Here is a 51,711-nt window from a genome sequence, read left to right as displayed (position 1 = left end):
CTCGGCGGCGGCCTCCTTCTTATTAACCTTGTACTTATTACCTGCGGAGGTGCGGGCTGAGGGCAAGTGTCCAGGTGATAAGAAGCGAAACCTGAAGACTCCCAAAGAACCCCGCACCCGGTAACGGATGCGGGGTTTTTTATTGCCCGGCCCGCCTCATTCACGAGCGGAGCCAGACATGAATCCAGCAAACCAGGGCAGCACCGACGCCGTCGACAGCGACGTAGGCGGCCGCGTGCGCATCTTCGACACCACCTTGCGCGACGGCGAGCAGGCCCCCGGCTTCTCGATGGACCGGCGTGCCAAGCTGCGCATGGCGCACGCCCTGGAGGAACTCGGCGTCGACATCATCGAGGCCGGCTTCCCGCAAGCCTCTCCGGACGATTTCGCCGCCGTGGCGGAGATCGCGAGGACACTGAAAGCCCCCACGATCGCCGCACTGGCCCGATGTCAGGATGCCGACATCGACAGTGCGGGCAAGGCGCTGCAAGGCGCCAGGCATTCACGGATACACCTGTTCCTCTCTACCTCCCCCCTGCACCGCGAGCACAAGCTCGGTAAGAGCCGGCAGGAAGTCATCGACATGGCCGCCGCGGCCATCCGGCGCGCCAGGGCCCTCGTCCACGAAGTCGAGTTCTCCGCCGAAGACGCCCTCCGCACCGAACCCGACTTCCTCGCCGAAGTCTTCTCCGTCGCCGTCGAAGCCGGCGCCAGCGTGCTCAACGCTCCCGACACCGTCGGCTACGTCACCCCCTCCGAAATCCACGCCATGTTCACCTACCTGCGCGAGCACGTACGCGGGGCGGACAAGGTCGTGTTCTCGGCCCACTGCCACGACGACCTCGGCATGGCCGTCGCCAACAGCCTGGCGGCCATTTCCGCCGGCGCGCGGCAGGTGGAATGCACCATCAACGGCATCGGGGAGCGCGCGGGCAACGCGGCGCTGGAGGAAGTGGTCATGGCGCTGCATACGCGCCGGCCGCTGTTCGGCGTGGATACCGGCATCGTCACCGAGCGCCTGTTCCCCACATCGCGTCTCCTCGCCGAGGTCACCGGACAGCCGGTGCCGCGCAACAAGGCCATCGTGGGCGACAACGCCTTCGCGCACGAATCCGGCATCCACCAGCACGGCATGCTGAAGCACCGCGGCACCTACGAAATCATGCGGCCGCAGGACGTCGGCGCGAAAACCTCGCTGGTGCTGGGCAAGCACTCCGGCCGCCATGCGCTGCGCCAGCGCCTCGAGGAACTCGAATTCGAGATCGACGAGACCACGCTCGACGCCGTCTTCGAGAGCTTCAAGAACCTTACAGACAGGCAGCGCTCGATCACCAACGATGATCTCGTCGCGCTGATGGACAAGCACCAGAACCCCCACCAGACCGCCGCCGTCGCGGTCGAGTCCTGAAGGAGCACCCATGGAAGCCCCGACCCATCTCTGGCACAACGGCCGTATCAAGGCCTGGGCCGACGCCACCGTCCACGTGGGCGCGCATGCGCTGCACTATGGCTCCTCCGTGTTCGAAGGCGTGCGGGTGTATGCCACGCCCGACGGCCCGCGCTATTTCCGCCTGGAGGAACACACCGAGCGCCTGTTCCACTCGGCGCGGGTCTACGACCTGTCGATGCCTTACGACGCCGCGACGATCAACCGCGCATGCCGTGAAGTCATCGTCGCCAACGGCCTGAAGTCCGCGTACGTCCGCCCGATCGTGTTCCGCAGCGGCTTCACCTTCAGCCTCGCACCGTCGCTCGACACGGCGGTGGACGTCGCCGTCATCGCCCTGCCCTGGGGTGCCTACCATGGCGCCGATGCCATCGAGAAAGGCGTCGACGTCTGCGTGTCGTCGTGGAACCGCGCGGCACCGAACACCTATCCCAGCGGTGCAAAAGCGGGCGGCAACTACCTCAATAGCCAGCTGATCGCACGCGAAGCCGTGAACGGCGGCTACGCCGAGGGCATCGCCCTGGGCACCGACGGCCTGCTGAGCGAGGGCGCGGGGGAAAACCTGTTCATCGTGCGCAAGGGCGTGATCTACACACCCCCCGCTGCTTCGGCCATCCTCTGCGGCATCACCCGCGACACCGTGCTCACGCTGGCGCGCGAACGCGGCTACGACGTCGTGGAGCAGTCCCTGCCGCGCGAGATGCTGTACTTCGCGGACGAAGTCTTCATGACGGGTACGGCGGCGGAGGTCACCGCCGTGCGCTCCGTGGATCGCAAGCCGGTCGGCAGCGGGCACCCCGGCCCCGTCACGAAACAGTTGCAGCAGGACTTCTTCGGCCTGTTCGACGGCCGCACGGAAGATCGCTGGGGCTGGCTCACGCCCGTCGAGGAAGCCACCGCCGGGAGGGCCGCCGCATGACGCCGCGCACCCTGTTCGACAAGTTGTGGGATGCGCACCAGGTCACGGCGGAAACGGACAGCACGCCGGGCGTGTTGTACATCGACCTGCACATGGTGCACGAGGTCACGTCGCCGCAGGCGTTCGACGAACTGCGCGCCCGCGGCCTGAAGGTACGCCGCCCCGACCGCACGCTGGCCACGCTCGATCATTCCACGCCCACGCTGCCGCCGGATGCGCAGGGCAAGCGCCCGTACTACACGAAGGAAGCCGAAGCGCAGGTGGCCCGGCTTGAAGCGAACGTGCGCGAGTTCGGCATCGACCTCATGGGCTGGGACAGCCCGCAGCGCGGCATCGTGCACGTGGCGGGCCCGGAAGTCGGCGCCACGCAGCCGGGCATGACCATCGTCTGCGGCGACAGCCATACGGCCACGCACGGCGCATTCGGTGCGCTGGCCTTCGGCATCGGCACCACGGAGGTCGGCCATGTGCTGGCCACGCAATGCCTGCTCCAGCGCAAGCCGAAGTCGTTCGCCATCCACGTCGACGGCGCGTTGCAGCCCGGCGTTACCGCGAAGGACCTGATCCTGCACATCATCGGCACGATCGGCATCGGTGGCGGCACCGGCCACGTGCTCGAGTACACCGGCGAGGCCATCCGCGCCATGTCGATGGAAGAGCGCATGACGGTGTGCAACATGTCGATCGAGGCAGGCGCACGCGCCGGACTCATCGCGCCCGACGACACCACCTTCGCGTGGCTGGCCGGGCGCGAGCGCGTACCCAAGGGCGAGGCATGGGACCGTGCCGTGGCCCACTGGCGCACGCTCCCCACCGACGAAGGCGCCACGTACGACAAGGAAGTGCGCATCGACGCCTCCGCGATCCAGCCGTCGGTCACCTACGGCACCCATCCGGGCATGGTCGTGTCCATCCATGCCCCGGTGCCCGCCGCGGCCGATGCCGTGGAACAGCGTGCGCTCGACTACATGAAGGTCACCGCCGGCAAGCCGATCGCCGGCGAAGCGGTGGACGTCGTCTTCATCGGCAGCTGCACCAATGGCCGCCTCTCCGACCTGCGCGCCGCGGCCGGCATCCTGCGCGGCCGGCGTGTCGCCGTGGGCGTGCGCATGCTCGTGGTGCCGGGCTCGGAGCAGGTGCGCCGCGATGCCGAGCGCGAAGGCCTGCACGAGATCTTCCGCGCGGCCGGTGCCGAGTGGCGCGAGCCAGGTTGCTCGATGTGCATCGCCATGAACGGCGACCTTGCCCAGCCGGGCCAGCTCGTGGTCGCCACCAGTAACCGCAACTTCGAAGGCCGCCAGGGCAAGGGCGCACGCACCGTGCTCGCCAGCCCCCTCGTCGCCGCCGCCTCGGCCGTCGCCGGCCGCGTGGCCGATCCCCGCGAATACATGACCCAGGAAGCCGCCGCATGAGCACCACCAGCCGTCCGCTCGCCTACGTGCACTCACGCACGGCGGTGCTGCGCAACGAGAACATCGACACCGACCGGATCATTCCGGCCCGGTTCCTCACCACCACCGAGCGCACCGGCCTCGGCAAGCACTGCTTCGAGGACTGGCGCTACGCCGCCGACGGCAGCGACGACCCGGCGTTCCCGCTCAACCAGCCGCAGGCGCGTGGTTGCAGCATCCTCGTGGCGGGCCACAACTTCGGCTGCGGTTCGTCGCGCGAGCATGCCCCCTGGGCCCTGCTCGATTACGGCATCCGCGCGGTCATCTCCAGCGAGATCGCGGACATCTTCCGCGGCAATGCCCTGAAGAACGGCCTGGTCGCCATCGTGGTGAGCGAGGCCGAGCATCGCTGGCTGCTGGACAACCCGGGCGTGGAACTGCGCATCGACATCGCCGAAGGCACCATCCGCCTTCCCGATGGCGGCGTGGTCCGCTTCGACCTCGACGCCTTCTCGCGCCATTGCCTGCTCAACGGGGTCGACCAGTTGGGCTTCCTCCTGCAACAGGAGGCCGACATCGCGGCCTACGAGCAGCGGACGGAGGAAGCGGCATGAAAGCTTCGATCGTCGTACTCCCCGGTGACGGCATCGGCCCGGAGGTCGCCTCCGCCGGCGTCGCGGTACTGCGCGAGGTCGCGCAGCGTTTCGGCCATGATTTCACCTTCACCGAGCACGCCATCGGTGGCGACGCCATCGACCGCTTCGGCGATCCGTTGCCGCCGGCCACTCGCGAAGCCCTTCTCGCTGCGGACGCCGTGCTGCTCGGCGCGGTGGGCGGCCCGAAGTGGTCCGACCCGAATGCGACGGTGCGCCCGGAACAAGGCCTGCTGGCGATGCGGAAGCTGCTCGGCGTGTTCGCCAACGTGCGCCCGTTGAAGCTGCATCCGCGCACCGCCGCCCTGTCGCCGTTGAAGGCGGAGCGCACGAAGGGGGTGGATCTCGTCTTCATCCGCGAACTCACGGGCGGCATCTATTTCGGCGCGAAGACGCGCAGCGACACGGATGCCACCGACGAGTGCCGCTACAGCGTGGAAGAAGTGGAGCGCGTGCTCCGCCATGCCTTCGACCTGGCCCGCACGCGGCGCCGCAAGGTCACCTCGGTGGACAAGGCCAACGTACTCGAAACCTCGCGCCTGTGGCGCTCGGTCGCCACGCGCGTCGCGGCGGATTATCCGGACGTCGAACTGGAACACCAGCTCGTCGACTCCATGGCGATGCACCTGCTCACGCGCCCCGCCGACTACGACGTGATCGTCACCGAGAACATGTTCGGCGACATCCTCACCGACGAGGCCTCGGTGCTGGCCGGTTCACTCGGACTGTCGCCTTCCGCGTCCATCGGCGGTCCGGGCGCGGGCGTGTACGAACCCATCCATGGCTCGGCCCCCGACATCGCCGGGCAGGCGCTCGCGAACCCGCTGGGCACCATCCTTTCGGCGGCCATGCTCCTGCGCCATTCGCTCGGCCTGAGCGAGGAAGCCGCGGTGGTGGAAGCCGCCGTCGACCACGTGCTGGAGCACGCCAACCTCACGCGCGACCTGGGCGGCAGCGCTACCACGCATGCCGTCACCCGCGCCGTCCTCGATGCCTGTGCCGCCAAAGCGGAGGCCGCATGAACACCAAGAAGATCCCCATCCGCACGCTGCGCAGCGATGCGATCAAGACCGGACCCGATCGCGCACCGGCACGCGCGATGTTGCGCGCCACAGGCCTCGACGACGAGGCCATCGCCCGGCCGATGGTCGCCATCGTGCATAGCTGGTCGAACGTGTCGCCGTGCAACCTCAACCTGCGCGAGCTCGCGGAAGCCGCTGCCGACGGCGTACGCGCCGCAGGCGGTACGCCGGTGGAGTTCAACACCATCGCCGTGACCGACGGCATCGCCATGGGTACGCCGGGCATGCGGTCCTCGCTGGTCAGCCGCGAACTGATCGCGGATTCCATCGAACTTGCGGTCGACGGCCACTGCCTCGACGCGATGGTGGTGCTGTGCGGCTGCGACAAGACCATCCCGGCCGCCGCGATGGCGCTGGCCCGGCTGAACATCCCGGGCGTCGCGCTGTATGGCGGCAGCATCGCGCACGGCAGCCGCAACGGCTGCCCGATCACCGTGCAGGAGGTGTTCGAGGCCGTGGGTGCGCACGGTGCCGGCAAGATCGACGATGCCGAACTCGACGACGTCGAACGCCACGCCTGCCCGGGCGCGGGTGCCTGCGGCGGCCAGTTCACGGCCAACACCATGGCGATGGTGCTGACCACACTGGGCCTCACGCCGGTCGGTCTCAACGATATCCCCGCCACCGATCCCGCGAAACGCGATGCGGCGTTCCGCTGCGGCGAACTCGCCATGGCATGCCTGGAAGCCAACCGGCGTCCCCGCGACGTCATGACTCGTGCCGCGTTCGACAACGCCGCGCGCATGGTCGCTGCCACGGCTGGCTCCACCAACGCCGTGCTGCACCTGCTGGCCATTGCCAACGAAGCACGCGTTCCATTGTCCATCGAGGATTTCGAACCCGCTTCCGCCCGCACGCCGGTCATCGCCGACCTGAAGCCGGGCGGCCGTTTCAGCGCGGTGGAACTCACCGCCGCCGGCGGTACGGCCGTCGTGGCCCGTGAGTTGCGCGAGGCCGGTTTGATCGCCGACACGCAGACGGTGACGGGCCGCAGCCTCTTCGCCGAACTCGATGCCGCGCCTGCCGCGACCGAAGGCCAGCAGGTCGTTCGTCCCGTCGCCCATCCGTTCAAGCCACGCGGCGGCTACAGCATCCTCTACGGCAACCTCTCGCCCGAGGGTTGCATCCTCAAGCTCGCAGGCCATGGCCGCATCAGCCATGCCGGGCCGGCGCGTGTGTTCGAAAGCGAGGAAGACGCGTTCGCCGCCGTGCAGGCCGGCCGCATCCGTGCGGGCGACGTCATGGTCATTCGCAACGAAGGCCCGGCCGGCGGGCCGGGCATGCGCGAGATGCTGGCCGTCACGGCCGCGCTCGTCGGCCGCGGCCTCGGCGACAGCGTGGCACTCATCACCGACGGGCGTTTCAGCGGAGCCACGCATGGCTTCATGGTGGGCCATGTCGCACCCGAAGCCGCGCGCGGCGGCCCCATCGGCCTCCTGCGCGAGGGCGATGCCGTGTTCATCGACGCCGCCACGCGCGAATTGCGCACCGACGCCGACCTTGCGTCACGCCGCGCGGCCTGGCGGCCGGCAGCGCCGAAGGTCACGCGCGGCGTGCTCGCCAAGTACGCCCGCCTCGTGGGTTCCGCGGCGGAGGGCGCGGTCACGCAGGCCTTCGACGACGCACCCGCCGTCTCGACGCGAACACGCCGCGAATTCGAAGACGCCGACCTCACCCAGGAGTTGATCGGCAACTGATTCCCGCACACCACCCGTTCCTTGCCCGACCCATCCGAGGAGTACCACCGTGACCGATACCCAAGCCACCACCGCCCCGTTGCAGAACGCCCGTATCGCCGTGCTCGGCTACGGCAGCCAGGGCCGCGCCCATGCGCTCAACCTGAAGGATTCCGGCCTCGACGTCGTGGTCGGGCTGCGCCCGGGCGGCCCCTCGTGGCGCCGCGCCTACCTCGACGGCTTCGCCGTCGCCGAACCGGCCGATGCCGTGCGCGGCGCCGATCTCGTCGCGGTGCTCACGCCGGACATGACCCAGCCCGGCATCTACAAGGACGCCATCGAAGCCAACATGAAGCCGGGCGCCACCCTGCTGTTCGCCCACGGTTTCAACGTGCACTTCGGCCAGATCCAGCCGCGCGCCGACATCGACGTCGTGCTCGTGGCACCGAAGGGACCGGGTGCGCTCGTGCGCCGCGAGTACGAGATCGGTCGCGGCGTGCCCTGCCTGTACGCCGTGCACCAGGACACCACGGGCAAGGCGACCGAACGTGCCACCGCCTATGCGGCCGGCATCGGCGGCGCGCGCGCCATGCTGATCGAAACCGACTTCAAGGAAGAGACCGAGACCGATCTCTTCGGTGAACAGGCCGTGCTGTGCGGCGGTGCGTCGGAACTGGTCATCAAGGGCTTCGAGACGCTCGTGGAAGCGGGCTACCGTCCGGAGATCGCGTACTACGAAGTGATGCACGAGCTGAAGCTCATCGTCGACCTCTTCTACGAGGGCGGCATCGCGCGCATGCTCGAGTTCATTTCCGAAACGGCGCAGTACGGCGACTACACCCGCGGCCCGCGCATCGTCGACGAGGGCACCAAGGAGCGCATGAAGGCGGTGCTCAAGGAAATCCAGGACGGCACCTTCGCGCGCGAGTGGACGGCCGAATACAACGCCGGCCTGCCGAACTACAAGGCGTACAAGCAGCGCGACCTCGAACATCCGATCGAGAAGGTGGGCGCGAAGCTGCGTGCGCGCATGCCCTGGCTCGCCGCGAACCAGCCGAAACCGGCGGTGGAGCCCGTCAAGGCGGATTGAACCGTACGAGCAACGAAGTGGGTGGCAGCCGACAGGGTCGGCTCCCACCAACGACCTGCCACGAAGGAAAACGACATACCGTGAACGCCCAACTGGACACCGTCGGCGACATTCGCCCGCATTCGCACCATCCCCTGGCCGGCCAGTCCCTGACTGGTGCCGACATCGTCGTGCAGGTACTCGCCGACGAAGGCCTCGACGTCCTCTTCGGTTACTCCGGCGGCGCCATCCTTCCCGTGTATGACGCCGTTTTCCGCTACAACGGCGCGCATGCGCGCGACGACGGCAGCGAACCCATGCCGATGATCGTTCCCGCCAACGAGCAAGGCGCATGCTTCATGGCCGCCGGTTACGCGCGTGCGTCGGGGCGGGTGGGCGTGGCGCTGGTCACGTCCGGTCCGGGCGCCACCAACGCCGTGACACCCGTGCGCGATTGCATGGCCGACTCCATTCCGCTGGTCGTGGTCTGCGGGCAGGTGCCCACGGCCGCGATCGGCACCGACGCGTTCCAGGAGGCCCCGATCAGCACGATCATGGGGTCCTGCGCGAAGCACGTGTTCCTCGTCACCGATCCGTCCACGCTCGAAGCCACCCTTCGCACCGCGTTCCACATCGCCCGCAGCGGACGCCCGGGGCCCGTGGTCATCGACATTCCCAAGGACGTGCAGAACGCCCTGTCCGTCTTCCACGGCAGCCACGAGCTGCCCGTGCGCGGCTATCGTTCGCGGCTGCACGCCGTGGAGTCGGCGACCATTCCCGACGCCGAGTGCGCACGCTTCTTCGAACTGCTCGGCCGCGCCAGGCGTCCTTTGATCTACGCCGGTGGCGGCGTGATTTCCGCGGGTGCGGGTGAGGCCCTACGCGACTTCGCGCACGAACATGGCGTTCCCATCGTCACCACCTTGATGGGCATCGGCGGGTTCGACACCACCGATCCCCTGGCGCTGGACATGCTCGGCATGCACGGCGCGGCCTATGCCAACTACGCCATGGACGACTGCGATTTCGTGCTTGCCCTGGGTGCGCGTTTCGACGACCGGGTGGTCGGCGTCCCGGCGAAGTTCGCGCCGCATGCACGCGCTATCGCCCAGATCGATATCGACCCGGCGGAAATCGGCAAGGTGAAGGCTGTGGACTGGCACCACGTGGGCACGCTGGACCAGTCGCTGGAGCGCCTGACCGCTTATGGAAGGGCCATGGGCATTCGCGGCGATTACGCGCCGTGGCACGCGCACGTGGCCGCTCTCAAGGATCATCACGCGATGGATTTCTGCCGCGACGGTACGAGCATTCACCCCTGCGCGGTCATCGAGGCCATCAACCGCATCACCGATGGACGAGCCGTGATCACCACGGGTGTCGGGCAGCACCAGATGTGGGCGGCGCAGTACTTCGATTTCCGCGAGCCCCGCCTCTGGCTCACGTCCGGCGCCATGGGCACGATGGGCTTCGGCCTGCCGGCGGCGATCGGTGCGCAGTTCGCCCGCCCCGACCGCATCGTCATCGACGTGGACGGCGACGCCAGCATCCGCATGAACATCGGCGAGCTGGAAACGGTCACCACGTACAACCTGCCGGTAAAGGTGGTGGTGCTGAACAACAGCGGCGACGGCATGGTGCGCCAGTGGCAGAAGCTGTTCTTCAAGGGACGCTTCTCGGCGTCGGACAAGAGCCTGCACAAGAAGGATTTCGTGCGCGCCGCGCAGGCGGATGGATTCGCATGGGCCCGCCGCCTGGACGATCCCGCCGAGATCGACGCCGTCGTTGCCGACTTCCTGGCGTTCGAGGGCCCTGCGTTCCTCGAAGTGGTGATCGACCCCGACGCGGGCGTCTACCCGATGGTGGGACCCGGCGCGACCTACGCGGAAATGATCACCGGCGACTGGATACCCAGCCGCGAGCGGCCCGTCGTGCGGACCGCCGAACCGACGGGAATGTTCTGACGATGCGCCATCTGATCTCCATGCTGTTGCAGAACGAAGCCGGCGCGCTGGCCCGCGTGGCCGGCCTGTTCGCCTCGCGCGGCTACAACATCGAATCGCTGCTTGTCGCTCCGACGCGGGATGCCGACGTATCGCGGCTCACGCTGGTGGTCGATGTCGACGATGCCGCCGTGGAGCAGATCGTGAAGCAGTCGGCGAAGCTCGTCGACGTGATCGATATCGCCGACCTCGGCGGCAGCGATGCGACGGCGCAAGCCCTGCTCGCCGCTTTCCAGGCGGCGCTGCAGATTGCCGACGAGATCGTGGACCGCGTGCGGAGTCGGGCCGTCTACCAGACCTTGTAGACCTGCCCTGTCTGCCGGCCTTCGATCGAACGGGAGAAGGCCAGCGCCGCACGCGCCACCGGCACCGGTTCGAAACCGCGAAAGAACGGGCCGTAGCTCGCCATCGATTCCACGAACACGTTGGGGCTTACGGCGTTGATGCGAATACCGCGCGGCAGCTCGATGGCCGCCGCGCGCACGAAGGCCTCCACGGCACCGTTCACGAGGCTGGCGCAGGCACCGGCGACGATAGGCTGTTCGGTGAGGATGCCGGTGATCAGGGTGAAGGAACCGCCGTCGCGCAGTCGTGGCGTGCCCGCCCGCACCAGGCGAACCTGGCCCATGAGCTTGTCCTGCACGCCTTCGAGGTATTTCGCTTCGTCGAGGTCGGCCAGCGGCGCGAACGGCACCTTGCCCGCCGTGCAGACGACCGCGTCGAGGTCGCCCACGTCGCGGAACATCGCCTCGACGCTGGCGGTATCGCGCAGGTCGACGCGCACGTCGCCATGCGAACGCCCAGCGCGGACGATCTCATGGCGTGTGCCGAGTTCCTCGGCCACGGCCCGGCCCAGCGTGCCGCCGGCACCGATGATCAGGATCTTCATGATCGCTTTCCTTGTGGTTGCAGCCGATGAGGGTACGACGCCCGGCATGAACAGGGCGCGGCGCAGGCACTCCGCCCTTCCCGGCTCACCGGAGCTTTACGGCGCGTACCCGGCTGCTTCACCCCGCCGTGCCTAGGTTGAACTCCTCCCCGGAAAAACAGCGGAGCCCCCATGCCGTACACACCCACCAATCCGCAACCGCCCTTCGCCGAGCCCGGCAAGAACCGTCCCGAAGACGAGATCCGCCAACCCGGCCACTACAAGCCCGAGCGCGACGCCGATCCCGAACCGCCGGTGGACGACGACCCCATCGAACCGCTGGAACCCTAGCATCCGGGCGGGGCAGCAGCGCCGCCCCGCACCGTCGTCGATGCCGCGACCGCTGGGCTAGACTTCGCGGATGAGTCCCACCTCCCGCAAATCTCCCTCGCGCCGCAAGCATCCGTCGGCCAGCCGCAAGCCCGCCGCAACCCCGGCTGTCGCACGCCCAGCCGACGCCTCGACCACAGCCGAGCGCGTACTCGCCTTCCTGCTCAAAGGCCTGCCACCAGCAAGGCGCGAAAAAATCCATGCCTACCTGGTGCTCACGCGCATGGATCGTCCCATCGGCGCCTTGCTGCTCATGTGGCCGACCTGGTGGGCGCTTTGGCTCGCCGCCAAGGACTTTCCGCCCGTCGGACCGCTGGTGATCTTCACCCTCGGCGTGTTCGCCATGCGCTCCGCCGGTTGCGCCATCAACGACTACGCCGACCGGAACCTCGATCCGCAAGTGACCCGCACGGCAGGCCGGCCGATAGCGAGCGGCAGGGTCAGCCCGCGCGAGGCCCTTTACGTCTTCGCTGCCCTGCTCGCCTTCTCGTACGTGCTGGTGCTGTTCACCAACCGGCTCACCATCCTGCTGTCGTTCGCGGGCGCGGCGCTCGCGGCCTTGTATCCCTTCAGCAAGCGCTACACGAACCTGCCGCAAGTGGTGCTCGGTGCAGCGTTCGGCTGGTCGATACCGATGGCTTTCGCCGCGGTCACCAACACGGTGCCGCCGCTGGCGTGGCTGCTGTTCATCGGCAATATCCTCTGGTCGGTGATCTACGACACCGAATACGCGATGGTCGATCGCGAGGAAGACCTCAAGGCCGGCGCCAAGTCCACGGCCATCCTCTTCGCCGACGCCGACCTCGTCATCATCGGCGTGCTCATGGGCACCTTCCTGCTGACCATGCTGCTGGTGGGCACGCGCGCCGCGCTCGAATGGCCCTATTGGATCGCGCTGGCGGTGGCCACGGGCCTCTTTGCCTACCAGCAGTGGATCATGCGCGACCGGGAGCGCGCGGCGTGCCTCGCCGCCTTCCGCCACAACAACTGGGTGGGATTGGCCCTCTGGCTCGGTATCGTGATCGCGCTCGCCCTATGACCGTGATCACGCCGTGAGCCATCGATGACCATTTGTCTCGATTGAAATAGGGCCGTCATGAAAATTCAGCGATCCCGTCATCGCTGACGCATAAGTTCCTACGGGTCGCGGACCCACGGAGTGGCCGCGGGCCGCCGCAACATGCGCGGTCCGGGGGGAGGGTTCGCGCAGTCCCTTTCCCCGGAAGACAACCAACATGCGTAACACCCTCCTCTGCCGCGCCGTGCGCACGGCGCTCTTCGGCGCGTTCGTCATTTCCGCCGCGGCCCACGCCCAGGACAGCAATCCCGAGAAGAAGGCCACGGACCTCGACAACGTCGTCGTCACCGCGCGTTCGGGCGTCGAGAGCCGCACCAAGGCGGAAACGAGTTACTCCATCACCACGATCGACGAGGACCGCCTCCGCATGCAGGCGCCGACGAGCGTCACCGAGGCAGTGAAATCGGTACCCGGATTCTGGGTGGAGTCCTCGGGCGGCGAGGCATCGGGCAACATCCGTGCGCGCGGCATTCCCGTGGATGGCTACGGCTCGGTCACGCTGCTCGAAGACGGCATTCCCGTACAGCACGACCCCGCGCTCGGCTACCTCAATGCCGACCAGGCATTCCGCCTGGACGAGACGATCGAGCGTGTCGAAGTGGTCCGAGGCGGCCCGTCGTCGGTGTTCTATTCCAACGCGCCGGCCGGCGCGATCAACTTCATCCCCCGCAAGGTCGGCGACACGCCGGAAGGCCTGGTGAAGTACACCGTGGGCAATTACTCGCTGAACCGCCTGGACTTCTGGTACGGCACGCCCGTGGGCGGCGGCTGGAAGCTTGGGGTCGGCGGCTTCTGGCGTGTGGACGACGGCATTCGCCGGCCGCAGTTCCACGCCGACGACGGCGGCCAGCTGCGTGCCACGCTGTCCAAGGAACTCGAACACGGCGACATCAGCTTCGACGTGAAGCACATGGACGACAAGGTGGCGCTCTACCTCGGCATTCCGATGCGCACCAACGCCAGCGGCGACATCCGCCCGGTGCCGGGCTTCAACGGCAACTACGGCACGCTCGCCGGCCCGGACACCGAGCACGTACTGATGCGCGAGGGTGACGGCAGCCTGTACAACTTCGACAACGACGAAGGCACCCACGTGAAGCGCACGCAGGTGTCGTTCAAGTTCGACCACGATCTCGGCGCCGACTGGAAGCTGGCCGAATCGATGCGTTACAGCACCACGGATACACAGCGCAACGGCGTATTCCCGAACGCCTTGCAAAGCGCCAGCTCGTTCATCGCCCAGGACACCAAGCGTCTTTCCGCCATCGCCGGCGCCACCGGCCTGCAGTTCCGTTACGTGGACAACCCTTCGCAGGTGTTCAACGTGGCCAACCAGAACGGCAATGGCCTGGTGGTGACCGAAGGCCTGCGCGGCGTGACGATGCCGGTGAACGAGTTCATCAACGACACGCGCGTGCTGCGCAAGTTCGAGTTCGGCGACCAGAGCCACGACGTGACGTTCGGTTACTACCACGCAAACTTCAACCAGGACTTCAGCCGTTATTCGTCGACGATGCTGACCGATGCCACCAACAACGCCCGCGCGCTCGACCTGGTGGGCGTGGATGCGAACGGCAACGTGCTGGGCTCGCTTACCGATCACGGCATCTACCGTTACGGCTACGAGTGGGAACACGCCAGCGGCAAGTCCAACACCAACGCCTTCTACGCGTCCGACGAATGGCAGGTGACGCCGGAACTCCGCATCGACGGCGGTCTCCGCTACGAGAAGGTCAACGTGGAGGGCTTCACCGAGGGCAAGCAGACGGTGGACCTGGGCGGTTCGCCGGCGGCGGCCACCGTGCTCACGGGCAACGGCGTGCTGACCCACTACGATCAGTCGTTCGACAAGACGGGCTGGACGCTCGGCGCGAACTGGCAGTTCTCGCCCCCCCAGGGCCTGTTCGCACGCTGGACCTCGGCCTTCCGCCTGCCGAACCTCAGCACGTACATCACCAACCCGACGGCCACGCCGCTGCTGCAGACCATGGACCTGGCCGAAGCCGGTTGGAAGTACAGCGACCGTTTCGTGGACCTGTATGCGACCGCCTTCTACACCAAGTACGACAACGTCAGCTTCACCAACAACGTTTTCGACCGGAACGGCAACACGTCCACGCCGCAGACGGGCTTCGCCACCACGAAGACCTACGGCCTGGAACTCGAGGGCACGCTCTATCCCACGAAGTGGTTCGACGTGCAGTTCAACGCCACGCTGCAGGATCCGAAGTACAAGGGTCTGAGCTACACCGATGTGGTGGCGAATGCGCCCGTGTTGCGCGACTACGACGACAACCAGCTCATCCGCGTGCCCAAGGTCAGCTACCGCATCGTGCCAGGCGTGAACCTGCTGGACGGCCGCCTGCGCCTGCAGGTGTCGTACGAACACGAAGGCAAGCGCTACGTCGACACCGCGAACTCGGTGGTACTGCCGTCGTATCACGTGGTCGGCGCCAGCGCCCGCTACGATGCCACGCAGCAGCTGTCGCTGTTCCTCTATGCCGACAACATCACGAACTCGCTGGGCCTCACGGAGGGCAACCCGCGCGCCGGCGAACTGGCGAGTTCCGATGCGGGTGCCAACACGTTCATCGCCCGCCCGCTGCTCGGCCGTTCGTTCCGTCTCGCCGCGATGTACCGTTTCTGATGCGCGCGCTGCTCGGCTTCGTGCTCGCGTTCTTCGCCGCCACAGCCATGGCGGCGGAGCGGGCGCCGGACCTGGTCCTCCGGGGCCAGCTCACCGGCGCCGATCAGCACACGTATCGGGAAATCCCGTTCGACGTGCCGAAGGGCACGTCGCGGATTACCGTGGACGTCGATTACACGGGGCACGAGGATAAGACCGTGATCGACCTCGGCCTGCTGGGCCCGGGATCGTTCGAGGCACAGGACGGCTTTCGCGGCTGGAGCGGCGGCAGCAAGCACCGCTTCACGGTGTCCGCCACGGATGCCACCGCTTCGTTCCTCCCGGGGGCCATCCAGCCAGGCCGGTGGCGCCTGCTCTTCGGCATACCGAACATCCGCCCCGCCTCGCATGCCACGTACACGGCAAAGGTGTGGTTCTCGCGCGATGACGAGGGCTTCGGACCGGAGCATGGCCTGACGGCACCGCTCGCCACGGAAGCGCGCTGGTATCGCGGCGACCTGCACATGCACTCGGCGCACAGCGACGGCGGCTGCCTGAACCTGTCGAAGACGACCAGGGTGCCTTGCCCACTGTTCTTCACCGTGGCATCGGCGGCGAAGCGCGGCCTGGACTTCATCGCCCTGTCCGACCACAACACCATGTCGCAGGTGTCTGAGCTGCGCGAGCTGCAACCGTACTTCGACACGATGCTGCTGATTCCCGCGCGCGAGATCACCACGTTCGAAGGCCACGCCAACCTGTTCGGCGTGTCCCGCACCGTGGACTTCCGCTTAGGAAGCAAGGACGTGCCGGACTGGAACGCCTTGCTCGCCGATGTCGCCCGCGCGCACGGGGTCATTTCGATCAACCATCCGAATCGCCCGAACGACGAAACCTGCATGGGATGCGGGTTCACGCCACGTAAGCCGGTGGACATGCACGGGTTCCAGGCGATCGAGGCGGTCAACGGCACAGACACCACACGCCCCGACACCGGCATTCCGTTCTGGGAGAAGCAATTGAACGCGGGCCTGCGCATTACGGCCATCGGCGGCAGCGACAGTCACATTGGCACGGACGATCCGCGCGACGCCTTCGCCGGCACGATCGGTACCCCAACGACCGTGGTGCATGCCGACGAGCTATCCATGGAGGGCATCCTCGACGGCATTCGTGCGGGGCATGTGTTCGTGGATATCGAAGGGACGCGCGATCGTACGCTCGATGTCGCCGCCAGTGCGGATGGGGCACGTGCGGGCATGGGCGATGCAATCCGCGTACCGGACGGTGCGGCGCTGCACGTGGACGTGCGCACGGCCGCGGTGACGGGCCAGCTTGTTGCCGTATTAGTGGACGGAAGGTCGCTGGATTCCGCCGGCAAGCTCATCCCTTCGAACGGCGAGGTTTCGTTCGACTGGACCGGCGATGGCAAGCCGCACTGGCTACGCGTAGACGTGCGCTCGCCGCAGGGTAAGCTGCTGATCCTCGGCAATCCTGTCTACGTCAATCACTGAGGCTCCGATTTCCCGGCAATGGCGTACGCGCCAACGCCCACACATCCACACGCTCCACCCCCGCTGCAAGCAACACCCGCGCACACTCCGCCAGCGTCGCACCCGTCGTCATCACATCGTCGACGATCGCCACATGCTTCTGCATCGGCACGCGCTTCACGGCGAATGCCGCACGCACGTTCGTCGCGCGTGCGGCCGCATCCAGTTCGGTCTGCGCGCCGGTCGCTCGCGCACGGCCCAGCACATCGTGCGCCAGCGGCAACCCGAAGCGCCGCGCCAGCGGCCGCGCCAACTCCAGCGCCTGGTTGTACCCGCGCTTACGCAGCCGGCTGATATGCAACGGCACCGGCACCAGCAAGTCGGGCATCAGCGGCGGAAGCCCGGACGCCAGCCAGCACGCGGAGAGCACGCGCCCCGCAGCGAGGCCACCGGAGAACTTAAAGCGACTTTCGAGAATGTCGAGCGGCCACGTGTAAACGAAAGGAATCCAGACGTCATGCCAGGGCGGCGGCACGCGTTGGCATTGTCCGCAAAGTGGCGTTGCCGCCGGGATGGGAAGCGCGCAACGTCCGCAACACGCGACGTTCCGGACGAGGGCATGCCGGCAACCATCGCAAAGCTCGAGACTGCCGCTGCCGGGTCCGTTGCAGACGAGGCAGCGCGGCGGCAGCACGAAACGTCCCGCCGCAGCCAGCCATCCTTTGAAGAAGGACGCATCCATGCGTCGGCAGCGGCCTCAGTCGCGCCGGTACATCGCCGCGTCGACGATCGACCAGAGGTGGATGATCCACCCCAGCCAGATCACCCAAAGCACCGCGGCGAGCACGAACATGAGCAATGCCTTGAACACGCGGCCCTGCACCAGCTGGCCCAGGCCGGGGATGAAGAAACTACAGATCGCGGCAAGCACATTGCCGGTACTGCCTTGTCCGTCGCTCATGCACGCACCTCCTCGGGGATCACGCATCCATCCTACGGCAGGCGATGGCGAAGCAATGTAAACCTGCATGACCTCGTTAAGGTTGACAGCGGACCGACGGCTTTCCACACTTCCCGCCTTCGTCCCGGGAAACCCACCATGACCGCAGCCCTTCGCCACGACTGGTCCCGCGAGGAGGTCGAGCGCCTTTTCGCCTTGCCCTTCAACGACCTGCTTTTCCAGGCCCAGACCGTCCACCGGCAGTACCACGATCCGAACGCCGTGCAGGTCTCGACCCTGCTCTCGATCAAGACCGGCGGCTGTCCCGAGGATTGCGCCTACTGTCCGCAGGCGGCGCGCTACGCCACAGGAGTGAAGGCCGAGAAGCTGATGAGCGTGGAGGCGGTGCTCGCCAGGGCCCAGGCCGCCAAGGATGCGGGGGCCAGCCGCTTCTGCATGGGTGCCGCATGGCGTTCGCCGAAAGACCGCGACGTGGCGAAAGTGGCGGAGATCGTCAGCGCCGTGAAATCGCTGGGCCTGCAGACCTGCGCCACGCTGGGCATGCTCAGCCAACCGCAGGCCGACACGCTGAAGGCGGCCGGCCTGGACTTCTACAACCACAACCTGGACACGTCGCCGGACTTCTACGGCGAGATCATCCACACGCGCGAATACCAGGACCGGCTGGACACGCTGGAGCACGTGCGCGAGGCCGGCCTTAAGACCTGCTGCGGCGGCATCGTGGGCATGGGCGAGTCGCGCGCCCAGCGCGCGGGGCTGCTCGCCACGCTGGCCAACCTGCCGGAGCATCCGGAATCGGTGCCCATCAATCGGCTGGTACAGGTAGCGGGAACGCCGCTCGCCGGCACCGAGGCGCTCGACCCGTTCGAGTTCGTGCGCAGCATCGCCGTGGCGCGCATCCTCATGCCCGCCTCGGTGGTGCGCCTTTCGGCGGGCCGCGAAACGATGGACGACGCCTTGCAGGCGCTGTGCTTCGCCGCCGGCGCCAACTCGATCTTCTATGGTGAAAAGCTGCTCACCACGGGCAACCCCGATGTGGAGCACGACCGCCGCCTGTTCGAGCGGCTCGGCCTGAAGCCGATGGAAGTGGAGATCGAACCCGGTACCGTGCACGCCGACATCGTGGAGCCGGCCGAGGCGTGAACCGGCCGGATCTCCTCGCCCGCCTGGAAAGCGCGCGCGCCGCGCGGGAACAGGCGGGACTGCTGCGGCGCGCACGCACCTGCGACGTCCTTGGAGGACGCCGCTTCGTACATGGCCGCGCTCTCGTGGATTTCTGCGGCAACGATTACCTGGGCCTCGCGGGACATCGCGACCTCGTCGCGGCGCTTTCGCGCACCGCGGCGGCCGAAGGCGTGGGCACGGGTGCGGCGCACCTGGTGTCCGGGCACCGGGGCGAGCACGAGGCGCTCGAGGAAGAACTGGCAGAGTGGACCGGGCGCGAACGCGCATTGCTGTTTTCCACCGGCGTCATGGCGAACCTCGGCGCGATGCAGGCGCTGCTCGGTGCCGGAACGATGCCGGTGCCAGGCCGCGCCTCGTCACTTTGCGTACAGGACAAGTTGAACCACGCGAGCCTGATCGACGGCGCACAACTGGCCGGCGCGGAACTGCGTCGCTACCCGCATGCGGACGCGGAGGGCGCGGCCCGACAACTCGACGCACAGACCGGACTGCCCGCCATGGTCGCCACCGACGGCGTGTTCAGCATGGATGGCGACGTCGCACCGCTCCCGGCCCTGGCCGAGGCCTGCCGCACGCGCGGCGCCCTTCTTTATGTGGACGACGCGCACGGCCTGGGCGTGCACGGGGTACAGGGCGCGGGCTCAGTGAGCGCGGCAGGCCTCGGCTCGGACGATGTTCCCGTGCTGATGGGCACCTTGGGCAAGGCGCTGGGTTGCGCGGGCGCTTTTGTGGCGGGCGACGCCGCGGTGATCGAGGCCATCGCTCAGTTCGCGCGTACGTACGTCTACACCACGGCCATGCCGGCCGCGCTGGCGGCGGCCACGCGCGCCGCCGTGCGCCTGGTCCGCTTCGACCGCGAAGGGCGGCGGGACAAGCTGGCGGCGAACATTGCCCGCTTCCGCACCGGGGCCGCCCAGCTAGGGCTTCCGCTCATGCCGTCCAGCACCGCGATCCAGCCCCTGCCGATGGGCACGTCCGCCGCAGCCATCGACGCCGCCGCGGCCCTGGAGGCGGCCGGCTTCCTGGTCGTCGCGATCCGCCCGCCCACGGTTCCCCAGGGCGGCGCACGGCTCCGCATCACGCTCTCTGCCCTGCACACGCCGGACCGGATCGACGCCCTGCTGGACGCCCTCGCGCGCCTGCCCCGCCCCGTGGAAAGCGCGGTCGTATAATGGACGGTCGCATTTCCCCGGACCGGCCATGACGATCCTCAATATCTCCGCGTACAAGTTCGTCGGTCTCGACGATCTCGAGGGCCTGCGGGCGCGGATCGTCGAGCGTTGCGAGGGACTTTCCCTGAAGGGCACGGTGCTGCTCGCGCCGGAAGGCATCAACCTGTTCCTCGCCGCCCCACGCGAGCCTGTGGAGACCTTCCTCGCCTGGCTGCGCCAGGACACGCGCTTCGCCGACCTCGTACCCAAGGAAAGCCTTTCCGACGAGCTGCCGTTCGCCCGCATGCGCGTGCGCCTGAAGAAGGAAATCATCACCATGCGGGCGCCGACCATACGGCCCGCCCAGGGCCGTGCGCCGCACGTGTTGCCGACCGACCTGCGGCGCTGGCTCGACCAGGGCCACGACGATGCCGGACGACCCGTGGTGCTGCTCGATACCCGCAACGACTACGAAGTGGCCGCGGGCACGTTCGAGAACACGGTCGACTACCGGCTTTCCAGCTTCACCGGCTTTCCCGCCGCCGTCGCCGCGGATCGCCAGCGCTTCGAGGGCAAGACGGTGGTGTCGTTCTGCACGGGTGGCATCCGCTGCGAAAAAGCCGCGATCCACATGCGCGAGATCGGCATCGAGAACGTGTTCCAGCTGGAAGGCGGCATCCTCAAGTATTTCGAGGAAGTGGGTGGGGCGCACTGGCGCGGCGACTGCTTCGTCTTCGACGGCCGCGGCGCGCTCGATCCCACGCTCGCACCGAGCGACGCGGCATGAGCGGCCTGCACATCGAGTCGCGTGGCCACGGCCCGGTGCCGCTGGTGATGGTCCACGGCTGGGCCATGCACGGCGGCATCCTCGCGCCGCTGGTCGAGGCCCTGGCGGATCGCTGCACGATGTACGTGGTCGACCTGCCCGGACATGGTTACTCCTGCCATGCGGACATCCCGCTCGAACCGCTGGCTTGCGCACGCGCCATCGCCGAAGCGACACCGCCCGCGGTGTGGCTCGGGTGGTCGCTCGGCGGTCTCGTCGCCATGACGGCCGCGCTCGACCTGCCGGATGCCGTGCGCGCCGTCGTTCCGATGTGCGCCACGCCGCGTTTCGTGCGCGGTGACGACTGGCCGTACGGAAACGACGCCGCCATGGTGCGCCAGCTCGCCGCGGACCTGGAGGCGGACTACAAGGCCACGGTGGAGCGCTTCATCGCGCTCGAAGCCATGGGCAGCGCGGACCCGCGGGCCGAGGCGCGGCGCCTGAAGGAGGAAGCGTTCTCCCGCGGCGAACCCGATCCCCGCGTGCTGATGGAGGGCATCCGCCTTCTCGAAACCGCCGACCTTCGCTCGCGGCTTCCGGACATTCGCCAGCCCAGCCTCTGGATGGCCGGGCGCCGCGATCGCATCGTGCATCCGGAGGCGATGCGCTGGTCCGCCGGCGCGGCGCGCGGCCAGTTCGAAGAAATCGCGCATGCCGGGCATGCTCCCTTTATCGGACACGCCACCGTCGTGGCGGACGTCCTGAACAGGTTCATCGACACACTCCCATGAGCGACTTCCATTTCGACCGACGCCAGGTCCGCCGCAACTTCGGTCGCGCCGCGGGCACCTACGAAAAGCACGACGCGCTACAGCGCGAAGTGCAATCGACGCTCGTCGACAGGCTCGACATCTACGAGCAGGAACCGCAGGTGGTGCTCGACGTCGGCGCCGGTACGGGCCGCGGCAGCGCCGCGCTGAAGAAGCGCTATCCGAAGGCGCAGGTCATCGCCATGGACCTCGCGCTCCCGATGCTGAGGCAAGCGAAACATCATGCCGGGTGGTTGAAGCCCTTCGCGCGCGTGGCCGCCGACGCCTACACCCTTCCCGTACCCGACCATAGCGTGGATGTGCTTTTCTCGAACCTCTGCTTCCAGTGGTGCGAAGACCTTCCCCGCCTGTTCGCCGAATGCGCCCGCGTGCTCAAACCGGGCGGCCTGCTCACGTTCTCCACCTTCGGGCCGGACACGCTGAAGGAACTGCGCGCCGCCTGGGCGGAAGCGGACCAGCAGGCACACGTGGCCCGTTTCCTCGACATGCACGACGTGGGCGACGCGATGCTGGCCCAGGGCCTGAAGGATCCCGTACTGTTCGCCGAGCGCTATACGCTGACGTATCCGACGCCACGCGCACTGCTCGACGAACTGAAGGGCCTGGGAGCGAACAACGCGGACGCCGACCGCCCACGCGGACTCACCGGCAAGACACACTACCGCCGCATGCTCGACGCTTATGAGGCCATGCGCAGCGACGGCGTGATTCCGTCGACGTGGGAAGTGGTGACCGCGCACGCCTGGGGTCCGCCGGCCGGCCAGTCGCGCCGCGAAGGCAGCGGGGAAATCGCGAGCTTTCCGATCGAGAACCTGCGCGGGTCGCGGCGCAAGACGCCGTTCTGAGGTTCGTGTGCGAGCCGCTTCAGCGGCGAGGGCGCCCACGGAAAGCTGATCCGCTGACGCGGGATCGCCGGCGTAACCGGCTCCCACCGTTCGTCACAGCTTTTCTATCAGGGCGTGGGCGTCGCGCGGCGCCTTCACCTTCATGTCGTTGTCGAAATACACGTAGACGTCGCGAGAGGCGCGTTTTGGCGGTGCCGTCCTGCTGATACGAGGATCCTTGGCCGGCTGCGCCCCGCGCCGCCAGGCACGTATACGCCGCGCCCAGTCGCGCAGCGCCTCATCGCTGTAGCCGCTGGCATAGAGCTGCTTGTCGCCGTGCAAACGGACATACACGAAGGGCGCGGTTACGTCGAAGTAGCGGGGAAACTTGCCTGCCGTATCCGCGACCACGAACGCCACGCCGTACTTGCGCAAGAGTGCGACGAAGGCGGGGTCCACGAAGCTCTCGTGACGAATCTCCACAGCGTGGCGCAGGCGATGATTTCGGCCCACCTCGAGGTAAGCCTTCCGCTTCAGGTGCGCATCGTGGCCGCGTCCCATCGCGGCCGCCGCCGTGGTCGTACGCGGAAGCATCGCGAGGAACGCCTCGAATACCTCGGCGTCGAAGCGGAAGTTCGGCGGGAATTGCCACAGCATGGGACCGAGCTTCTCGCGCAGTGCCAGTACGCCCGAGGCGAAGAAGTTGGCCATCGGCTTCTCGATGTCACGTAGACGCTTGTTGTGCGTGATGAAGCGCGGCCCCTTCACGGCGAACACGAAGCCACGCGGCGTATCCTCGTACCACGAAAGATAGCTCTCGGGCCGCTGCAATGAATAGAACGACCCGTTGAGTTCGATCGTCGGGAACTCACGCGAGGCAAAGGACAACTCGTCCTTCTGAACGAGGTCCTTCGGATAGAAGACGCCGCGCCAGGGACTGTAGCGCCAGCCGGATATGCCGATCCGTGTCGTTGCCATGGGCCTATGGCAACGCGGCGACGGTGCAGCCGCGGTGAAAGCGGCGTCAGCGACGACGGAAGCACTCGATGGCGTGGTCGTCGACCATCCCCGCGGACTGCATCATGGCGTAGCAGATGGCGGTACCCGCGAAACGGAAGCCCCGTTTGCGCAAGGCGGCGCTCATATGAGCGGACGCTTCGTCGAAGACGGGCACGGGATCGCTGTCGCGACGCGTATTCACTTTCGGCACGCCGCCGACGAAGGACCACAGGAAGGCGGACAGCGAGCCTTCGTCCTCGACGATGCGGGCCACGAGGCGCGCATTGCTGCGTATGGCCTCGATCTTCAACCGGTTGCGAATGACGGCGCGATCGGAAAGCACCGCCGCCAATTCGGCGTCGCTCATCGCCGCGACGGCGGCGATGTCGAACTCGTGGAACGCGCGGCGGAACGCGTCCCGCTTGGTAAGCACGATGCGCCAGGCCAGCCCGGCCTGTACACCTCGCAACGCCAGCCTCTCGAAGAGGAGACGGTCATCGTGGACGGGGACACCCCACTCGGTGTCGTGATAGACGCGTTCTGCGTCGCTCTGCTCGGCCCATGCGCAGCGCATAGCCACCTCGCGTACTTCCCTGAAGGATGATCGAGGTTACAGCTGGGTCTTCGTCGGCGGTGTCCGCTGGCAACGTGGCCTCATGTGCGCATGCGTGCGGCCGGTACACCGTAACGCGCTGTCATCCCGGTTGGGCGCCACCCACAGGCGCGTGTCACCACGGCAGGGCGTCCAGGTCCACGTTGCCGCCCGTGAGGATGGCGCCGACGCGGCGGCCGGCAAATACCCGCGGGTAGCGCAATGCGGCGGCCAGCACCGTGGCGCTCGACACCTCGACCACGATCCGCAGATCGCTCCATAGCAGCTTCATCGCGCTTATCGCCTCCGCGTCGCTTACGCGCAGCACCTTGACGCCGTGGTCGCGCAACGCGTGGAAATTCGGTTCGCCGATCAGGGTGCGCAGGCCGTCGCAGATCGTGTCGGCGACGAAGGGGCCGGCGCGCTCCCCGGCCTCGAGCGAACGCGCGGCGTCGTCGGCTCCTTCCGGCTCCGCGCCGAAGAGGGCGATGCCCGGATCGATGCCGTGCGCGGCGATGGAACACCCGGAAGCGAGCCCGCCGCCGCCCACTGGGAAAAGCACCGTGTCGAGGCCGGATACCTGGCGAAACAATTCGGGAACCAGCGTGCCCTGCCCTGCCATGACGCGCGCATCGGCATAAGGGTGCACCAGCGTCGCACCGGTGCTGGCTTGGATCTCGGCAGCCGCCGCCTCGCGCGCCGCGGTGGTCGGCGCACAGCGGTGCACGGTGGCGCCAGCGGCGACGATCGCATCGACCTTCGCCTTCACGGCGCCGTCCGGCACCACGACGTGCGCGGGAATGCCGCGCGTGCGCGCCGCCATCGCCAGCGCGTTGCCATGGTTGCCCGACGAATGCGTGACGACGCCCGCGGCAGCTTCCTCGTCGCTCAGCGACCACACCGCATTGGTGGCACCGCGGAACTTGAAAGCCCCGCCGCGTTGCAGGTTCTCGCATTTGAAGACGATGGACGTGCCGACGAGATCGTCGATACGGTCGCTGCGCAGTACCGGCGTTACCGTGGCGTACGGTGCGATGCGTGCCGCGGCGTCGCGAATCTCGGCGAAGCTGGGCAGGGGATTCACCTGTCGAACTCCACGCCGCAGACGAAGCGCTTTTCCTCTCCCGCTTGCATCGTGATGAGCGGCGTGCAGTCGTCGCGGTTGAACGCGTCCGCCATGCATTCCATCGGTTCGAGCGCTACCGACTTGCGTGCGTCGCGCTCGGCCGTGTCCGAGGTGAACACGAGCATGACGCCCTTCTCTTGCCACACGGCAATGCCGGAGCCGCTCTTCGGATCGCGCAGGCGCGTGCGGGCCCGGCCGTCCGCATCGAGCTGGAGGTCGGTGTAGGTGTTATTCAGGGCGAGATCGCCGATCGGCCGCGGCTTGCGGAAATCGAGGCTGGCGTCGGCCTTGTCCAACGCCTTCCACGCGCTTGTGCCGGGCAACGGAATGAAATCTTCGCCGGTGGCGATGACGGTGTCTGCCGGTACGTGGAGCTCCCATCCCTCGATGGGATTGTCGGAAAGGCGGAAATACGGATGCCACCCGAAGAAGGCAGGTGCGGCGTGGTCGCCGACGTTGCGCGTCTTGGCTTCCAACGTCAGGCCCTTGTCGTCGAGCGTGAAGGTGACCGCTACATCGAGCGCGAAGGGATAGCCAGGGTTTACCTCCGGACGGATCGCGCCGGTGGAGAGCGTGACCGTGGCGCGATCGTCATTGGCATGTTCCCGCTGGACGTCGAACGTCACGGCGCGCAGGAAGCCATGCCGGATCGCACGATCGGCTCCGACGGCACCCGGCTGCAAATCGTAGGACTTTCCTTCAAACGTGTAGCGCGCACCGTTCACCCGGTTGGCGAAGGGCGCCATGATCGCGAAGCGCGATCCCTTGTGGCCTAGCAGTTCCTTTTCGTCGCGGAAACCATCGGCGATGTCGCGACGTGCCTCCGGCGGGCAGGTGACAATCGAGAGCACGGTGGCGCCACGGCGGGCGATACGGACTTCGCGGTCCGCGTCCGCGTCGACGAGCACCACCAGTTCCTGGTCGCCCAGGGTCGAGCGCGTGACGGTGAAACGAGACATGGATGCCTTCCTTTTGACGGATTCGGACGCATGTTAGCCTGCCTGCCATACCAAACAACGTTGTGCCGCCATGAGCGATCGTTCCGACGCCCCCACCTCCGTCATCCGCCTCGCCGACTACCGGCCCCCGGCCTGGACGGTCGAGCACGTGAACCTGGCGTTCGACCTCGGCATCGACCGCAGCGAGGTGGCGACCACGCTGGACATGGTCCGCCAGGCCGACGAGCCTGTGAGGCTCAACGGCGAAGGGCTTGAACTGCTCGAGCTGTCGGTGGACGGCCGCCGCCTGGGCGAAGGCGAATACATCCTGGCCAATGGCGTTCTCGAGGTAGCGGTGGAGGGCGATCGCTGCACGATCGCCACGCGCGTCGCCATCCGGCCGGCGGAAAATACCGCGCTGGAAGGTCTCTACCTTTCAGGCAGCCGCGACAACGGCTTCCTCCTGACCCAGTGCGAAGCCGAAGGCTTCCGCCACATTACTTATTTCCCTGATCGCCCCGACGTCCTGTCGCGCTACACGGTGACACTCCGCGCCGATCGGCAGCGTTTTCCCGTCTTGCTCGCGGGCGGGAATCCGGACGGCGCCGGCGACCTCGACGGCGGCCGCCACTGGGCCCGCTTCGTCGACCCGCATCCGAAGCCGAGCTACCTTTTCGCCGTGGTGGCCGGGCGGCTGGAGCGCATCAGCCACGATTACACCACCGCGGACGGCCGCGCCGTGGCGCTGCATATCTGGGCCGAGTCCGATGCCATCGGCCGCTGCGGCTACGCCATGGATTCATTGATCCGCTCGATGCAGTGGGACGAGCGCGCATACGGAAGAAATTACGATCTGGACGTGTTCCACGTCGTCGCCACGCACGACTTCAACATGGGCGCGATGGAGAACAAGGGCCTCAACATCTTCAACGCGAAATACCTGCTGGCGGATCCCGATTCGAGCACCGACGACGAATACCGGCACGTGGAAGCGGTGGTGGCGCACGAGTATTTCCACAACTGGAGCGGCAATCGCGTCACCTGCCGCGACTGGTTCCAGCTCAGCCTCAAGGAAGGGCTCACGGTCTTCCGCGAGCAGAGCTTCTCCGCGGACATGAATTCGGCGCCGCTGAAGCGCATCGAAGACGTCGCACTGCTGCGCCGCGCGCAGTTCCCCGAGGACGCCGGCCCGCTGTCGCATCCGGTGCGACCGTCGCAGTACAGCGAGATCAACAACTTCTATACCGCCACGGTCTACGAGAAGGGCTCCGAACTGGTTCGCATGCTGGCCGGTCACCTCGGCCACGACGGTTTCCGCAAGGGCATGGACCTTTACTTCGACCGGCACGACGGACAGGCCGCCACGATCGAGGATTTCCTCGCCGCGCTGGGCGACGCGAACGACACCGACCTGTCGCCTTATCTCGCCTGGTACGGGCAGGCCGGTACGCCGAGGCTCACCGCCGAAGGGCGCTTCGACCCTGCCCAGCGCCGCTACCGGCTTACCTTGCGCCAGCGCACGCCGGCCACCGCGGGTCAGCCCAGCAAACAGCCGCTGCCCATTCCGGTCCGGCTGTCGTTGTTCGACCGCAGCGGCAAGGCCCTTCCGCTTCGCCTGGAAGGTGAAGCGGAGGCCGGCGGCAGCGAACGTACGGTCGTTCTCGATGCCGCGGAACGCAGCTTCGTGTTCGAGGGTGTCGACGATGCGCCGGTGCCCTCACTGCTGCGCGGGTTCTCCGCGCCGGTCATCCTCGAATGCGACTACCTGCCGGGCGAGCTGGCGATCCTGCTCCGTCACGACGCGGACGGCTTCAACCGCTGGGAGGCCGGCCAGCAACTCGCCGGGCTGGCCTACGACGACTGTCGGGATGGCAACCTGGGCGGGTCCGCCTTGCAGGCATGGACCGGCGCCCTGGCGGATATCTTTGCCGATGGCCAGCTCGACGACGCGCTGCTTGCCGAACTGCTGACGCCGCCAGGTGAAATCGAGCTCGTCGAGCGCCAGCCCGAACGCGATCCGGATCGCATCCGCGACGCCCGCCAGGCCATGTTGCGCGACCTTTCCGGGCGAATCGGCGTGGAGGCGCTGCGCGAGCGCTACGAGTCGCTGCGCGCCGCGTCCAGCCAGACGCTCGACGCCGCCAGCCAGGCGCGCCGGCAACTGAAGCGCCGCGTGCTCGACCTCATCGCGCTGGTCGATCCCGATGGCGCCAGGGAGCGAGCCCTCGCCCAATATGAGCAGGCACCGTCGATGACGGACCGCCTGGCGGCCCTCACCACACTCGCCACCTACACCCCATCGGCTGCCGAGGCGCCCATCGCGCATTTCCGCGGGCGCTATGAGGGCAACGCCCTGGCGCTGGACAAGTGGTTCGCCATGCAGGCCCTCCTGCCCGGCGCCGACGCCCTCGCCCGGGTGCAGGCGCTGGAAGACGATCCGGCGTTCACGCTCAAGAATCCGAACCGGGTGCAGTCGCTCCTCGGCAGCTTCGCGCGGGCGAACCCCACCGGGTTCCATCGCGCGGACGGCGCGGCCTATCGCTGGTTGGCGGACCGTCTGGTGGCGATCGACGCGCTCAACCCGCAGGTGGCGGCACGCGTGGCCACGGCGTTCAATGGCTGGAAGCGGCTGGAGCCGGTGCGGCGTGAAGCCGCCCATGCGGTGGTCGCCGGCCTCGCCGCGCGGACGGACCTCTCGCGGGACCTCACCGACATCCTCGCCCGGGTCGCCCTGGGATAACCGTCATTTTTAAAAAACTGACGTACTGCGTCACCAATTGCCGAAACAGAGCACGTTCTTGACGTAAAAGTCACACATGGTTCATTCGGAAAGTGTACTGTTGGCCCCAACGAAGAAAAGCCGCGGCTGAAGCCGCGGCTCTTTGTGCCAGTCACTCGGTTTCTGGCGCCCGGCAGCACGGTCATCCTGGATTCCCCCTGTTCCTGAGACCGCCGGGCGCCAGATCTCATTCTCCGAACCGAATGGGGCATCCCTGCCCGCATCCCGCTTCCTTCTTTCGGCACTCGGCCAAACCCCTGTGTTCGGCCTCGGCGCGCGGATGATCGCGCAGCGTCTGCCCGGAAGAAGTGCACGCATGGGTAAGCACGAGCCATGCCACCGGCCGGTCGCGTAACGGCGTAAAATCGCCTGCCCGGCATCCCAAGCGCATTCATGCCCATGTTGCACAACGAAACCTACGACGTGATCGTGGTCGGTGGCGGTCACGCCGGCACCGAAGCCGCCCTTGCCTCGGCCCGGGCCGGCGCGCGCACGCTGCTGCTCAGCCACAACATCGAGACCATCGGCCAGATGAGCTGCAACCCGGCCATCGGCGGCATCGGCAAGGGGCACCTGGTCAAGGAAATCGACGCCCTCGGCGGCGCCATGGGCGTGGCCGCGGATCGCGCGGGCATCCAGTGGCGCACCCTCAACGCATCGAAGGGGCCCGCCGTCCGCGCCACGCGCTGCCAAGCCGATCGCGCGCTGTACAAGGCCGCCATCCGTTCCATGGTGGAGACCCAGCCGAACCTGGTGCTGTTCCAGCAAGCGGTGGACGACCTCATCCTCGTCGGCGGCCGCGTGGCCGGCGTGCGCACCCAGATGGGCCTGGATTTCCATGCGCCGGCCGTGGTGCTCACGGCGGGCACGTTCCTCGCCGGCAAGATCCACATCGGCCCGGCGCAATACGCCGGCGGCCGCGCGGGCGACCCGCCTGCCTCCACCCTCGCCGCCAGGCTCCGTGAGCTGCCGGTTGCCGCCGACCGCCTGAAGACCGGCACCCCGCCGCGCATCGACAGCCGCAGCATCGATTTTTCGGTGCTGGAGGAACAGCCTGGCGACGATCCGATGCCGCACTTCTCGTTCATGGGATCGGCCGCCGACCATCCGCGCCAGGTGAGCTGCTGGATCACCCACACCACCGAGGCGACGCACGAACTCATCCGCGGCTCGCTCGACCGGTCGCCGCTGTACAGCGGCCAGATCGAAGGGGTCGGCCCGCGCTATTGCCCCTCGATCGAAGACAAGGTCGTCCGTTTCGCCGACAAGACATCGCACCAGATATTCGTGGAGCCGGAAGGCCTCGACACGTTCGAGATCTATCCCAACGGCATCTCCACGTCGCTGCCGTTCGACGTGCAATACGCGCTGGTCCGTTCCATCCCCGGTTTCGAACGCGCACACATCACGCGACCGGGCTACGCCATCGAGTACGACTACTTCGACCCGCGCGGCCTGCAACCGTGGCTGGAGACCAAGGCCATTCCCGGCCTGTACTTCGCCGGACAGATCAACGGCACCACCGGATACGAGGAAGCCGGCGCGCAAGGTCTCATCGCCGGCATGAACGCCGCGCTGGCCGTGCGCGGCGACACGCCGTGGTACCCCGGGCGCGACGAGGCCTACATCGGCGTGCTCATCGACGACCTCACCACGAACGGCACGATCGAGCCCTATCGCATGTTCACCTCGCGCGCGGAATACCGGCTGCACCTGCGCGAGGACAATGCCGATCTTCGCCTGACGCCGCAGGGGTATGCCCGTGGCGTGGTTTCCGAGGCGCGCTTCCGCCGGCTCGAAGCCAAGCGGGATGCCGCGGAGCGCGAGGGTGCCCGCCTGCGTGGCATCTGGGCTGCGCCGAACAACGCGCTCGGCGCGGCCATCGAACGCTCCCTCGGCATCGCCGTGAGCCGGGAGACGCATGCGCTCGACCTGCTGCGCCGCCCCGGAATGGATTACGCGACGCTCACCGCCGTGCCGGAACTCGGGCCGCCGGTGGACGACGCCGAAGTGGCGACCCAGGTCGAGGTGCAGGCGAAATATGCCGGCTACCTCGAGCGCCAGCGCGAGGAGATCGAGCGCCAGCGCCGCCATGAAGCCACCGCCATCCCGGAAAGTTTCGATTACGACCGCGTCCGCGGGTTGTCGGCGGAGGTGCTGCTCAAGTTGAAGCGCTCGCAACCGGCCACGATCGGCCAGGCGTCGCGCATCAGTGGCGTGACGCCCGCGGCGATCTCGCTGCTGCTGGTGCACCTGAAGCGCCGCGCCGCCTGACACCCCATCTGGCATCATCCCGACATCGAGCAAGCGAGCGGAAGGAACACCATGCAGGTCTGGATCGGACGGAACGGCGAGCGCTTCGGCCCCTACGAAGAGAGCGAGGTCCGGCAATGGCTGCGCGACGGTACCTGCCGTCCCGAGGAACTGGGCTGGTACGAAGGCATGACCGACTGGCGTCCGCTGGGCGAGTTGTTCCCGGACGAACGGCCGGCGCCGGGTGCCGTCCCGCCCACACCACCGCCACCGCCGCCGTTCATGGGCGTGACCGAAGCCGCTGAACCGGAATATGCCGGGTTCTGGCTCCGTTTCGGCGCCTGGGTCATCGACTACCTGATCCTCATGGTGCCCTTCACTGCGATCAGCCTCATCATGGGGCTCGGCACGGCGATGGCCACCCTGCTCAGCCACTTCGAAAACGACCAGACGGGTGCCATCACGGCGTACGCTGCCGCCGTGCAGCCGATCACCTTCGTGCTGCTGGTCATCGGCTTCGCCTACTACGTCTTTTTCGAAAGCTCGAAGTGGCAGGCCACGCCAGGCAAGATGGCCGTGGGCATCCGCGTCACCGACGTCGAGGGACGCCGCCTGACCCTCGTGCGAGCTGCCGGACGCAACGCCGTTCGCCTGGTCAACGCCTTCACCGTGCTGATTCCCATGGTGTTCTACGTCACCGCCGCGTTCACCCAGCGCAAGCAGGGGGTGCATGACCTGCTCGCCGGCACGTACGTGCTGACGGGCCGCGCCGGCAGCACGGTGACCACGCCCGCAGCGAACCAACGCCCGGACGCTCGCTTCGACGCCTGACGGCCTGGGGGAGGCCCCACCGTCGCTTGCTATCATCGGCGGCCCGGCCCAGCGGCCGGCCGGCAGAGCAAGCGACAGGAAAACCATGCAGAGCATCGAACAACGTATTGCCCAGGACATCGCCGCCAAGCCCGAACAGGTGCGGGCGGCGGTGGAGCTCCTCGACGGCGGCGCCACCGTGCCGTTCATCGCGCGCTACCGCAAGGAAGTCACGGGGGGCCTCGACGACACCCAGTTGCGCTTGCTTGAAGAGCGTCTGCGCTACCTGCGCGAACTCGAAGATCGCCGCGCCGCGATCCTGGACAGCATCGCCGAACAGGGCAAGATGACCGACGCCCTCCGCGCCGACATCCTCGCCGCGGACACGAAGGCAAGGCTCGAAGACCTCTACCTGCCTTACAAGCCCAAGCGCCGCACGAAGGCGCAGATCGCGCGCGAAGCCGGCCTGGAACCCCTCGCCTTGAGCCTGCGTGACGATCCCACGCAGAACCCGGACACGGTCGCCGCAGGCTTCGTCGACGCCGAGAAGGGCATCGCCGACACCAAGGCCGCGCTCGACGGCGCCCGCGCCATCCTCATGGAAACGATCTCCGAGGACGCCGCGCTCGTCGGCGAATTGCGCGACTGGCTCTGGGAAAAAGGGCAGATCCGCGCCACCGTCGTGGCGGGCAAGGAAAACGAAGGCGCGAAGTTCCGCGACTACTTCGACCACATGGAGCCCGTCGCGAAGATCCCTTCGCATCGCCTGCTCGCGCTGATGCGCGCACGCAACGAAGGGATCCTGGAGATCGACCTGAACCCCGGCGTCGACGCCGACCAGGGCCATGCCGAGGGCGAGGGCCGCGTGGCGGCACGCGCCGGCATCGTCGACCGCGGCCGCCCCGCCGATGCATGGCTGCGCGAAACCGTACGCCTCACCTGGCGCGTGAAACTGCACCTGCACCTCACGCTCGACCTCTTCGGCCGTGTGCGCGAGGGTGCCGAGGATGAAGCCATCCGCGTCTTCGGCGAGAACCTGAAAGACCTCCTGCTCGCCGCTCCAGCCGGCCCGAAGACCGTCATGGGCCTCGACCCCGGCATCCGCACCGGCTGCAAGATCGCCATCGTGGATGCGACGGGCAAGTTCCTCGCCCACGACACCATCTACCCGCACGAACCACGCAACCAGTGGGACCAGTCCATCGCGCGCATCGCCCAGCTGTCCAAGCAGCACGGGGTGAACCTCGTGGCCATCGGCAACGGTACCGCCTCGCGAGAAACCGACAAGCTCGTGGGCGAGGTCATCCGCAAGCATCCGGAGCTGGCGCTCTCGAAGGTCGTGGTCAGCGAAGCAGGCGCCTCGGTCTATTCGGCGTCGGAACTCGCCGCCAAGGAATTCCCGGAACTCGACGTGTCGATCCGCGGCGCGGTATCCATCGCGCGGCGCCTGCAGGACCCCCTCGCCGAGCTGGTGAAGATCGAACCGAAGGCCATCGGTGTGGGCCAATACCAGCACGACGTGAACCAGGTGAAGCTGGCACGCGCGCTGGACGCCCGCGTCGAGGACTGCGTGAACGCCGTGGGCGTCGACGTGAACACGGCATCCGCGCCCCTGCTCTCGCGCGTGGCCGGGTTGTCGTCCAGCGTGGCGGAGAACGTGGTGAAGCACCGCGACGCGAACGGCCCCTTCCCCAGCCGCAAGGATCTCCTGAAGGTTCCGCGCCTCGGCGACAAGGCTTTCGAGCAGTGCGCGGGATTCCTTCGCATCACCGGCGGCAGCAATCCACTGGACGCCAGCTCGGTGCATCCCGAGGCGTACCCGGTCGTTGAGCGCATCCTCAAGCAGTGCGGCCGCGAAGTGAAACAGGTCATCGGCGACACCGCCTTCCTGCGCGGCCTGAAAGCCGAGGCATTCACCGACGACACCTTCGGCCTGCCGACGGTGCGCGACATCCTCAAGGAACTGGAAAAGCCCGGTCGCGATCCGCGTCCGGAGTTCGTCGCACCCAGCTTCGCGGAGGGCGTCGAGGACCTGAAGGATCTCAAGGTGGGCATGGTGCTGGAAGGCCGCGTCACCAACGTGGCGGCATTCGGCGCCTTCGTGGACATCGGCGTGCACCAGGACGGCCTCGTCCACGTGTCGGCGCTGTCCCATACCTTCGTCAAGGATCCGCGCGACGCCGTCAAGGCGGGGGACATCGTCAAGGTGAAGGTGATGGAGGTCGATCTGCCGCGCAAGCGCATCGCCCTCAGCATGCGCCTCGATGACGTGCCGGGCGAAGCACGCGCCGGACGCCCCGGCGCCCAGCGCGACGACGCGCCCGCGGGCGGTAACCGCCGTGGTGGTAGCCAGGGCGGTCGCGGGCCGCAGCCTCCGAAGGCCGCGCCGGCACCGGCGAACAGCGCCTTCGCCGATGCGCTGTCCCGCGCAATGAAGAAATAACCCATCTCTTCACATGCTGCCGCAGCGCAGCATGCGCCGGCGTATGGCTTCCATTACCGTAACGTTTCTCTAACGCCCCACACGGAGTGTCCACATGCGAATTCGTCATCTTGCCGGTGCCATCGGTGCCGCCCTTCTCTTCAGTGCCGGGGCGCACGCCGATGGGTACCAGCAGGTCGTTTCCTTCGGCGACAGCCTCAGCGATAACGGCAACGTCGCCCTGCTCACCGGTTCCCCGGTGATCACCCGCTTCACTACCAATCCCGGCACGGTCGCTGTCGAGAACATCGCCAAGCATTTCAACCTCACGCTGGCCCCGTCGCTCCAGGGCGGCACGGACTACGCCTTCGGCGGCGCGCGCGCCGCGATCGCTAACCCCGTCCCCGCAACGTCCACGCAGGTCCAGCAGTACCTCACGGCGAACGGCGGCAAGGCCAACCCGAACGCCCTCTACACGATGTGGATCGGCGCCAACGACTTGCTCGCCGCCGTGCAGAACCCCGCGACGGCGCAGGTCACCGTGGCCACCGCCGCGACGAACGAAGTCGGCCAGATCAAGGCGCTGCAAGCTGCCGGCGCGAAGACCATCGTCGTCTTCAACCTGCCCGACGTGGGCAAGACACCGGCTGCCCTGTCGCAGGGCGCCGCTGCCTCGGCGGGTATCACGCAGCTGACGCAGGTCTACAACGGCGTGCTCAGCGCCGGTATCGCCTCGGCCAACCGCGGCATCGTGCCCATCGACACGTATGCGCTGCTGAACGAAGTGATCGCCAGCCCGGGCACGTACGGCTTCACCAACGTCACCGTGCCGGCCTGCACCACCGCCAGCTCGATCACCTGCTCGCCGGCCACGTTGCGCGACCCCAATGCCGCCAGCACCTACCTGTTCGCCGACGGCATCCACCCGACCACCGCCGCGCACGCGCTGCTTGGCCAGTACGCGATCTCGGTGATCACGGCGCCGCAGCAGATCTCGCTGCTCGGCGAAGCGGGCCTGGCGTCCAACGCCGCGCATGTGCGCACGCTGCGCAACCAGATGATGGCCGACAACTTCGGCGCCGACTCCCGCTTCTTCGCAGCGGTCGACTACGGCCAGCAGAAGTTCAAGAACACCGACACCTCGCCCAAGACCGACAGCGACAACGTCAACCTGACCATCGGTGCCGATGCGCGCGTGAGCGATCACGTGTCGATCGGCGTGGCCATGGGCATCGCGCAGTCGAAGGCCGACTTCCAGGGCGGCGGCGGTTACAAGATGCAGGACATCGCCGGTTCGGGTTACGCCTTCTATCACAACGGTGGCGGCTACGTCGGCGGCTTCGCCAGCTTCGGCCAGTTGAGCTTCACCGACATCGACCGTCGCATCGACCTCGGCGCGGCCCGTCGTACCGAAACGGGCAAGACCGACGGCTCACACGTCGGCGGCGGCCTCAGCGGCGGTTGGTGGTTCGGCGGCGAAACGCTGAAGACCGGTCCGTTCGTATCGGTGGAATGGCAGCAGCTGCGCGTGTTCGGCTACACCGAGCGCAGCAACACCAGCACGGCCATGCGCTTCGACAAGCAGATCCGCAACTCGCGCATCGAGACCGCCGGCTGGCGCCTGCAGGGCGCGTGGCAGTCGGGCGACACGATGCTTCGTCCCTTCGCGGAAGTGGCTTACAACCACGACGGCCGTGCGGACGATCGCTACGTCACCGCGGGCCTCACCAACATGGCCGGCCAGTTCACCGTGCAGGGCTTCTCGCCCGACAAGACCTGGATGACCGCCGACCTCGGCGTCACGGCCGACTTCAACCGCAGCTGGAGCGGCTGGGTCAGCTACACCGGCCGCTTCGGCGACGACACGCAGCGGTACAACGGCCTGAACCTGGGTGTGAAGCTGGCGTTCTGAGGCACTAGCACCGGAGAATGAAAAACGCCGGCCCAGGGCCGGCGTTTTTTATTCTGCAAAGTGCAACGGTCTTACTTCTTGCCGCCGCCCTTCGCGTACATGGCCTCGGCCTGCTTCTTCAGGTTGTTGGCGTCGTCGTCGGAAAGCGTATCGACCTTGCCGCCAGCCTCGCTCTGCTTCAGCACCAGCTCGCCGGCATCGTTCCAGCCCGCGCGCTCGGTCGAATTCGGCTTCGCGTCCTTGCTGGACTTCTTCTCCTGGACGATGACCCACGGCTTGCCGTTCTTGTAGGCATAGTTCGTGGAGGTGAAACCCTTGTCGCCGTAGTCGACCAGTTCGATGACGAACTGGACGTCGTTACCCTTCTTGAAGATCTGCCAGCCGCGCGACTCGCCTTCTTTCAGCGCGGTGCCCTGGGTGACCTTCATGCCGCCGATGTTCTTCTTGAGGCTGTTGTAGCCGGCCAGCTCCTTCTCGCCCGGCGTGGCTTCGCCGACGAGCTGGATGGTGACGGCGTTCTTCGCGCCCTTGGTGAGCACCGGCGTCTTCAGCGGCGAGGAATAGTGGCGCTCGCCGTCCTGCAGCGAGACGTCGACGATGTACATGTCGTTCGGATTGACGTCCGACGTGTTGAAGTCGAGCTGGAACGACTGCGGCATGGTGACCGGCGCGATCGTCTTGCTGGCCAGCGGCTGCGAGCCCTCGGCCGACACGTCGACGAGCTTGAGCTCGAGCTTGGCGTCCGGGCTCAGCTGGGCGCCGGCGTCGCGCAGGCTGACAGTGCCAGTCACGGCATTGGCCGGAGCGGCGTTGGCTTTATCGGTGCCCGCCGGGCCCGCGGCCTGCTGGCCATTGGTGTCGGAGCCGCCGCTGCAACCGGCGAGGGCCGCCAATGCGGCCACGGATGCGAGCGACAAGAAAATCCTGCGCATGGTCGAACCTCGTTACGGAACAGAATGGTCGTGGGTCACGGAAGATACGCATGCGCATGGCGCACCGGGCCTCCGGGGGGAACTTGTGAGCATACCGGCAAATGGGCGTTTGGAAAAGTCAAGTGACGAACTAGACAGGAAATGCCTTTTCCAAGCGGGCGGAAAGCTGGCAGTCAGACTTGCCGAAAACGGGCAATCGTTTGATTTTGCGAAACTTTCCCATCGTCCAAAAAAAAGGCGCCACCGAGAGGTGGCGCCCTTGTAGTCCCCGCATCACGCTCCGAGAAGCGTGATACGGGCTTACGACGTCGATGGATCAGAAGTCGTAGGTGACGCCGAAACGAGCGTAGCGCGGCGTGGTCTGGAACAGCGCCGTGCGGTAGTTCGGATCGACGGCATCGCTGCGGCCGGCCTGCGGATACGTCGCCAGACGCTCGCGGTCGTTGAACACGTTGAACACCGTGACGTTGAAGGCAAGCTTCTTGTCAGCCCACAGCGGACGGTACTCGGCGCTCAGGTCGACCAGCAACGTCCACGGATTGTGACCCGCCTTGCCCGGAGGCGAGGGTTCGCCGTAGCAGTAGTGGTAGTACGACTGGTAACCGGTCGGATCCGACTCGTCCGAACCGTAATAGCCGAGGCAGCTCTTCGGCGCGCCCGAGGCGACCGTCGCGTTGCCCGACAGCATCCACTCGTCGGTCAGCTGGTAGGAACCGTAAGCCTTGAGCACGTGGCGGCGGCTATTCGACAGTTCGCCGTTCGAGTACTCCATGAGCGACGGGAGATCCCAGTCCACCGTTGCAGAGACGTCGGTCTGGCCGATGTCCGAACGAACCTGGCCTTCCGAGTTGCCGTAGCTCTTCGAATACAGGTAGTCGACCTTGCCGTACCACTTACCGTCGAACGGATGCTCGAGGTACATCTCGAGGCCGTAGTAGTTGCGCTTGAGGTGCGGGAAGCCGAAATCGGCGTTGCTCACGTGAGCGGTGTAGTAGCCGCCGTTGAGGTTCGGCACCAGGAAGTCCGAAGCGCGACCCGGGTTGAACAGGTAGCTGCCCGCCACCGGACCGATCGTCGCCGGATCCACGCCCTGGCGAATGAGCGCGTTCGTAATCGTGTCGGCATCGCCGACGTCGTCGATCGCGTTCTTCAGCTTGCGCACGGTCGCCTTCGCACCGTAGACCCACTTGTCACCCAGCGTCTTGTCGAAGCCGAGAATGAACTCGTCCTGGTATTCCGACTTCAGGCCACGCGAAGCGGCGGTCACCGGGTCGCGGGTAACGCCGTATTCGCGGTTCGAGGAGATCGGCCCACCGGTGGCGGTTTCGATCGGCGTCAGGCCGGTCGGAATGCCCTGCCCGTCGATACCCGTGTAGGTGAAGTATTCACGCGTGTACAGGGAGTTGCCGGCCGAACGCAGCGCGACCGAAGCCGGCAGCGCGAGGTAGTAACGACCCGCGTTGGCGTAGATCTTCAGGCTCGAGTCGCCATTCACGTCCCACGTCGCACCCAGGCGCGGAGCCCACTGCGGCTTGGTGAGGGTGAGGTACGGCTGGCTGTCGCCGTTGTAGTTGGTGAACTGGTCGTTACGCAGGCCGACCTTCACCAGCCAGCGATCGTTGACCTGCCAGGAGTCCTCGAGGTACTGCGCGCGCTGCTTCACGCGAACCGACGCGCGAGCCACGTAGACGTAGCGATCGACGTAGTAGCCCTGGGCGTCCGGCGGACCGACGTAGGTGCTGCCACCGGGCGCACCGGCAATCGGCTCACCCGCGGTGGCGGTGTTGTATTCCCATGCGTAACCCGGGCCCGAGGTGCCGAGGCCGTCGTTCTGGTCGCGCACGTCCTGGTTATCGATACCACCGGTGATCGTGTGGTCGCCGATGTGGTAGCTCAGGTCGACGCGCAGATTGCGGTTGGTCGACTTGTGCTGCGGGTCGTAGACGCGGGTCGACGGGTTCTCGTTGTTGATTCCGTTCGGCGCGCCGCCATTCAGATCCGGGTTCTGCAGATTCGGATTGATGATGTGCGGCGTCAGCGTCTGCGGCACCTGGCTGTAGTACGTGCCGTGCATCTTGCCGTACAGCACCGACAGAGTCAGGTCGTCGGTGATGTAGCTCGTGAACTTGGCCGTGTACAGATCCGCGCCGCTCTTGTTAAGCGGCACGCCGGAGGTGTCCTTGCCGATGCGATCGCCGCGGGTCAGCGTGCCGTAGTCGAACGCATAGACATTGGCGTCATAGTTCGACTTGTTCGAAGCGCCCGTGACTTCCAGGATGTTGCTGTCGTTGATGTTCCAGTCGATCTTGCCGTAGTACTTCGGATTGCGATACTTGCGATCGTAGTACGCACCCGTGTCCGCGGACTTATAGGTGTCCTGGTTCAGGCGCTCCTGTTCGGCGGCAAGGAAGATGTACAGCTTGTCCTTGATCAGCGGACCACCCACGTAGGCCGACTCGACCGTACGCATCTGGGTGTCCTTCCGATTGTAGTTGTACACCTGACCCGCCTTCGTGCCCGGGCCATCGATGATGTACAGGTCGTTGCCCGAGGTCGAGCGCGTACCACGCGGCTCCCACAGGATCTGCGCGCCGAAATGCCACTCGTTCGTGCCGCGCTTACCGACCTGGCTGATCACGCCGCCGGCCGAACGGCCGTAAGCGGCACCGTAACCGCCGGCCAGCACTTCCTGCTGGTCGATCGCGCCGTACGGCAGGGTGATACCGCCGAAGCCGCTGAGCGGATCGGTGGTGTTGAAACCGTTGATGTAGTACGCGTTCTCGGTGACGGAACCGCCGCCGATCGAGACGAGCGCATTACCGGTCGGGCCGGAGAAGTAGCCACTACCCGCAACGGCGCCCGGCGCCAGCAGCGCGATGGCTTCGGCGGTGCGAGCCAGCGGCAGCTTGGCCAGCTGCTCCGAGGTGATGACGGTACGCGAGTCGACGGTCGAGACGTCGACCGGCGGCAGGCTGTTGGCGGTGACGGTCACCGACTCCAGCGACTGGGCGCCGCCGGCAGAGGCGGGGGCCGTGAACGAAACGTCCGAACCCTTGCCGACCGTGAGGCTCACGTTCTTGCGCGAGTCGACGACCGCGCCATTGCGCTTCAGGTCGACCTGGTAGCTGCCGACCGGCAGGTTGTTGAACTGATAGCGGCCCGACGCGTCGACCGGCACTTCGCGGGTGATGCCCGTGGAGCCGCTGATCTGCACCGTATCGCCAGGCTGGGCGTTACCGAAGATGTTACCGGTGGTCGACTGGGCGAGAACGACGCCCGTGCCGCCGAGACCGATCGCGAGGGCCAAGGCCAACGCGGAGTGACGCAGGACGGATGCCTGCCGGATGCTGCGAGAACTCATTGCAAATCTCCCCAGATCAGCCCTAAACCGGGCCTGAAAACGAGCAAAACCGACCGAAGCCGGAAAAAAGTGGCTTACTCGAATGCATTGCGGGGATTGCCTTCGCCCTTTCTCTCTCCCAGAGAGGTGCGTCGCCCCGGTGGCCTGCGTCCGACAAACCATGGACTCGCTGGTCGAATCTTCCGCCAAAGTCCATGGGGAAGGGATCGTCCAGGGTCGTCGACGCCGAATCTAGGCGCACGCGGACGCCCGTGTCAACAAATTATTTACACGGGACCGGCGGATTTTCTTACATTTTGTTCGGCGATCGCCTCTTGCAACCGCCGGATACCTGGAGAATTTCTCTTACGAGTGAAACAGTTCCGCAAAAAAAACGTCCCTGCCGATCAAGGACGGTCTGCGGCGCTTTGTCGTCACGCCGTCAAGGGATGACTGAAGCTATATACGCAACGGATTGCCACCCCCGCAATATTAAAAACTCTTAGTTTTTACCTGTCGGTGCAACAGCTTGCTGCGTGCGCTTGCGCACCGTGCGAGCGAATTTCCCATGGCAACGGGCACTTACCCGGAGACTCAGGCGTGACTTCCGGCCTACGTGGGACTTTTGCCTAGGAAACGTTCCTAGTAGAAATAGTGCTTTCCGCCGCATTTTCCGGCGAGCGGTTAGCCGGCGAAGTCGCCATCGCGAACCGATGAAAGACTTCCGAAGGCAAGTTCCTGTACACCGAAGTGCAGGTTGGTGCGTTGAGCGCTCATCGCCGGGGGGCGGTCATCTGAAAAACGAGGTTGTATTCGCATGAACGAAAACTCACGGGGATCCGTCCTGGCTGATGCCTCCAGCAGAGGCCTGGACACCGGTCGCGCCGAGACCTCGGCGGCAACTTCCTCGTTCGCCAGCCGCGTACGCGCGGTGATCAAGATGTCAGGCAGTGTCAGCGAGATCGCGCGCCGCTGCGGATTCTCCGAAGGCGTGGTGCGCAGTTGGCGCGATGGCAACACCGACCCCTCGCGTGGCCGTTGCGTCACCATGGCCAAGACGCTGGGACTTTCCCTGGTCTGGTTGGCCGCTGGCGAGGGCCCGATGATGCTGGACGGTTCCACCGACGAGGTATCGTCGAGGAACGGACGATCGAGCGAGACGGCGGACGGCCGCGAAACGACAGCCAGGCACAACAATAGCGTGCTGGACCCGAACCGGCTCGCGGCGGCGATGAAGTTGCTCCAGTCCGACATCGAGATGACCGGCAGCCGCTTCTCACCGGTGCGCCACGCGGACCTCGTCGCCGAGATGTACTCGATTCTCGGCCGCTCCGGCGAGGCCGATTACGCGGACCGCATGGTGGCTTTCCGCCGCACCCTGGTGTCGCGGATCCAGGACGACCAGGGCGTGGCAGCCTGAGCCCTGCCGGCGCCTTCGCTCAGGCGAAGGCGCCGGGCTTCAGAGGCGCGAGATATCGGCGATGGCGCCGAAGCTGGCCTTGAGCTGCGCGAGCAGTGCGAGGCGGTTGGCGCGCACCGCGGGGTTCTCGGCGTTGACCAGCACGTCGTCGAAGAAGCGGTCCACCGGCGCCTGCAGCGCCGACAGGCGGGCCAGGGCACCCGTGTAGTCGCCGCGCGCCAACAGTGCGCGCGTGTCCGCGCGTGCGGCATCCAGCGCGGCATGCAGGTCGCGTTCGGCATCCAGTTCGAAATAAGCGGGGTCCACGCGGCCTTCGACGGGCGCGGCACCCGGCTCCTCGGCCTGCTTGCGCAGGATGTTCGCCACACGCTTGTTTGCCGCGGCCAGGCTTGCCGCTTCGTCACGCCGCGCGAACTCGGCCACGGCGCGCAGGCGGCGGTCGAAATCGGGGAGCGTGGCGGGGGCGACGGCGAGGACAGACTCGAACTGATCGGCCGAATAGCCCTGGTCGGCGTAATAGCCGCGCAGGCGCTCGAGGACAAACGCATGTACCTCGTCGCCCAGGTCGCGGCGGCGGGCACCGATGTCGACCACGGGCGCCTTGCCGTCCTTCCCTGGCTTGACGCCGGCGGCCAGGGCCGCTTCCGGCACGAGCTCGAACGCTTCGGTCAGCGCGGCGCGAAGGTCGATGTCCAGGCCGCCCTCGATCAGGGTGCGGGCGAGGCCGAGGGCGGCACGACGCAGCGCGAACGGATCCTTGTTGCCGCTGGGCTTCAGGCCTACGGCGAAAATACCGGCAAGCGTGTCGAGGCGTTCGGCCACGGCCAGCACCCTGCCCACGGCACCGGCGGCGATGTCGTCGCCGCCGAAGCGTGGCTGGTAGAAACTGTCGAGCGCATCGGCCACCTCGGCTGGGATGCCCTGGCGCGTGGCGTAGTAGCGCCCCATCACGCCCTGCAATTCCGGGAACTCGCCGACCATGCGGGTAAGCAGATCGCACTTGGCCAGCGCGGCGGCATGCGTCGCCTGGCCGGCATCGACACCCACGCGATTCGCAATGACGCGTGCCAGTTCGGCCACGCGCACCGTCTTGTCCCACAGGCTGCCCAGCGATTGCTGGTAGGTGACCGCCTTCAGCCCTTCCTGGTAGCTGGCCAGCGGCGTCTTCAGGTCCTCGTCCCAGAAGAACTTCGCATCGGCGAAACGCGGACGGATCACGCGCTCGTAGCCCTTGCGGATCTCCGCCGGGTCGCGGCTTTCGATGTTGGCGACGCCGATGAAGTGCTCGGTGAGCCGGCCTTCGGCGTCGAAGACGGGCACGAACTTCTGGTTCGTCTCCATCGTGGTGACGAGCGCCTCCGGCGGCACGTCGAGGAATTCACGCTCGAACGTGCAGGCGATGGCGACAGGCCACTCGGTGAGGTTGGCGATTTCGTCGAGCAGGCCGTCGGACAGGCGAGGCGTACCGCCCGTGGCCACGCGGGCCACTTCCTCGCGGATGCGCTGCCGCCGCGCCGCCGGATCGGCGATCACGTGCGCGTGACGCAAGGCATCCACCCAGCTGTCGGCGTCGGCGACATGCACGGGCTTGGGATGGTGGAAGCGATGGCCGAGGCTCAGCCGGCCACTCTTCAGGCCGAGCACCTCACCGTCGACGATGTCGGCCCCGTGCAGCATCAGCAGGCTGTGGACGGGACGCACGAAGGTGTCGTCGCGGTCGCCCCAGCGCATGGCCTTCGGGATCGGCAGCGCCTTCAGCGCCTCGGCCACGATCTCCGGCAGCAGCGCGGCCGTGGGCTGGCCGGGCTTCACGGCACGGAACACGAACCACGCGCCCTTGTCGGTCTCGAGCTTTTCGAGCGCCGCCACGTCGACGCCGCAGGACTGTGCGAAGCCGATCAGCGCCTTGGCGGGCTGACCGTCCGCGCCCACGCCCGCCGAGACGGCAGGACCGCGGCGTTCGATGGTCTGCTCCGGCTGGGCTATGGCCACAGCCGGGACATGCACTGCCAGACGCCGCGGCGACGCGTAGGTTTTTGCCGAAGCATAGTCGGCGGATATGCCACGCTTTTCCAAGCCCTCGACGACGCCGCGCGCGAATGCGCCTGCAAGATCGTCGAGCGCCTTCGGCGGCAGCTCTTCCGTGCCCAGTTCGATGAGCAGCGACAGTCGCTTATCGGCCATGGACGGCCTCCTTGTCTTTCTTCAGGCCGGGAAAACCGAGCTTTTCGCGCTGTGCCACGTAGGCTTCGGCCACGCTGCGGGCCAGCGTGCGCACACGCAGGATGTAGCGCTGGCGCTCGGTGACGCTGATGGCGCGGCGCGCATCGAGCAGGTTGAACGCATGGCTGGCCTTGCACACCTGTTCGTAGGCGGGCAGCGGCAGGCCGGCGGCGATCAGCTTGCCCGCCTCGCCCTCGCAGACGTCGAACCAGTGGAACAGTTCCGCCACGTTGGCATGCTCGAAGTTGTAGGTGCTCTGCTCCACCTCGTTCTGGTGGAACACGTCGCCGTAGGTCACCACACCGTGCGGGGCCTGCGTCCAGACGATGTCGTAGATGCTGTCGACGTTCTGCAGGTACATCACCAGGCGCTCCAGGCCATAGGTGATCTCGCCCGTGACGGGCCGGCACTCGAGGCCGCCGGCCTGCTGGAAATAGGTGAACTGGGTGACCTCCATGCCATTCAGCCAGACCTCCCAGCCGAGCCCCCAGGCACCCAGCGTGGGCGACTCCCAGTTGTCTTCGACGAAGCGCAGGTCGTGCACCAGCGGATCGATGCCCAATGCCTTCAGCGAGCCGATGTAGCGCTCGAGGATGTCGTCCGGGTTCGGCTTCAGCACCACCTGGTACTGGTAGTAGTGCTGCAAGCGGTTGGGATTGTCGCCGTAGCGCCCGTCCGTCGGCCGACGGCAGGGCTGCACGTAGGCGGCAGCCCAGGGTTCCGGTCCGAGCGAGCGGAGGAAGGTGGCCGGGTGGAACGTACCCGCGCCGACCTCGGTATCGAGCGGCTGGACCAGCACGCAACCCTGGTCCGCCCAATAGCGGTTCAGGGTCTGGATCACGTCTTGGAAGGTGGGCGCGGACATGGTTCCCGGGTCCTTGAGAAAGCGGGCTAGTATAGCGGCGTGGCATTAACACAGGGTCGCAGCAGATGGCAGTGAATCCGCAACCCGGCGCGCTCCTCGGGCGCCGCGGACGGCTGGAACTCGACGAGGTACTCGCCTCGCTCGTGGTCGACGGCTATCTCACCGGCGACGACGCGAAGCGCGTCCGCATGGGGTCGCGGAGCGGCAAGTCGGCCATCGAGCTGCATCCCCTCGTCCTCGTCGCCAACGCCAAGCTCGACAACCGCCGCGATCCGGGCCGGCCGCTGAGCCTGGAGACGCTGATGGAGTGGCTCGCCGGCAAGGCCGGCCTGCCCTACTTGAAGATCGACCCGATGAAGGTCAACGTGGCCCAGGCGACGCAGGCGGTCAGCAGCGCCTATGCCCAGCGCCACCGCATCCTGCCGGTCGCGGCGTCGCCGATGGAGGTCACCTTCGCCACGGCGGAGCCGTTCGACACGGGCTGGGCGAACGACCTCGCCCACATGCTTCGCCGCGACGTGCGCCGCGTGGTGTCGAACCCGATCGACATCAACCGCTACCTGCTCGAGTTCTACGGCGTGCAGCGCTCCATCCAGCTGGCCCAGGATGCCAAGGGCGGCGAGCCGTCGAAGATCATCAACTTCGAACAGCTCGTCGAACTGGGAAAGGCCGGCGAGGTGGGCGCCGACGATCGGCACGTCGTCCACATCGTCGACTGGCTGCTGCAGTACGCCTTCGAGCAGCGTGCGTCGGACATCCATCTCGAGCCCAGGCGCGACGCGGGACAGATGCGCTTCCGCATCGACGGCGTGATGCAGAAGGTGTTCGAGTTGCCCCCGCCGGTGATGACCGCGGTGACGGCGCGCGTGAAGATCCTCTCGCGCATGGACGTCGCGGAGAAGCGCCGTCCACAGGACGGCCGCATCAAGACGCGCTCGGCCGGTGGGCGCGAGGTGGAGCTTCGCATCTCCACCATGCCCACCGCCTTCGGCGAGAAGGTGGTGATGCGTATCTTCGATCCCGACCTGGTCATGAAGGATTTCGCGCAGCTCGGTTTTTCCGTCGAGGAAGACCGCATCTGGCGCGGCATGGTGGAGCGTCCGCATGGCATCGTGCTGGTCACCGGCCCCACGGGCTCGGGCAAGACCACCACGCTGTATTCCACGCTGAAGCACCTGGCCCGGCCGGAATTGAATGTCTGCACCGTCGAAGACCCGATCGAAATGGTGTCGCCGGACCTCAACCAGATGCAGGTCCAGCCGTCCATCGACCTGGACTTCGCCGCGGGCGTGCGCACGCTGCTGCGCCAGGACCCGGACATCATCATGATCGGCGAAATCCGCGACCTGGAAACGGCGCAGATGGCGGTGCAGGCGTCGCTCACGGGTCATCTCGTGTTGTCCACGCTGCACACCAACGACTCGCCCAGCGCCGTCACGCGTCTGCTGGACCTCGGCGTGCCCCACTACCTCATCCAGTCCACCCTCTCAGGGGTTGTCGCGCAACGTCTGGTGCGCACGCTGTGCCCGCACTGCAAGACGGTTGCCACGCAGAATCCCGACGAGTGGCGCGTGCTCACCCACGGCTGGAACATTCCGTTGCCCGACCAGGTGTACAAGCCCGTGGGTTGCCTCGAATGCCGGAAAACCGGCTTCCTCGGACGCACGGGCGTGTACGAGATGATGCCGATGTCATCGCGGCTTCGCTCGCTCATCTCCGCAGAGCTCGACCTTGGCCGCTTCGGTGGCGAAGCCCTGCGTGAAGGCATGAAACCCTTGCGTATCTCGGCGGCGATGCAGGTTGCCGCCGGCCTTACCACCGTCAGCGAAGTGCTCAACGTACTGCCCCCGACCGACATCGACGAAAGCATCGAACCATGAAGCCCGTTCTCATCGTCCGCACCGGCCGCGCGCCCGAAACCATCAGCGCGCGCCACGGAGACTTCCCCCGCTGGTTCCGCCTCGGCCTGCGCTTGCGCGAGACGCGCATACGCGTGGTCGACGTGCAGCATGGCGACAGCCTGCCGGATCCGGAAGAGTGCGCCGGCGCCGTCATCACCGGCTCCGCGTCCATGGTCACGGAGAAGCTGCCCTGGAGCGAACGCACCGCCGGATGGATTCGCAACGCGATGGACATCGACCTGCCGATGCTGGGTGTCTGCTACGGCCATCAGTTGATGTCGCACGCGCTCGGCGGCCGCGTGGATTACCTGCCCGGTGGGCGGGAGATGGGCACGTTACGCATCGATACGCATGCCGAGGCCGCGAAGGACGCACTGGGCTCGGCCCTGCCCGCGTCGTTCCATGCCCATGCGACCCATGAGCAGAGCGTGCTGGAGCTGCCTCGCGGCGCGGTGTCGCTTGCCCGTTCGGCCCGCGATCCGCACCACCTCGTGCGCTATGGCAAGCATGCGGTGAGCACGCAGTTCCATCCGGAATTTTCCGCCGAAGTCATGCGGGCCTACATCCATCGCAAGCGCGACGATCTCGGCCGGGAAGGCCATTCGCCGGAAGCGCTGCTCGCGGACGTCGTGCCGACGCCGCACGCTGGTATGTTGCTGCGCGGATTCGTTCGCGAACACCTGATGGCGCCGCGCGAACTGTCAGCCGCGTAGGCGTCGCGCGATCGCTCCGCGGGAAAACAGGGCGAACACGATGCCGAACAGGAAGCCGCCGATGTGGGTCCACCACACGACGGCACCGTAGCTCGCCCCGGCATAGCTGAAGAGCAACTGCACGAGTGCCCAGATGCCGATCAGCACGAAGGCGGGCACGCGCACGAATTCGAGGTAAAGGCCGAGCGGGAGCACTAAGCCCAGCTTGGCGCGTGGAAAGAGCGTGACATACGCGCCGACCACGGCCGACACGGCACCGCTGCAGCCGATGATCGCCACCTTCACGCCGGTGAGCGAGATGGCGCCGATCAGGTTCGCCACCACGCCGCCCAGCAGGAAAAGCAGCAGGAAGCGCGGCGAACCGAGGCTCCGTTCGGCCGGCAGGCTGAAGATCACCAGGAAGAGCAGGTTGCTGAGCAGGTGCAGCCAGCCTGCGTGAATGAAGGTGGCTGTGAACAGGCGCAACAACGCCGGGTCGCTCACCTGCTGCCACAACGGCAAGCCGGTGCCGAACAGGTGGGCGGGCACGGTCCCCCAATGCAGCATGATGGACTTGCGTTCTGTGGGACTGGTGAGCGCCAGGGCGACGAAGCACACGACGCACACGATCACCACGAGCATCGTCGCCCAGCACAGCCGGGAACGTCGGCGGGTGTCGACGTGGACGAACACGTTCAGGGTACGCCGCGTGCCAGGTGCGGACCGTCCGCTTCCAGCGACGACAACGCGAACATCGTTTCCGGCCCGACCACGCCGTCGGCGGCAATGCCGAAGCGCTGCTGCAGGGCACGCACACGTGCCTCGACGGAACTGTCGAAGCTCGTCGGCTGGTTGGCTGCAGCGACGCCGGCGGGCGGCAGACGGGCCAGGATCCATCCCAGTCCTTCGCCGCTGTCGCCGCGCGACAACTTGGTGGGCATCGCAGGATCTACCCTGAACACCGCGTAGAAGCGGCCGTTCCACACGTGCTGGAAGGCGTCTCGGGTCAGCTCCACATACTTCCCGCCGAGGTACAGGCGGACGTTCTCGTCGCCTGCGCCCACCAGCAGGACCTGCTGCTTGGCATTCGCATCATCGAGCTCGAGGACGAGCGGCCGGTCGAAACGGCGGAGCTGGTCCAGGGATCCACGCCCACTGACACAGGCGAAGCCGGGAAAGATGGTCGCGTCGCAGTTGATGGCATTGGCGACCGAGGTTTCCTTCGACGCGACCTGCCAGCGGGCCAGGAGTTCGCCCCACACCCTCACCTTGCCGACGTCGGGCTCCGGCAACGCGTCGTGGAACTTGGCCAGCGCCTGCTCGGGACTGACGGTCACCAGGTTCTTTGGCCGGGAGGGGCTGTGGCCGGTAAGGAACCAGGTGATGGCGCCGCCTACGAAGAGAATGCCGATCATGATGCCGATGGCCAGGATCGGACGGCGGAAGCGGCGGAACCAGTAGCGCGCGTGTTGCGGCAGCGCCTCGCGAACCACGAAGCCGAGCGCGCGTTCGCCGATCGACTTTTCACCCCGCTCGGCGGCGCGCTCCAGGGCGCGGTGGGCCAGCGTATTCAGGCGACGCGGATTGCCCTTGCCGTCGTCGCGCAGGCTGCGCAGTCCGAGTCGGCTGAAGGGCATCTGCGTGGTACCCGCCACGTGCAGGCGGTGGCGGACGTAGCGCTCACTCTCCTCCGCGCTGAGCGGTGCCAGGGGTAGCCGGCTGCGGATACGGGCGGCCAGCGAGGGCGCTTCGGTACCGGCAAGACGCTCGCCCAACGACGGTTCGCCGACGAGCACGATGTGGAACGGGGCACCTGCCTTTTCGCACGCGATGAGGAGACGGGCGACGATGGCAAGGTCGGCGTCGGACAGTTCTTCGGCGTCGTCCAGTATCCACAGGAAGCGGTGGCTCACATGGTGGGCCAGCCGGCCCAGACCCGCGGCGAGGCCGTCGACCAGGTGGTCCTCGGTGTTGGCTTCGGCGCTCAGGGGCAAGGGCAGCCCGAATCCGGCATAGAGCGCACGGAGCCACGCCACGGTCTCGAGGGCGTAATCGCCTCCACCCTGCCGCACCGCGCGCACGCCGTGGTTCGGCGCGTCAGCCTCGATGAGCATGCAGAGGAGTGTCTTCCCGAGGCCGCGCTCACCGGTCACCAAGGTGACGCTCGAATGGTCGGCACCGACCTCGTATTCCACGTGCGCCAGGATCTCGCGTTCGCGCGGAAACAGACACGCGAAACGCGGATCCGGTGCGTCGCCAAAGGGCGGTTCGCGAAGTCCGAAAGTCTGTAGATACATGGGCCTACTGTAGCCGATCGGCCGAAGGCGGGGTGTGCCGGATGAGGCTGGACAGCGGGTTTTAGGAGGAGTGACCCCTCCGGTTCGAATCGTTCGATGTGCAAAACCGGACAACTAGCCGGCTTTGCCCGATTGCTTTCATCCAACCGTCACGAAGGAGCGCATCGACTCGAGTCGCCTGCAGCGCTGCTCTGGGCTAGCACGGCCGACATAGAAGACAGAACGAACTCATGGAGGAAAGGCAAATGACACAGATGCGCTACAAGGCCATCGCCGCAGCTCAAACAAACTTCTCGATCAGGAATCACGGTTTCAAGATGCTGACGTTTTACCCGTCCATTTTGTTGAGGATTGGAGTGGGTGAACCTTTTCAATGGATATCGGAGAAAGACACCAGTAGTTCCGGCGGAAATTGCAATATGACTGTCCGTCAAAATGAACACGGGCAAGATTATGGTTACGCCGAGTCTACAGGTCTGGTGATCCGAGGCCCGAACCCGGACCCGGCCTCCTCGGACCCGTTTATCTATTATGTGTTCAGTATAGAGAAACGTGGGAACTTGGCGCATTACGCAACAATTTCCCCAGGCGCTTCGGTCACGACCGGCTACTGGATCTTCGACGACTTTCCGACGTTTATTTATCTTGTTATTGATGCTTCTCCAGAAAATCTTTCTGCAAAAGCCGAAAATACGTTCGAATACGAAATCGATTCAGAAAGTCGACTCATTCAGTGCTTGAGGAAGACAGATCCGCATCTCGCACCAAAGAAGGGAGTTCTGAAGCCCGCACCAACGAAGAAGGAAGGGCAAGTGGTTTTTCCGACACGGAAGCTTTTTCTTTCTTATCCAACGTCAACCTCTATTTCGCTGGAGCTAAGGTCTACAGAATGGGGTCCACTGGAGAGATACAGTGGGCGCCTCAGCATGGCCAGGGCAATCCGTCGCTCGGCAATGGCTACTTCCTCACACCTGATGGAGGGTATCCCGAAGGGCGGACGGAACTGACCATCAAGGACGGCTTTTCGGATGCAACGGCAGTCGTGGCGTTCGATCACAAGGACGGGGAGGTGACCATGACGATCAAATCGTATGAAAGTCGACTCTGCGATATCCGCGATGCTTCGTTCGCAGGGATTGTAGCTAAGCATTGCATCTGCATAGCGTTGTAGCTCCCTGCCTGGCGTGCCCGTACGGGCGCCGGCCTCTGTAGGAGCCGCCATGGCGGCGAGAGCGTCCTGCCGCGTACTCGCAAGATTCCCTCGCCGCCATGGCGGCTCCTACAGGCAAAGAAAAACCCGGCCCATGTCGAGACCGAGCTTTCCGAAAGCACGCAGGGGAGTCCCGCTCTGTGTGGGAGCCGCTTCAGCGGCGATGGGTGCCGGCGGCAAGGTGGCCCGCTGCCGCGGGATCGCCGGCATAGCCGGCTCCCACAGGCAAAGAAAAAACCCGGCCTCTGATGAGACCGGGTTTTAGGATAAAGCCCCTGGCGGTGACCTGTTGCTGTGCGTGCCCGGTGGGCACAACAGCAACGCCACAAAGACGAAGGCCTTCCCCGATAAGGGAAGGCCTTCTTGGATAAAGCCCCTGGCGGTGACCTACTCTTGCATGGCTTGAGCCACACTACCATCGGCGCATGCGCGTTTCACTTCTGAGTTCGGGATGGGATCAGGTGGGACCACGCCGCTATAGCCGCCAGGGAAGGGGTGGGAGCAGCGCTTTAGCGCCGGCTCCACAGAGGGTGTAAACGAGTGACAAGCGTCCGGGGGTAACCGGAAGACAAGTATAAGACGGTGAAG

The 51,711-nt window shown here is 66.6% G+C and carries 39 protein-coding genes, 1 rRNA gene and 1 pseudogene; 27 read left to right on the top strand and 14 right to left on the bottom strand.

Features of this window, described 5'->3' with window-relative positions:
• Positions 1 to 178: 178 nt before the first annotated feature.
• From ACPYOD_RS12765 to ilvN, 9 genes and pseudogenes are all read left to right on the top strand, one after another.
• Positions 179 to 1,378 (top strand): annotated as a pseudogene (locus ACPYOD_RS12765) (2-isopropylmalate synthase); the annotation flags it as partial.
• 40 nt (positions 1,379 to 1,418) lie between these two features.
• Positions 1,419 to 2,366: a branched-chain amino acid transaminase gene (locus tag ACPYOD_RS12760; RefSeq protein ID WP_481302103.1), complete on the top strand. Its 948-nt coding sequence runs from the start codon at positions 1,419 to 1,421 to the stop codon at positions 2,364 to 2,366.
• Positions 2,363 to 3,778, top strand: coding sequence for a 3-isopropylmalate dehydratase large subunit (gene leuC, locus ACPYOD_RS12755; RefSeq protein ID WP_481302102.1), 1,416 nt, complete (start codon positions 2,363 to 2,365; stop codon positions 3,776 to 3,778). Before ACPYOD_RS12760 ends, leuC begins: the two co-directional genes overlap by 4 nt.
• A complete protein-coding gene (gene leuD / locus ACPYOD_RS12750) occupies positions 3,775 to 4,371 on the top strand; it encodes a 3-isopropylmalate dehydratase small subunit (RefSeq protein WP_481302101.1) in 597 nt (198 codons plus the stop codon). The genes leuC and leuD overlap by 4 nt, the downstream gene beginning before the upstream one ends.
• Positions 4,368 to 5,432, top strand: coding sequence for a 3-isopropylmalate dehydrogenase (gene leuB, locus ACPYOD_RS12745; protein ID WP_481302100.1), 1,065 nt, complete (start codon positions 4,368 to 4,370; stop codon positions 5,430 to 5,432). The genes leuD and leuB overlap by 4 nt, the downstream gene beginning before the upstream one ends.
• Positions 5,433 to 5,458: 26 nt before the next feature.
• Positions 5,459 to 7,189, top strand: coding sequence for a dihydroxy-acid dehydratase (gene ilvD, locus ACPYOD_RS12740; protein WP_481302105.1), 1,731 nt, complete (start codon positions 5,459 to 5,461; stop codon positions 7,187 to 7,189).
• 49 nt (positions 7,190 to 7,238) lie between these two features.
• On the top strand, positions 7,239 to 8,258 hold the full coding sequence (gene ilvC / locus ACPYOD_RS12735; RefSeq protein ID WP_481302099.1) for a ketol-acid reductoisomerase: 1,020 nt from the start codon (positions 7,239 to 7,241) through the stop codon (positions 8,256 to 8,258).
• An 80-nt stretch (positions 8,259 to 8,338) separates the two neighbouring features.
• Positions 8,339 to 10,201, top strand: coding sequence for a biosynthetic-type acetolactate synthase large subunit (gene ilvB / locus ACPYOD_RS12730; protein WP_481302098.1), 1,863 nt, complete (start codon positions 8,339 to 8,341; stop codon positions 10,199 to 10,201).
• A gap of 2 nt (positions 10,202 to 10,203) precedes the next feature.
• The gene (gene ilvN, locus ACPYOD_RS12725; protein WP_481302097.1) at positions 10,204 to 10,545 is read left to right on the top strand and encodes an acetolactate synthase small subunit; all 342 of its coding nucleotides are present in this window, start codon (positions 10,204 to 10,206) and stop codon (positions 10,543 to 10,545) included.
• Here the strand turns inward: ilvN and ACPYOD_RS12720 are convergent.
• Positions 10,530 to 11,129, bottom strand: coding sequence for a short chain dehydrogenase (locus ACPYOD_RS12720; RefSeq protein ID WP_481302096.1), 600 nt, complete (start codon positions 11,127 to 11,129; stop codon positions 10,530 to 10,532). The two genes, ilvN and ACPYOD_RS12720, sit on opposite strands and share 16 nt — an antisense overlap.
• A 171-nt stretch (positions 11,130 to 11,300) precedes the next feature.
• Here ACPYOD_RS12720 and ACPYOD_RS12715 point away from each other — a divergent pair, with 171 nt between their 5' ends.
• From ACPYOD_RS12715 to ACPYOD_RS12700, 4 genes are all read left to right on the top strand, one after another.
• Positions 11,301 to 11,459: a hypothetical protein gene (locus tag ACPYOD_RS12715; protein ID WP_481302095.1), complete on the top strand. Its 159-nt coding sequence runs from the start codon at positions 11,301 to 11,303 to the stop codon at positions 11,457 to 11,459.
• A 70-nt stretch (positions 11,460 to 11,529) separates the two neighbouring features.
• Complete coding sequence (ubiA, locus tag ACPYOD_RS12710) at positions 11,530 to 12,537, top strand: 4-hydroxybenzoate octaprenyltransferase (protein WP_481302094.1); 1,008 nt, start codon at positions 11,530 to 11,532, stop codon at positions 12,535 to 12,537.
• 196 nt (positions 12,538 to 12,733) lie between these two features.
• The gene (locus ACPYOD_RS12705; RefSeq protein WP_481302093.1) at positions 12,734 to 15,223 is read left to right on the top strand and encodes a TonB-dependent receptor; all 2,490 of its coding nucleotides are present in this window, start codon (positions 12,734 to 12,736) and stop codon (positions 15,221 to 15,223) included.
• Positions 15,223 to 16,716, top strand: coding sequence for a CehA/McbA family metallohydrolase (locus ACPYOD_RS12700; RefSeq protein WP_481302092.1), 1,494 nt, complete (start codon positions 15,223 to 15,225; stop codon positions 16,714 to 16,716). The genes ACPYOD_RS12705 and ACPYOD_RS12700 overlap by 1 nt, the downstream gene beginning before the upstream one ends.
• Here ACPYOD_RS12700 and ACPYOD_RS12695 read toward each other — a convergent pair.
• A complete protein-coding gene (locus tag ACPYOD_RS12695) occupies positions 16,706 to 17,437 on the bottom strand; it encodes a ComF family protein (RefSeq protein ID WP_481302091.1) in 732 nt (243 codons plus the stop codon). The genes ACPYOD_RS12700 and ACPYOD_RS12695 overlap by 11 nt on opposite strands.
• Positions 17,438 to 17,452: 15 nt before the next feature.
• Positions 17,453 to 17,656 carry a hypothetical protein gene (locus ACPYOD_RS12690; RefSeq protein ID WP_481302090.1) on the bottom strand — a complete coding sequence of 68 codons (204 nt, stop codon included), beginning with the start codon at positions 17,654 to 17,656 and terminating at the stop codon, positions 17,453 to 17,455.
• 138 nt (positions 17,657 to 17,794) lie between these two features.
• Here ACPYOD_RS12690 and bioB point away from each other — a divergent pair, with 138 nt between their 5' ends.
• The 5 genes from bioB to bioC are packed head-to-tail and all read left to right on the top strand — an operon-like array spanning position 17,795 to position 22,433.
• Positions 17,795 to 18,799 (top strand): biotin synthase BioB, encoded by a 1,005-nt coding sequence (bioB, locus tag ACPYOD_RS12685; RefSeq protein WP_481302089.1) that lies wholly within the window; start codon positions 17,795 to 17,797, stop codon positions 18,797 to 18,799.
• Positions 18,796 to 20,013 carry an aminotransferase class I/II-fold pyridoxal phosphate-dependent enzyme gene (locus ACPYOD_RS12680; RefSeq protein WP_481302088.1) on the top strand — a complete coding sequence of 406 codons (1,218 nt, stop codon included), beginning with the start codon at positions 18,796 to 18,798 and terminating at the stop codon, positions 20,011 to 20,013. Before bioB ends, ACPYOD_RS12680 begins: the two co-directional genes overlap by 4 nt.
• 28 nt (positions 20,014 to 20,041) lie before the next feature.
• Positions 20,042 to 20,779, top strand: a complete 738-nt coding sequence (locus tag ACPYOD_RS12675; protein WP_481302087.1) for a sulfurtransferase — start codon at positions 20,042 to 20,044, stop codon at positions 20,777 to 20,779.
• Positions 20,776 to 21,549, top strand: coding sequence for a pimeloyl-ACP methyl ester esterase BioH (gene bioH, locus ACPYOD_RS12670; protein ID WP_481302086.1), 774 nt, complete (start codon positions 20,776 to 20,778; stop codon positions 21,547 to 21,549). Before ACPYOD_RS12675 ends, bioH begins: the two co-directional genes overlap by 4 nt.
• Positions 21,546 to 22,433, top strand: coding sequence for a malonyl-ACP O-methyltransferase BioC (gene bioC, locus ACPYOD_RS12665; protein ID WP_481302085.1), 888 nt, complete (start codon positions 21,546 to 21,548; stop codon positions 22,431 to 22,433). The genes bioH and bioC overlap by 4 nt, the downstream gene beginning before the upstream one ends.
• A gap of 93 nt (positions 22,434 to 22,526) precedes the next feature.
• On the opposite strand, the gene ACPYOD_RS12660 is transcribed toward bioC, so the two are convergent.
• The 4 genes from ACPYOD_RS12660 to ACPYOD_RS12645 form a co-directional block, all read right to left on the bottom strand.
• Positions 22,527 to 23,390, bottom strand: coding sequence for a DUF72 domain-containing protein (locus ACPYOD_RS12660; protein WP_481302084.1), 864 nt, complete (start codon positions 23,388 to 23,390; stop codon positions 22,527 to 22,529).
• A 46-nt stretch (positions 23,391 to 23,436) separates the two neighbouring features.
• Positions 23,437 to 23,985 (bottom strand): DNA-3-methyladenine glycosylase I, encoded by a 549-nt coding sequence (locus ACPYOD_RS12655; protein ID WP_481302083.1) that lies wholly within the window; start codon positions 23,983 to 23,985, stop codon positions 23,437 to 23,439.
• Between the two features lie 154 nt (positions 23,986 to 24,139).
• A complete protein-coding gene (locus ACPYOD_RS12650) occupies positions 24,140 to 25,087 on the bottom strand; it encodes a threonine ammonia-lyase (protein ID WP_481302082.1) in 948 nt (315 codons plus the stop codon).
• Positions 25,084 to 26,088, bottom strand: coding sequence for an aldose epimerase family protein (locus ACPYOD_RS12645; protein WP_481302081.1), 1,005 nt, complete (start codon positions 26,086 to 26,088; stop codon positions 25,084 to 25,086). Before ACPYOD_RS12645 ends, ACPYOD_RS12650 begins: the two co-directional genes overlap by 4 nt.
• A gap of 70 nt (positions 26,089 to 26,158) precedes the next feature.
• On the opposite strand from ACPYOD_RS12645, the gene pepN reads away from it, so the two are divergent.
• The 5 genes from pepN (at position 26,159) to ACPYOD_RS12620 (ending at position 36,243) form a co-directional block, all read left to right on the top strand.
• Positions 26,159 to 28,807 carry an aminopeptidase N gene (pepN, locus tag ACPYOD_RS12640; protein WP_481302080.1) on the top strand — a complete coding sequence of 883 codons (2,649 nt, stop codon included), beginning with the start codon at positions 26,159 to 26,161 and terminating at the stop codon, positions 28,805 to 28,807.
• A 438-nt stretch (positions 28,808 to 29,245) separates the two neighbouring features.
• The gene (gene mnmG, locus ACPYOD_RS12635; protein ID WP_481302104.1) at positions 29,246 to 31,120 is read left to right on the top strand and encodes a tRNA uridine-5-carboxymethylaminomethyl(34) synthesis enzyme MnmG; all 1,875 of its coding nucleotides are present in this window, start codon (positions 29,246 to 29,248) and stop codon (positions 31,118 to 31,120) included.
• A 51-nt stretch (positions 31,121 to 31,171) separates the two neighbouring features.
• On the top strand, positions 31,172 to 31,930 hold the full coding sequence (locus tag ACPYOD_RS12630; RefSeq protein WP_481302079.1) for an RDD family protein: 759 nt from the start codon (positions 31,172 to 31,174) through the stop codon (positions 31,928 to 31,930).
• Between the two features lie 85 nt (positions 31,931 to 32,015).
• Complete coding sequence (locus tag ACPYOD_RS12625) at positions 32,016 to 34,352, top strand: Tex family protein (protein ID WP_481302078.1); 2,337 nt, start codon at positions 32,016 to 32,018, stop codon at positions 34,350 to 34,352.
• Between the two features lie 94 nt (positions 34,353 to 34,446).
• The gene (locus ACPYOD_RS12620; RefSeq protein ID WP_481302077.1) at positions 34,447 to 36,243 is read left to right on the top strand and encodes an autotransporter outer membrane beta-barrel domain-containing protein; all 1,797 of its coding nucleotides are present in this window, start codon (positions 34,447 to 34,449) and stop codon (positions 36,241 to 36,243) included.
• Positions 36,244 to 36,314: 71 nt separating this feature from the next.
• Here the strand turns inward: ACPYOD_RS12620 and ACPYOD_RS12615 are convergent, their stop codons facing one another.
• Positions 36,315 to 37,175: a DUF1481 domain-containing protein gene (locus ACPYOD_RS12615; protein ID WP_481302076.1), complete on the bottom strand. Its 861-nt coding sequence runs from the start codon at positions 37,173 to 37,175 to the stop codon at positions 36,315 to 36,317.
• A gap of 316 nt (positions 37,176 to 37,491) precedes the next feature.
• Positions 37,492 to 40,536: a TonB-dependent receptor gene (locus ACPYOD_RS12610; RefSeq protein ID WP_481302075.1), complete on the bottom strand. Its 3,045-nt coding sequence runs from the start codon at positions 40,534 to 40,536 to the stop codon at positions 37,492 to 37,494.
• 796 nt (positions 40,537 to 41,332) lie between these two features.
• On the opposite strand from ACPYOD_RS12610, the gene ACPYOD_RS12605 reads away from it, so the two are divergent.
• Complete coding sequence (locus ACPYOD_RS12605; protein WP_481302074.1) at positions 41,333 to 41,935, top strand: helix-turn-helix domain-containing protein; 603 nt, start codon at positions 41,333 to 41,335, stop codon at positions 41,933 to 41,935.
• Positions 41,936 to 41,974: 39 nt separating this feature from the next.
• On the opposite strand, the gene glyS is transcribed toward ACPYOD_RS12605, so the two are convergent.
• Entirely contained in the window at positions 41,975 to 44,119 is a 2,145-nt protein-coding gene (glyS, locus tag ACPYOD_RS12600) for a glycine--tRNA ligase subunit beta (RefSeq protein WP_481302073.1), read from the bottom strand.
• Positions 44,109 to 45,023 (bottom strand): glycine--tRNA ligase subunit alpha, encoded by a 915-nt coding sequence (gene glyQ, locus ACPYOD_RS12595; RefSeq protein WP_481302072.1) that lies wholly within the window; start codon positions 45,021 to 45,023, stop codon positions 44,109 to 44,111. The genes glyS and glyQ overlap by 11 nt, the downstream gene beginning before the upstream one ends.
• Positions 45,024 to 45,088: 65 nt before the next feature.
• On the opposite strand from glyQ, the gene tfpB reads away from it, so the two are divergent.
• Entirely contained in the window at positions 45,089 to 46,903 is a 1,815-nt protein-coding gene (tfpB, locus tag ACPYOD_RS12590; RefSeq protein WP_481302071.1) for a type IV pilus assembly ATPase TfpB, read from the top strand.
• Positions 46,900 to 47,637 carry a glutamine amidotransferase gene (locus ACPYOD_RS12585; RefSeq protein ID WP_481302070.1) on the top strand — a complete coding sequence of 246 codons (738 nt, stop codon included), beginning with the start codon at positions 46,900 to 46,902 and terminating at the stop codon, positions 47,635 to 47,637. Before tfpB ends, ACPYOD_RS12585 begins: the two co-directional genes overlap by 4 nt.
• Here ACPYOD_RS12585 and ACPYOD_RS12580 read toward each other — a convergent pair.
• Both ACPYOD_RS12580 and ACPYOD_RS12575 read right to left on the bottom strand, forming a co-directional pair.
• Positions 47,626 to 48,309 (bottom strand): rhomboid family intramembrane serine protease, encoded by a 684-nt coding sequence (locus ACPYOD_RS12580; protein WP_413624998.1) that lies wholly within the window; start codon positions 48,307 to 48,309, stop codon positions 47,626 to 47,628. The genes ACPYOD_RS12585 and ACPYOD_RS12580 overlap by 12 nt on opposite strands.
• Before the next feature lie 2 nt (positions 48,310 to 48,311).
• Positions 48,312 to 49,913, bottom strand: a complete 1,602-nt coding sequence (locus ACPYOD_RS12575) for an ExeA family protein (protein WP_481302069.1) — start codon at positions 49,911 to 49,913, stop codon at positions 48,312 to 48,314.
• A gap of 245 nt (positions 49,914 to 50,158) precedes the next feature.
• On the opposite strand from ACPYOD_RS12575, the gene ACPYOD_RS12570 reads away from it, so the two are divergent.
• Positions 50,159 to 50,920 carry a hypothetical protein gene (locus ACPYOD_RS12570; RefSeq protein ID WP_481302068.1) on the top strand — a complete coding sequence of 254 codons (762 nt, stop codon included), beginning with the start codon at positions 50,159 to 50,161 and terminating at the stop codon, positions 50,918 to 50,920.
• A gap of 577 nt (positions 50,921 to 51,497) precedes the next feature.
• Here the strand turns inward: ACPYOD_RS12570 and rrf are convergent.
• A 5S ribosomal RNA gene (gene rrf / locus ACPYOD_RS12565) occupies positions 51,498 to 51,612 on the bottom strand.
• Between the last annotated feature and the right edge of the window lie 99 nt (positions 51,613 to 51,711).

It is taken from the genome of Luteibacter sp. HAY1-4A, from assembly GCF_056755355.1.
The sequence above is the reverse complement of the archived record's forward strand: the minus strand, read 5'-3'. Positions and strand labels throughout refer to the sequence as shown.

Excerpts from the sequence above, each read along its gene's own strand:
- ACPYOD_RS12760 (WP_481302103.1), top strand. The coding sequence starts at position 1,419 with ATGGAAGCCCCGACCCATCTCTGGCACAACGGCCGTATCAAGGCCTGG.
- leuC (WP_481302102.1), top strand. The coding sequence starts at position 2,363 with ATGACGCCGCGCACCCTGTTCGACAAGTTGTGGGATGCGCACCAGGTC.
- leuD (WP_481302101.1), top strand. The coding sequence starts at position 3,775 with ATGAGCACCACCAGCCGTCCGCTCGCCTACGTGCACTCACGCACGGCG.
- leuB (WP_481302100.1), top strand. The coding sequence starts at position 4,368 with ATGAAAGCTTCGATCGTCGTACTCCCCGGTGACGGCATCGGCCCGGAG.
- ilvN (WP_481302097.1), top strand. The coding sequence starts at position 10,204 with ATGCGCCATCTGATCTCCATGCTGTTGCAGAACGAAGCCGGCGCGCTG.
- ACPYOD_RS12720 (WP_481302096.1), bottom strand. The coding sequence starts at position 11,129 with ATGAAGATCCTGATCATCGGTGCCGGCGGCACGCTGGGCCGGGCCGTG.
- ACPYOD_RS12715 (WP_481302095.1), top strand. The coding sequence starts at position 11,301 with ATGCCGTACACACCCACCAATCCGCAACCGCCCTTCGCCGAGCCCGGC.
- ubiA (WP_481302094.1), top strand. The coding sequence starts at position 11,530 with ATGAGTCCCACCTCCCGCAAATCTCCCTCGCGCCGCAAGCATCCGTCG.
- ACPYOD_RS12705 (WP_481302093.1), top strand. The coding sequence starts at position 12,734 with ATGCGTAACACCCTCCTCTGCCGCGCCGTGCGCACGGCGCTCTTCGGC.
- ACPYOD_RS12700 (WP_481302092.1), top strand. The coding sequence starts at position 15,223 with ATGCGCGCGCTGCTCGGCTTCGTGCTCGCGTTCTTCGCCGCCACAGCC.
- ACPYOD_RS12695 (WP_481302091.1), bottom strand. The coding sequence starts at position 17,437 with ATGGATGCGTCCTTCTTCAAAGGATGGCTGGCTGCGGCGGGACGTTTC.
- ACPYOD_RS12690 (WP_481302090.1), bottom strand. The coding sequence starts at position 17,656 with ATGAGCGACGGACAAGGCAGTACCGGCAATGTGCTTGCCGCGATCTGT.
- bioB (WP_481302089.1), top strand. The coding sequence starts at position 17,795 with ATGACCGCAGCCCTTCGCCACGACTGGTCCCGCGAGGAGGTCGAGCGC.
- ACPYOD_RS12675 (WP_481302087.1), top strand. The coding sequence starts at position 20,042 with ATGACGATCCTCAATATCTCCGCGTACAAGTTCGTCGGTCTCGACGAT.
- bioH (WP_481302086.1), top strand. The coding sequence starts at position 20,776 with ATGAGCGGCCTGCACATCGAGTCGCGTGGCCACGGCCCGGTGCCGCTG.
- bioC (WP_481302085.1), top strand. The coding sequence starts at position 21,546 with ATGAGCGACTTCCATTTCGACCGACGCCAGGTCCGCCGCAACTTCGGT.
- ACPYOD_RS12660 (WP_481302084.1), bottom strand. The coding sequence starts at position 23,390 with ATGGCAACGACACGGATCGGCATATCCGGCTGGCGCTACAGTCCCTGG.
- ACPYOD_RS12655 (WP_481302083.1), bottom strand. The coding sequence starts at position 23,985 with ATGCGCTGCGCATGGGCCGAGCAGAGCGACGCAGAACGCGTCTATCAC.
- ACPYOD_RS12645 (WP_481302081.1), bottom strand. The coding sequence starts at position 26,088 with ATGTCTCGTTTCACCGTCACGCGCTCGACCCTGGGCGACCAGGAACTG.
- pepN (WP_481302080.1), top strand. The coding sequence starts at position 26,159 with ATGAGCGATCGTTCCGACGCCCCCACCTCCGTCATCCGCCTCGCCGAC.
- mnmG (WP_481302104.1), top strand. The coding sequence starts at position 29,246 with ATGTTGCACAACGAAACCTACGACGTGATCGTGGTCGGTGGCGGTCAC.
- ACPYOD_RS12630 (WP_481302079.1), top strand. The coding sequence starts at position 31,172 with ATGCAGGTCTGGATCGGACGGAACGGCGAGCGCTTCGGCCCCTACGAA.
- ACPYOD_RS12625 (WP_481302078.1), top strand. The coding sequence starts at position 32,016 with ATGCAGAGCATCGAACAACGTATTGCCCAGGACATCGCCGCCAAGCCC.
- ACPYOD_RS12620 (WP_481302077.1), top strand. The coding sequence starts at position 34,447 with ATGCGAATTCGTCATCTTGCCGGTGCCATCGGTGCCGCCCTTCTCTTC.
- ACPYOD_RS12615 (WP_481302076.1), bottom strand. The coding sequence starts at position 37,175 with ATGCGCAGGATTTTCTTGTCGCTCGCATCCGTGGCCGCATTGGCGGCC.
- ACPYOD_RS12610 (WP_481302075.1), bottom strand. The coding sequence starts at position 40,536 with ATGAGTTCTCGCAGCATCCGGCAGGCATCCGTCCTGCGTCACTCCGCG.
- ACPYOD_RS12605 (WP_481302074.1), top strand. The coding sequence starts at position 41,333 with ATGAACGAAAACTCACGGGGATCCGTCCTGGCTGATGCCTCCAGCAGA.
- glyS (WP_481302073.1), bottom strand. The coding sequence starts at position 44,119 with ATGGCCGATAAGCGACTGTCGCTGCTCATCGAACTGGGCACGGAAGAG.
- glyQ (WP_481302072.1), bottom strand. The coding sequence starts at position 45,023 with ATGTCCGCGCCCACCTTCCAAGACGTGATCCAGACCCTGAACCGCTAT.
- tfpB (WP_481302071.1), top strand. The coding sequence starts at position 45,089 with ATGGCAGTGAATCCGCAACCCGGCGCGCTCCTCGGGCGCCGCGGACGG.
- ACPYOD_RS12585 (WP_481302070.1), top strand. The coding sequence starts at position 46,900 with ATGAAGCCCGTTCTCATCGTCCGCACCGGCCGCGCGCCCGAAACCATC.
- ACPYOD_RS12575 (WP_481302069.1), bottom strand. The coding sequence starts at position 49,913 with ATGTATCTACAGACTTTCGGACTTCGCGAACCGCCCTTTGGCGACGCA.
- ACPYOD_RS12570 (WP_481302068.1), top strand. The coding sequence starts at position 50,159 with ATGACACAGATGCGCTACAAGGCCATCGCCGCAGCTCAAACAAACTTC.